This window comes from Streptomyces sp. NPDC036764 (genome assembly GCF_055609385.1).
Genome location: NZ_JBVJPT010000005.1, coordinates 340,017 through 395,266 on the forward strand (window position 1 = coordinate 340,017; position 55,250 = coordinate 395,266).

General features: G+C 71.5%; 56 protein-coding genes (2 of these 56 cut by a window edge). 20 read left to right on the forward strand and 36 right to left on the reverse strand.

Annotated elements, in window-relative coordinates; genetic code table 11:
- The 12 genes from moeZ to ACZ69Q_RS22275 all read right to left on the reverse strand — a co-directional run.
- On the reverse strand, positions 1-404 hold the 5' end (the start) of the coding sequence (moeZ, locus tag ACZ69Q_RS22220) for an adenylyltransferase/sulfurtransferase MoeZ (protein WP_380845088.1). It extends 775 nt beyond the left edge of the window; the window shows 404 of its 1,179 coding nt (coding positions 1-404); the start codon lies at positions 402-404; its stop codon lies off the left edge, out of view.
- A 63-nt stretch (positions 405-467) separates the two neighbouring features.
- Positions 468-1,247: a spherulation-specific family 4 protein gene (locus ACZ69Q_RS22225; protein WP_471044433.1), complete on the reverse strand. Its 780-nt coding sequence runs from the start codon at positions 1,245-1,247 to the stop codon at positions 468-470.
- On the reverse strand, positions 1,235-2,254 hold the full coding sequence (locus tag ACZ69Q_RS22230) for an NAD-dependent epimerase/dehydratase family protein (RefSeq protein WP_471044436.1): 1,020 nt from the start codon (positions 2,252-2,254) through the stop codon (positions 1,235-1,237). Before ACZ69Q_RS22230 ends, ACZ69Q_RS22225 begins: the two co-directional genes overlap by 13 nt.
- A 328-nt stretch (positions 2,255-2,582) precedes the next feature.
- A complete protein-coding gene (locus ACZ69Q_RS22235; RefSeq protein ID WP_471044438.1) occupies positions 2,583-3,839 on the reverse strand; it encodes a hypothetical protein in 1,257 nt (418 codons plus the stop codon).
- 107 nt (positions 3,840-3,946) lie between these two features.
- Positions 3,947-5,665, reverse strand: coding sequence for a DUF3492 domain-containing protein (locus ACZ69Q_RS22240; RefSeq protein ID WP_471044440.1), 1,719 nt, complete (start codon positions 5,663-5,665; stop codon positions 3,947-3,949).
- A gap of 285 nt (positions 5,666-5,950) precedes the next feature.
- The gene (locus ACZ69Q_RS22245) at positions 5,951-7,756 is read right to left on the reverse strand and encodes a dipeptide ABC transporter ATP-binding protein (RefSeq protein ID WP_471044442.1); all 1,806 of its coding nucleotides are present in this window, start codon (positions 7,754-7,756) and stop codon (positions 5,951-5,953) included.
- Positions 7,753-8,742 (reverse strand): ABC transporter permease, encoded by a 990-nt coding sequence (locus ACZ69Q_RS22250; RefSeq protein ID WP_471044444.1) that lies wholly within the window; start codon positions 8,740-8,742, stop codon positions 7,753-7,755. Before ACZ69Q_RS22250 ends, ACZ69Q_RS22245 begins: the two co-directional genes overlap by 4 nt.
- Positions 8,739-9,725 carry an ABC transporter permease gene (locus ACZ69Q_RS22255; RefSeq protein ID WP_471044447.1) on the reverse strand — a complete coding sequence of 329 codons (987 nt, stop codon included), beginning with the start codon at positions 9,723-9,725 and terminating at the stop codon, positions 8,739-8,741. The genes ACZ69Q_RS22250 and ACZ69Q_RS22255 overlap by 4 nt, the downstream gene beginning before the upstream one ends.
- A gap of 4 nt (positions 9,726-9,729) precedes the next feature.
- Positions 9,730-11,448: an ABC transporter substrate-binding protein gene (locus ACZ69Q_RS22260; RefSeq protein WP_471044450.1), complete on the reverse strand. Its 1,719-nt coding sequence runs from the start codon at positions 11,446-11,448 to the stop codon at positions 9,730-9,732.
- 197 nt (positions 11,449-11,645) lie between these two features.
- Positions 11,646-11,738: an Ms4533A family Cys-rich leader peptide gene (locus ACZ69Q_RS22265; RefSeq protein WP_383418036.1), complete on the reverse strand. Its 93-nt coding sequence runs from the start codon at positions 11,736-11,738 to the stop codon at positions 11,646-11,648.
- 56 nt (positions 11,739-11,794) lie between these two features.
- Positions 11,795-13,324, reverse strand: coding sequence for a DUF3152 domain-containing protein (locus ACZ69Q_RS22270; RefSeq protein ID WP_471044454.1), 1,530 nt, complete (start codon positions 13,322-13,324; stop codon positions 11,795-11,797).
- Between the two features lie 191 nt (positions 13,325-13,515).
- Positions 13,516-14,547, reverse strand: a complete 1,032-nt coding sequence (locus ACZ69Q_RS22275; RefSeq protein ID WP_471044457.1) for an alpha/beta fold hydrolase — start codon at positions 14,545-14,547, stop codon at positions 13,516-13,518.
- 286 nt (positions 14,548-14,833) lie between these two features.
- On the opposite strand from ACZ69Q_RS22275, the gene ACZ69Q_RS22280 reads away from it, so the two are divergent.
- The 4 genes from ACZ69Q_RS22280 (at position 14,834) to ACZ69Q_RS22295 (ending at position 16,857) form a co-directional block, all read left to right on the forward strand.
- Positions 14,834-15,058, forward strand: coding sequence for a hypothetical protein (locus ACZ69Q_RS22280; RefSeq protein ID WP_471044460.1), 225 nt, complete (start codon positions 14,834-14,836; stop codon positions 15,056-15,058).
- 305 nt (positions 15,059-15,363) lie between these two features.
- A complete protein-coding gene (locus tag ACZ69Q_RS22285) occupies positions 15,364-16,005 on the forward strand; it encodes a TetR/AcrR family transcriptional regulator (RefSeq protein ID WP_471044462.1) in 642 nt (213 codons plus the stop codon).
- Between the two features lie 150 nt (positions 16,006-16,155).
- Positions 16,156-16,383 carry a DUF3107 domain-containing protein gene (locus tag ACZ69Q_RS22290; protein WP_471044464.1) on the forward strand — a complete coding sequence of 76 codons (228 nt, stop codon included), beginning with the start codon at positions 16,156-16,158 and terminating at the stop codon, positions 16,381-16,383.
- Between the two features lie 204 nt (positions 16,384-16,587).
- Positions 16,588-16,857 (forward strand): hypothetical protein, encoded by a 270-nt coding sequence (locus ACZ69Q_RS22295; RefSeq protein WP_471044467.1) that lies wholly within the window; start codon positions 16,588-16,590, stop codon positions 16,855-16,857.
- A gap of 156 nt (positions 16,858-17,013) precedes the next feature.
- Here the strand turns inward: ACZ69Q_RS22295 and ACZ69Q_RS22300 are convergent, their stop codons facing one another.
- Positions 17,014-17,769, reverse strand: a complete 756-nt coding sequence (locus ACZ69Q_RS22300) for a ferritin-like fold-containing protein (protein ID WP_471044470.1) — start codon at positions 17,767-17,769, stop codon at positions 17,014-17,016.
- 474 nt (positions 17,770-18,243) lie between these two features.
- Here ACZ69Q_RS22300 and ACZ69Q_RS22305 point away from each other — a divergent pair, with 474 nt between their 5' ends.
- Positions 18,244-20,802 carry a DEAD/DEAH box helicase gene (locus tag ACZ69Q_RS22305; protein ID WP_471044473.1) on the forward strand — a complete coding sequence of 853 codons (2,559 nt, stop codon included), beginning with the start codon at positions 18,244-18,246 and terminating at the stop codon, positions 20,800-20,802.
- A 221-nt stretch (positions 20,803-21,023) separates the two neighbouring features.
- Positions 21,024-21,938, forward strand: coding sequence for an alpha/beta fold hydrolase (locus ACZ69Q_RS22310; RefSeq protein ID WP_471044475.1), 915 nt, complete (start codon positions 21,024-21,026; stop codon positions 21,936-21,938).
- Here the strand turns inward: ACZ69Q_RS22310 and ACZ69Q_RS22315 are convergent.
- Positions 21,935-22,828 (reverse strand): NYN domain-containing protein, encoded by an 894-nt coding sequence (locus tag ACZ69Q_RS22315; RefSeq protein WP_471044691.1) that lies wholly within the window; start codon positions 22,826-22,828, stop codon positions 21,935-21,937. The genes ACZ69Q_RS22310 and ACZ69Q_RS22315 overlap by 4 nt on opposite strands.
- 215 nt (positions 22,829-23,043) lie before the next feature.
- On the opposite strand from ACZ69Q_RS22315, the gene ACZ69Q_RS22320 reads away from it, so the two are divergent.
- Positions 23,044-23,196: a hypothetical protein gene (locus ACZ69Q_RS22320; RefSeq protein ID WP_093747204.1), complete on the forward strand. Its 153-nt coding sequence runs from the start codon at positions 23,044-23,046 to the stop codon at positions 23,194-23,196.
- Positions 23,197-23,296: 100 nt separating this feature from the next.
- On the opposite strand, the gene ACZ69Q_RS22325 is transcribed toward ACZ69Q_RS22320, so the two are convergent.
- The 3 genes from ACZ69Q_RS22325 to ACZ69Q_RS22335 form a co-directional block, all read right to left on the reverse strand.
- Positions 23,297-23,902: a MarC family protein gene (locus ACZ69Q_RS22325; protein ID WP_393516643.1), complete on the reverse strand. Its 606-nt coding sequence runs from the start codon at positions 23,900-23,902 to the stop codon at positions 23,297-23,299.
- A 114-nt stretch (positions 23,903-24,016) separates the two neighbouring features.
- Complete coding sequence (locus ACZ69Q_RS22330; RefSeq protein ID WP_471044479.1) at positions 24,017-24,874, reverse strand: PHP domain-containing protein; 858 nt, start codon at positions 24,872-24,874, stop codon at positions 24,017-24,019.
- Positions 24,875-25,089: 215 nt separating this feature from the next.
- A complete protein-coding gene (locus ACZ69Q_RS22335; protein WP_471044481.1) occupies positions 25,090-25,731 on the reverse strand; it encodes a DUF6758 family protein in 642 nt (213 codons plus the stop codon).
- Between the two features lie 172 nt (positions 25,732-25,903).
- Here ACZ69Q_RS22335 and ACZ69Q_RS22340 point away from each other — a divergent pair, with 172 nt between their 5' ends.
- On the forward strand, positions 25,904-27,130 hold the full coding sequence (locus ACZ69Q_RS22340; protein ID WP_471044484.1) for an MFS transporter: 1,227 nt from the start codon (positions 25,904-25,906) through the stop codon (positions 27,128-27,130).
- A 30-nt stretch (positions 27,131-27,160) separates the two neighbouring features.
- On the opposite strand, the gene ACZ69Q_RS22345 is transcribed toward ACZ69Q_RS22340, so the two are convergent.
- Positions 27,161-27,745 (reverse strand): suppressor of fused domain protein, encoded by a 585-nt coding sequence (locus ACZ69Q_RS22345; RefSeq protein ID WP_471044487.1) that lies wholly within the window; start codon positions 27,743-27,745, stop codon positions 27,161-27,163.
- A gap of 507 nt (positions 27,746-28,252) precedes the next feature.
- Here ACZ69Q_RS22345 and ACZ69Q_RS22350 point away from each other — a divergent pair.
- Together ACZ69Q_RS22350 and ACZ69Q_RS22355 are read left to right on the forward strand one after the other, a co-directional pair.
- Positions 28,253-29,368: a magnesium and cobalt transport protein CorA gene (locus tag ACZ69Q_RS22350; RefSeq protein ID WP_471044490.1), complete on the forward strand. Its 1,116-nt coding sequence runs from the start codon at positions 28,253-28,255 to the stop codon at positions 29,366-29,368.
- Positions 29,369-29,410: 42 nt separating this feature from the next.
- Positions 29,411-29,920 carry a hypothetical protein gene (locus ACZ69Q_RS22355; protein WP_471044492.1) on the forward strand — a complete coding sequence of 170 codons (510 nt, stop codon included), beginning with the start codon at positions 29,411-29,413 and terminating at the stop codon, positions 29,918-29,920.
- Positions 29,921-30,026: 106 nt separating this feature from the next.
- On the opposite strand, the gene ACZ69Q_RS22360 is transcribed toward ACZ69Q_RS22355, so the two are convergent.
- Positions 30,027-30,773 (reverse strand): hypothetical protein, encoded by a 747-nt coding sequence (locus ACZ69Q_RS22360; RefSeq protein WP_471044495.1) that lies wholly within the window; start codon positions 30,771-30,773, stop codon positions 30,027-30,029.
- 222 nt (positions 30,774-30,995) lie between these two features.
- On the opposite strand from ACZ69Q_RS22360, the gene ACZ69Q_RS22365 reads away from it, so the two are divergent.
- From ACZ69Q_RS22365 to ACZ69Q_RS22375, 3 genes are read left to right on the forward strand one after another with little or no spacing between them, the layout of a single operon-like run.
- Positions 30,996-32,291, forward strand: a complete 1,296-nt coding sequence (locus ACZ69Q_RS22365) for a magnesium transporter MgtE N-terminal domain-containing protein (protein WP_471044498.1) — start codon at positions 30,996-30,998, stop codon at positions 32,289-32,291.
- Positions 32,281-32,877: a DUF1003 domain-containing protein gene (locus tag ACZ69Q_RS22370; protein WP_471044501.1), complete on the forward strand. Its 597-nt coding sequence runs from the start codon at positions 32,281-32,283 to the stop codon at positions 32,875-32,877. The genes ACZ69Q_RS22365 and ACZ69Q_RS22370 overlap by 11 nt, the downstream gene beginning before the upstream one ends.
- Before the next feature lie 43 nt (positions 32,878-32,920).
- A complete protein-coding gene (locus ACZ69Q_RS22375; protein WP_471044504.1) occupies positions 32,921-34,054 on the forward strand; it encodes an Mrp/NBP35 family ATP-binding protein in 1,134 nt (377 codons plus the stop codon).
- A 156-nt stretch (positions 34,055-34,210) separates the two neighbouring features.
- Here ACZ69Q_RS22375 and ACZ69Q_RS22380 read toward each other — a convergent pair whose 3' ends face one another.
- The 5 genes from ACZ69Q_RS22380 to sigE form a co-directional block, all read right to left on the reverse strand.
- Entirely contained in the window at positions 34,211-34,879 is a 669-nt protein-coding gene (locus tag ACZ69Q_RS22380) for a hypothetical protein (RefSeq protein ID WP_471044507.1), read from the reverse strand.
- A 227-nt stretch (positions 34,880-35,106) separates the two neighbouring features.
- Positions 35,107-35,541, reverse strand: a complete 435-nt coding sequence (locus ACZ69Q_RS22385; RefSeq protein WP_471044509.1) for a sec-independent translocase — start codon at positions 35,539-35,541, stop codon at positions 35,107-35,109.
- 185 nt (positions 35,542-35,726) lie between these two features.
- On the reverse strand, positions 35,727-37,721 hold the full coding sequence (locus ACZ69Q_RS22390) for a S1C family serine protease (protein ID WP_471044694.1): 1,995 nt from the start codon (positions 37,719-37,721) through the stop codon (positions 35,727-35,729).
- A gap of 782 nt (positions 37,722-38,503) precedes the next feature.
- A complete protein-coding gene (locus ACZ69Q_RS22395) occupies positions 38,504-39,478 on the reverse strand; it encodes an anti-sigma factor family protein (protein WP_471044511.1) in 975 nt (324 codons plus the stop codon).
- Positions 39,475-40,173, reverse strand: a complete 699-nt coding sequence (sigE, locus tag ACZ69Q_RS22400) for an RNA polymerase sigma factor SigE (protein WP_093906778.1) — start codon at positions 40,171-40,173, stop codon at positions 39,475-39,477. The genes ACZ69Q_RS22395 and sigE overlap by 4 nt, the downstream gene beginning before the upstream one ends.
- A gap of 235 nt (positions 40,174-40,408) precedes the next feature.
- Here sigE and ACZ69Q_RS22405 point away from each other — a divergent pair, with 235 nt between their 5' ends.
- On the forward strand, positions 40,409-41,107 hold the full coding sequence (locus ACZ69Q_RS22405; RefSeq protein WP_380853888.1) for an O-methyltransferase: 699 nt from the start codon (positions 40,409-40,411) through the stop codon (positions 41,105-41,107).
- A gap of 96 nt (positions 41,108-41,203) precedes the next feature.
- Here the strand turns inward: ACZ69Q_RS22405 and ACZ69Q_RS22410 are convergent, their stop codons facing one another.
- Together ACZ69Q_RS22410 and ACZ69Q_RS22415 are read right to left on the reverse strand one after the other, a co-directional pair.
- On the reverse strand, positions 41,204-41,371 hold the full coding sequence (locus ACZ69Q_RS22410; RefSeq protein ID WP_003966491.1) for a DUF3117 domain-containing protein: 168 nt from the start codon (positions 41,369-41,371) through the stop codon (positions 41,204-41,206).
- Between the two features lie 145 nt (positions 41,372-41,516).
- Positions 41,517-41,681, reverse strand: coding sequence for a hypothetical protein (locus tag ACZ69Q_RS22415; protein ID WP_471044514.1), 165 nt, complete (start codon positions 41,679-41,681; stop codon positions 41,517-41,519).
- A 64-nt stretch (positions 41,682-41,745) separates the two neighbouring features.
- On the opposite strand from ACZ69Q_RS22415, the gene chcB reads away from it, so the two are divergent.
- On the forward strand, positions 41,746-42,549 hold the full coding sequence (gene chcB / locus ACZ69Q_RS22420) for a 2-cyclohexenylcarbonyl CoA isomerase (RefSeq protein WP_471044516.1): 804 nt from the start codon (positions 41,746-41,748) through the stop codon (positions 42,547-42,549).
- Between the two features lie 90 nt (positions 42,550-42,639).
- On the opposite strand, the gene ACZ69Q_RS22425 is transcribed toward chcB, so the two are convergent.
- Positions 42,640-43,227 (reverse strand): DNA-3-methyladenine glycosylase I, encoded by a 588-nt coding sequence (locus ACZ69Q_RS22425; protein WP_471044518.1) that lies wholly within the window; start codon positions 43,225-43,227, stop codon positions 42,640-42,642.
- The gene (locus ACZ69Q_RS22430) at positions 43,224-43,574 is read right to left on the reverse strand and encodes a DivIVA domain-containing protein (protein ID WP_471044698.1); all 351 of its coding nucleotides are present in this window, start codon (positions 43,572-43,574) and stop codon (positions 43,224-43,226) included. The genes ACZ69Q_RS22425 and ACZ69Q_RS22430 overlap by 4 nt, the downstream gene beginning before the upstream one ends.
- 146 nt (positions 43,575-43,720) lie before the next feature.
- On the opposite strand from ACZ69Q_RS22430, the gene folP reads away from it, so the two are divergent.
- Complete coding sequence (gene folP / locus ACZ69Q_RS22435; RefSeq protein ID WP_471044521.1) at positions 43,721-44,581, forward strand: dihydropteroate synthase; 861 nt, start codon at positions 43,721-43,723, stop codon at positions 44,579-44,581.
- Positions 44,582-44,661: 80 nt separating this feature from the next.
- Here the strand turns inward: folP and ACZ69Q_RS22440 are convergent, their stop codons facing one another.
- Both ACZ69Q_RS22440 and dapE read right to left on the reverse strand, forming a co-directional pair.
- Positions 44,662-45,420 carry an LOG family protein gene (locus tag ACZ69Q_RS22440; protein ID WP_471044524.1) on the reverse strand — a complete coding sequence of 253 codons (759 nt, stop codon included), beginning with the start codon at positions 45,418-45,420 and terminating at the stop codon, positions 44,662-44,664.
- A gap of 147 nt (positions 45,421-45,567) precedes the next feature.
- On the reverse strand, positions 45,568-46,647 hold the full coding sequence (dapE, locus tag ACZ69Q_RS22445) for a succinyl-diaminopimelate desuccinylase (protein ID WP_471044526.1): 1,080 nt from the start codon (positions 46,645-46,647) through the stop codon (positions 45,568-45,570).
- A gap of 96 nt (positions 46,648-46,743) precedes the next feature.
- Here dapE and ACZ69Q_RS22450 point away from each other — a divergent pair, with 96 nt between their 5' ends.
- Both ACZ69Q_RS22450 and ACZ69Q_RS22455 read left to right on the forward strand, forming a co-directional pair.
- Positions 46,744-47,718 (forward strand): VldE C-terminal domain-containing protein, encoded by a 975-nt coding sequence (locus ACZ69Q_RS22450; protein ID WP_471044528.1) that lies wholly within the window; start codon positions 46,744-46,746, stop codon positions 47,716-47,718.
- 374 nt (positions 47,719-48,092) lie between these two features.
- Positions 48,093-48,590 (forward strand): ATP-binding protein, encoded by a 498-nt coding sequence (locus ACZ69Q_RS22455; RefSeq protein ID WP_471044531.1) that lies wholly within the window; start codon positions 48,093-48,095, stop codon positions 48,588-48,590.
- 104 nt (positions 48,591-48,694) lie between these two features.
- Here the strand turns inward: ACZ69Q_RS22455 and ACZ69Q_RS22460 are convergent, their stop codons facing one another.
- Both ACZ69Q_RS22460 and fdxA read right to left on the reverse strand, forming a co-directional pair.
- Positions 48,695-49,789 (reverse strand): bifunctional succinyldiaminopimelate transaminase/glutamate-prephenate aminotransferase, encoded by a 1,095-nt coding sequence (locus tag ACZ69Q_RS22460; RefSeq protein WP_471044534.1) that lies wholly within the window; start codon positions 49,787-49,789, stop codon positions 48,695-48,697.
- Between the two features lie 136 nt (positions 49,790-49,925).
- A complete protein-coding gene (gene fdxA, locus ACZ69Q_RS22465) occupies positions 49,926-50,246 on the reverse strand; it encodes a ferredoxin (protein ID WP_030961637.1) in 321 nt (106 codons plus the stop codon).
- A gap of 140 nt (positions 50,247-50,386) precedes the next feature.
- Between fdxA and ACZ69Q_RS22470 the strand changes: the two genes are divergently transcribed.
- On the forward strand, positions 50,387-51,379 hold the full coding sequence (locus tag ACZ69Q_RS22470) for a GNAT family N-acetyltransferase (protein WP_471044537.1): 993 nt from the start codon (positions 50,387-50,389) through the stop codon (positions 51,377-51,379).
- A 39-nt stretch (positions 51,380-51,418) separates the two neighbouring features.
- Positions 51,419-52,270 (forward strand): transglutaminase family protein, encoded by an 852-nt coding sequence (locus ACZ69Q_RS22475; protein WP_471044539.1) that lies wholly within the window; start codon positions 51,419-51,421, stop codon positions 52,268-52,270.
- 146 nt (positions 52,271-52,416) lie between these two features.
- Here ACZ69Q_RS22475 and ACZ69Q_RS22480 read toward each other — a convergent pair whose 3' ends face one another.
- The 4 genes in view from ACZ69Q_RS22480 to ACZ69Q_RS22495 are tightly spaced (each overlapping or abutting the next) and all read right to left on the reverse strand, a layout consistent with a single transcriptional unit that may run on beyond the window.
- Complete coding sequence (locus ACZ69Q_RS22480; RefSeq protein ID WP_471044542.1) at positions 52,417-53,031, reverse strand: response regulator; 615 nt, start codon at positions 53,029-53,031, stop codon at positions 52,417-52,419.
- Positions 53,028-54,194 carry a sensor histidine kinase gene (locus ACZ69Q_RS22485; RefSeq protein WP_471044544.1) on the reverse strand — a complete coding sequence of 389 codons (1,167 nt, stop codon included), beginning with the start codon at positions 54,192-54,194 and terminating at the stop codon, positions 53,028-53,030. The genes ACZ69Q_RS22480 and ACZ69Q_RS22485 overlap by 4 nt, the downstream gene beginning before the upstream one ends.
- Positions 54,191-54,949: an ABC transporter permease gene (locus tag ACZ69Q_RS22490; protein WP_471044545.1), complete on the reverse strand. Its 759-nt coding sequence runs from the start codon at positions 54,947-54,949 to the stop codon at positions 54,191-54,193. The genes ACZ69Q_RS22485 and ACZ69Q_RS22490 overlap by 4 nt, the downstream gene beginning before the upstream one ends.
- Positions 54,943-55,250 carry the 3' portion of an ABC transporter ATP-binding protein gene (locus tag ACZ69Q_RS22495; protein WP_471044548.1) on the reverse strand. It continues 625 nt past the right edge of the window, so the window shows 308 of its 933 coding nt (coding positions 626-933); its start codon lies off the right edge, out of view; it ends in the stop codon at positions 54,943-54,945. The genes ACZ69Q_RS22490 and ACZ69Q_RS22495 overlap by 7 nt, the downstream gene beginning before the upstream one ends.

The following is a 55,250-nucleotide window of genomic DNA, read 5'->3' on the forward strand; positions in this document are numbered from 1 at the left end:
ACGATCAGGTCGTACTGGCTGAAGATGTCCATCACGTTGTCGGCCTCGAGCCGCTCTTCGTGAAGGACCACGTTCACGTACGGGTTGATGCCCTTGACGCTGTCGCGGGCGGACTCGGCCTTGGAGCGGCCGATGTCGGCCTGGCTGTGGATGATCTGGCGCTGGAGGTTCGACTCGTCGACCTCGTCGAACTCCACGATGCCGAGCGTGCCGACGCCCGCGGCGGCCAGGTACATCAGCGCCGGCGAGCCCAGGCCGCCGGCGCCCACACAGAGCACCTTGGCGTTCTTCAGCCGCTTCTGCCCGTCCATCCCGACATCGGGGATGATCAGGTGGCGGGAGTACCTGCGAACCTCGTCTACGGTGAGCTCGGGGGCCGGCTCGACCAGGGGTGGCAGCGACACGGGGACTCCGTTGGTCGGTCGATCACTACAGTTGTTCTCCCCGTAACAGTGCCACGGCCTTTTTCATTCCGAGACACCTGTTCCGATCCGCGAGACGATTTCGTCCCAGTAGCCGGGCATGGTCTCCCAGGGGTCGGTGCGGCCGCCGTGGTCCGTGTGGTCGGTGAACCAGATCGTCCCGGCGCCCTGCCAGCGCGCGATGCGCAGTGCCTCGTCGAGGTGACCGAGGGGCACTCCGTGGACGAAGTGGCAGAAACGGTCGGCTGGATAGTCGGCCGTCCACTCCGCCACCTGCGACCAGCGGTAGTCGCTCCACGGGCCGCAGAAGGTGACGAGCTGGTCGGCGCACTCGGCGTAACCGGGGTGTGGATGGGTGCCGTGGCCAAGGACGATGTGGGCCTTGTCACGCAGCCCGCGCAGGGTGGTGATGGTGCGCAGGACTTCGGGCAGCGCGGTGCCGTCTGTCGGGCAGCGGTCCAGGAGGAAGCCGTCGACCCGGTACCAGTCCAGGTAGCGGTGAGCCTTGGAGATCACCTCGCCGAAGACGCGGGCGCCGTGGGCGGTGCCGAGGTGGACCCGGTCGAGGCAGGCGGTGTCGAGGTTGCCGAGGACGCGGACCCCCGCGTTGCGGAGCCGGCCGGCGGCTTCGAGGCAGTGGGGGTCGGGGCGGGCGCCGGGACCGTCGGCGACGTTGAGGACCACCCAGTCCACGGGGGTGCCGGGGCGGGTCAGTTCGCCCCATTCGGTGGGGGCGAGAAGAGGATGGGCATAGCCCGGCACGCCGAGACCCGTGCGCAGCCCGGTGCTCGGCGTGGTCCGTTTCATGCCGGTCAGATACGGCATGCCGCCTCCATCCAGATGTCGCCCAGGGACTCCTCCAGATTGATGCGGGGGCGCCAGCCGAGGCGGTCGCGTGCGGTGCGTACGTCGGCCTGCTGCCAGCTTCCGCAGCCGTCCGGGTAGGCGATGGGGGCGGAGTGGGCCGCGTGCGTCGAGTGGACGGCGTGTGCCGTGTGCGCGGTCGCGTGGGCCGTATGGGTCGCGTGGTCCGAGTCGGTTCGCGGGTGGCCGATGGTCGGCCGCAACGGGCCGGGCGGGCCGTCGAGTTCGTGGAGGGCGCCGCCGTAGCCGGCCACGCGGGCCAGGATGGCGGCGGCGTCGCGCAGCCGGACGGCCCGGCCGGAACCGATGTTGATGACGCCCTGCGCGGCGGAGAGCGAGGCGGCGTGCACGGCACGGGCCACGTCGCGGACGTCGACGAAGTCGCGTTGGGCGCCGAGGCCGGTGAGTTTGAGCTCGCCGTCGCCGGACTGCATGGCGCGGCGCATGGCCTCGGCGAGACGGCCCAGCGGGGAACCGGCGGGGGTGCCGGGGCCCGCGGGTGAGAAGACGCGCAGGACCACGGCGTCCAGGCCGGAGCCCAGGACCAGTTCGGTGGCGGCGAGTTTGCTGACGCCGTAGGGGCCGCCGGGGCGGGGAACGGAGTCCTCGGCCGTGGAGGAGCCGGGCTGGCTCGGGCCGTACTCGGCGCCGCAGCCGATCTGGACGAGCCGGGCGCCGCAGCCGCTGCGGCGCAGGGCCTCACAGACGGTGGCGACGGCGACGGTGTTGTGGCGGGTGAGTTCGCGGGCACCGCCCCTCGTGGCACCGGCGCAGTTGATGACGACGCCGGGGTGGACCGCGTCGAGGAAGCGGGTGAGGGCGCCGGGGCTGCCGGACGCGAGGTCGAAACGGACGTCGGCGTCGTCGCCGCGGCCCAGCGCGGTGAGTTGGACCGCGGGGTCGGCGAGGAGGCGGTCGGCTACGAAGCGGCCGAGGTAGCCGTTGGCTCCGATCAGCAGGACTCTCATCGGGCGGCTCCCGGAGCCGAGCGGAGGTCGGATCGGGAGGTGATCATTTGAGGGTCTCCTTCGAGGACTTCGGGCAGGAGGGTCAGGACGGTTCTGTGGGGGTGTGCGCCTGCGGTGACCTGCGCGGCTCCGTGGAGGTACGCGGGTCCTTGCCTGCACGGGTGTCGAACGGGCGGTGCCGCGCCGGGGATGTCCGTGCTCGGTCCGATGGCGGCTCGGTGCCGCCGGACGTGCGGCGGCATGGGGGCCGGCCGCCGTGGGCGGACACTCCCCGGCGCGTCCGCTTCCCGCCGTACACGGGTGCGGCGGGTCGCGGGTCTGTGGTGGGTCAGCATGCGTCGTCCGCCCTCGCGTGTGCGGACGCCCTCGTCAAGGTGCGCAGCGCGTGCAGCAGAAGCGTCAGGGCACCTGCCCCGCAGGCCATCGTGGGGATGGCGGCCGGGCCCCATACGTCGAGGAGGGACTGGACGGGGGTCGCCAGCCAGGCGCAGCCGGGGAGGCGGGCGGCGAAGACGGTCGCCAGGGCGGTCGCCTCGGCCGATACCGCGGCGGTGAGGACCAGGGCGGGGGCGTGGGTGAAGCCGTGGGTGGCGAGGAGGCGGGACAGGAGCAGGAGGGCGCCCAGGGTGAGCGCCTGGGGGTGGGCGGCGGGCTCGTCGAGGGCGGTGGCGGTCAGCGCGAGCAGGGCCGTCAGGGCGCCGAGGTAGAGGGCGAGCGTGGCCAGGAGCAGGGGCTTCGCCGAGGTGGCGAAATCCTTCAGGGCCCGGCTGGCGGAGAGTTTGTGGCGAGCCCGCACGGCGAGGAGGTGGGCGCACCAGGCGGCCGGCGCGCAGGAGAGGGCCAGCGCCAGGACGGGGGCGGTGGCGAGCGGCCAGGGGCCCTCGGACGTGCCGGTGGGGAGGCTGTCGGGGCCGCCGGCGACGGCTGCCTGGAGGAGTCCGTCACCGAGGAGGGCGTAGCCGAGGAGCCAGCAGATCCGGGTGCTCGTCGGGCGTGCGGCGTGCTCGGTGGCCAGGGGGCCTCGGGCGAGGGCCGCGTGCAGGGCGAGGATGACGGCGAGGGCTCCCACGGCGGCCGCGATCAGGCGGTTCTGGCCGTTGGTGAGGTGCACGCCGATGACAGCCGCCGCGCACAGGGCTCCGGGGAGAAGGGTGAGGACCATCCAGTCGGCTCGTGCGCGGGGGGTGGTGAGGGGCTGAGCGCCTTGCGGTGATTCCGCGTCTCGGGACGTACGGGCGTACATCTCCTCCGCCAGGGAGAAGACGTCCCGGTGCAGGAAGCGGGCGGCCGTGCGGTCGGTGACACCGTGGGCTTCGAGGCCGGCCGCGATCTCCAGGGGGTCCACCGCGCGTTCGCACAGGTCACGGTGGCGATGCAGCAGGGCCTTGACCGGGTCGGCGCCGCCTCGACGGTTGGGGCGCGGGGAGGTGGCCGATTCCCCGGCGGGCGTGGCGGAGCCAGCATCGGTCGCGTCCCCCCGTACGGCCGTGTCCGCGTCCGCCGAGAGCCACTCCTCCGACCGCTCGTCCCATGCCCCGGGGCTGGTCGGCACAGCGGGCCGATCGAGCCCACCCAGGCCGCTCACCACGCGCCCACCATCGCCCCGGCCGCTCAACAAACCCCCACCGTCACCCAGGCCACTCATCACGTCCCCGGCGCCGTCCATCACGCGCCGTCCCTCTCCCCCGCCGCTCATCGCGCCCCCTCCGGTGCGGGGATGGCGGTGGCGCGTACGGGGGTGCCCGGCGGGCGGGGCGGGCCGCCGCGGGCCACCAGGCGGGGTGTTCGCTCGGTCCAGCGGCCGGGGACATGGGCCTCGGCGGGGACGGCGAAGGGCAGGGGTTCCCCGGTCTCGTCGAGGACGACGCGGCGGACCGGGGTGTGCGAGACGATCTCCAGGTAAATGCCGTGAAATGCTGCGACGTTCTGCTCGACGGTGAACAGTTCGAGCGCCCGCGCGCGTGCCGCCGCGCCCAGGCGTTCACGGCGCTCGGGGTCGCGCAACAGCGCCACGCATGCCTCCGCGAGCGCCCGCGGATTACGGGGCGGTACGACGAGCCCGGTGCCGCCGATGACCTCCACCACCGCGCCGACGTCGGTGGACACCGTCGCACGACCGCAGAACATGGCCTCGACCAGCCCGATGGGGAAGCCCTCGACGACGCTGGACAGGACGGTCACCGCGCCCGAGGCGTACGCGTCGGCCAGGGTCGGGATGTCCGGGGCGCCGATCTCCTCGAAGGAGACCGGGTTGTCGCCGACCCGGTGCGGGCCCTCGGCCTCGTCGGGGAAGAGCTGCGCGGCCAGCGCCTTGCAGTGGCCGAGGTAGGCGGCGCCCTCGGAGCCTGCGGGGGTGCCGACGATCCGCAGGCGGGTGTTCGGCTCCTCCTTGCGCACTTCGGCGAAGGCGTGCAGCAACGACACCAGGTCCTTGGTCGGTTCGACGCGGCCGACCCAGACCAGCGAGTCCGGGTCCGCGCACTGCGCGTGCTCCGCGCTCTCGCCGACCTCCGCGAAGCGGGCGGCGTCCATGCCGGGGTAGACCGTGCGCAGCTTGGCGCGGTCGGCGCCGCACCGTTCCTGCCAGCGGCGGGCGTGGCCGTTGCCGGGCGTGATGAGGACGGCCCGCGCGTAGGTCTCGGCGGCGAGCCCGCCGTGGAAGGCGGCGAGCAGGGAACGCACGGCCGGCGAGGAGTCGGGCGCGGCCAGATAGTGCGTGCGCAGCCGGACGCCGTACTCGGTCAGCAACAGGGGTACGCCGCAGAAGTGGTGCGCGAGCAGGCCGGGCAGGGCCGCGGAGCCGCCGGAGGTGGCGTGGCACAGGTCGGCCGCGCCCAGTCCGTCGTCCTCGTACCAGTCGAGCGAGAGGGGGCGCAGGGCGCGTTCCAGATGCGCGGCGACGGCCAGCAGATCGGGTACGCGCGCCTCGCGCGCCGTCCGCAGGGCACCCGGGGCCCGGCAGGCGCGTTCCAGGGCGCGTACGGCGGCCTCGGAGCGGAGCGCTCCCACCAGGCCGCCCTCGTCGCGGGCGAGTTCGGCGAGACCGTACAGGGCACTGCCGAAACGGTCCGCCTCAGCGGCCGACGTGTCCTCGCAGGCATCGTCGGCACCCGCACCGCCCCCCGCGCAGAGCACGGCCGCCAACTCGCCGTAGTGCTCGGCGAACCGCCGGCGCGCCCGACGGCCGTACACCACTCCGTCGTCCTCGGCGGTCCACATCGGCGCGGTGCGCACCCGGCTGACGTGCGCCGGCAGCGGGACCCAGCCCTCGTCCTCCTGGCGCTCGCTGCGGCTGAGCGCGTAGACGTCGAACTCGTGCTGGCCGAGCCCGCGTACGAGCCGGTCGCACCAGAGCCTGGCCTCACCGCTCACATACGGATAGCCACCCTCCGCAATCAGTCCGATGCGCACGAGTACACCCTCGATCTCCCGTAAGGGGAGCCGCCGTTCCCGTGACGGCTCGCAGCGGGACGAACGTATGCGGACAAGGCGGTGGCGCGACGGACGGTTGTCCATCGCGCCACCAAAAGGGGTGAACGGTCGTAACTTTCCCGTGCGGGTCGCGTTCCGTCGCGCTAGGAGATCAAACGCGCACGGATCGTCACACCTGAACTGCCGGAACGAATCGGCCGGGCAGGACGGACGGATCGGCCAGGCCGAACAGGACGGACAGGCCGAACAGGACAGGCGCGGCGGTCACACGACGGCCAACTCCCGTCGTGCGGCCCGCCGCTGTGCCGCGATCCGCGGATCGAGCGCCGGTACGGCGGCCAGGAGCTGCTTGGTGTACGGGTCCTGCGGATTGTCGTAGACCTCGTCCGCGGGGCCCTCTTCGACGATCCGCCCGCGCCGCATCACCGCGACCCGGTCGCTGACCTGGCGCACTACGGCGAGGTCGTGCGCGACGAAGACGAGCGCGAGGCCGAGTTCGCGCTGCAACTCGCCCAGCAGCGCGACGACCTGGGCCTGGGTGGTGACGTCGAGCGCGGAGACGGGCTCGTCGCAGACGATGACGCGCGGGTCGGCCGCCAGTGCTCGCGCGATGCCGACGCGCTGGCGCTGGCCGCCGCTGAACTCGTGCGGGTAGCGGTCGTAGTGCGCCCCTTCGAGCCCCACGCGCTCCAGCAGTTCCCGCACCCGTCCCCGGATGCGTCCCTCGTCGTTCTCACCCCGCGCGCGGAGCGGGTCGGCGATCGACTCGCCCACCGTGCGGCGGGGGTTGAGGGAGGAGACGGGGTCCTGGAAGACCATCTGCACGGCCGGATCCACGCCCACGCGCGCGTGCCCGTCGTAGCGGACCTCACCCGCCGTCGGCTCCAGAAGCCCGACCAGCATGCGCCCGAGGGTCGTCTTGCCGCTGCCGCTCTCCCCGACGATGCCGAGGGTCTCGCCGCGGCGGATGGCCAGCGACACGTCGTCGACCGCCGTGAACGCCCGCTTCCCGCGCCCGAATTCACGCCGCAGCCCGGTCGCCTCCAGGACGACCTCGGTCGCCTCCAGGACTACCCCGGGGGCGACATCGGCCTCCGGGTCGAGGACGACCTCCACGTCCGGGACGACCTCCGCCGCCGGAACAGCCCCCGCGTCCGAGACGATCTCCGCCCCCGGAACGGCCCTCGCGTCCGGAACAGCCCCCGCCTCCGGGACGGCTCCGACCCGGCCCAACCCCTGCGGCGCCCCACGAACCCCACGCGGCGCGTCCACCCGCGGGACCGCCCCCAGCAGTTCACGCGTGTACGACCGCGCGGGCGCCCCCAGGACGTCGGCGACCGGCCCGTGCTCCACCGCCCGTCCGTGCCGCATCACCAGCACCTCGTCGACGCTCTCGGCGGCGACGCCGACGTCGTGCGTGACGAGCAGGAGCCCCATTCCGGTCTCCTCGCGGAGCGTGTGCAGCAGGTCGAGGATCTGGGCCTGGACGGTCACGTCGAGGGCCGTCGTCGGCTCGTCGGCGATCAGCAGGTCGGGCTCGCAGGCCAGCGCCATGGCGATGAGCGCGCGCTGGCGCATGCCGCCGCTGAACTCGTGCGGCCGGGACCGGGATCGCCGTACGGCGTCCGGGATGCCGACCCGGTCCAGCACCTCCGCCGCACGCGCGCGTGCCGCTCGCCGCGAGGCACGCGTGTGCACGCGGTACACCTCGGCGATCTGATCGCCGATGGCGTAGTAGGGGTCCAGGGACGACAGCGGGTCCTGGAAGACCATCGCGGCCTTTCCGCCACGCAACTGCCGCAGTCCCTCGTCGGACGCCTCCTGTACGTCGACCCCGGCGACCTCGATCGAGCCGCCGACCCGTGCGCCCGTGCCGCGGTGCAGCCCGAGCAGGGCCGAGGCCACCGTGGACTTGCCGGAACCGGACTCGCCGACGAGGGCGAGGGCGGCGCCGCGCGCCAGGCTGAAGGTGAGGCCGTCGACGGCGCGCAGGTCGCCGAAGTCGACCGTCAGGCCGCTGACTTCGACCAGGTCCCGCGCGGGAGCCGGGGTCTTCGTCACGTCGCTCATGCCAGCACCACCCGTCGGTCGGCCACCGCGTACAGCACGTCCGCGACGACGTTGGCGACGACCACGAAGAATCCGATGACCAGGACCATGCCGACGACGACCGGAAGGTCGACCACGTTGACGGCGTGGACCAGTTCCTGTCCGATACCGGGCAGGCCGAAGAGCGTCTCGGTGAGCACCGCGCCGCCGACCGCGCCGCCGAAGTTGTTGGCGTTCAGGGCGATGACCGGCGCGAGGGCCCCGCGCAGCGCGTGCCGCCCGATGACCGACCGCTCGCCGACGCCGTACGCCCGGAAGGTCCGGATGTGGTCCTCGGCCAGCGTCTCCAGCATCGCCGCCCGGGTCAGCCGGGCGAAGGCGGCGGCCTCGATCAGGGCGAGCGAGAGCCAGGGCAGCAGCAGGTTCCACGCCCACTGTTCGGGATCGTCGGTGAAGGCGACGTACTGCGGGAACGGCAGCAGTTGCAGTTGCCCGCAGACGACGATCATCAGGACCAGCCCGATGACGAAGACCGGCGTGGCCACGCCCGCCAGCGTGACGCCGGTCAGCAGCCGCTCGGTGAGACGGCCGCGCCGCCATGCGGACAGGACGCCCGTTCCGACACCGAGGATCAGCCACAGCACCATCGCGCCGAACACGAGCGAGAGGCTGACCGGGAGCTTCGCCAGGATCAGCGCGGTGACCTGCTGGTCGCTCTGGTACGAAAGCCCGAGGCAGGGCGCCGAGCAGTGCTGCACGGACGTGCCGGTCGAGTAGTCCTGACCGGCGACCAGGCCCTGGAGGAAGTCCCAGTAACGCGTGTACAGGGGGTCGTTCAGGTGCAGTTGCTCGGCGACCTGCTGCACCTGGGCGGGTGAGCAGCGTGGGCCGCAGGTGATCTGGGCGACGTTGCCGGGGGTGACGTAGAAGACGACGTAGACGATCACCGAGATGGCGAACAGGGTGACGACGGCGCCCAGGACTCGGCGTAGGAGAAAGCCGCTCATGCCTTGGCCTCCCTCTTGCGGCCCGTGCCGATGCGCAGCCGGGACGCCGCGCGCGGGTCGAGCGCCGTGCGCACGCCGTCGCCGAGGACGGTCAGGGCGAGGACGGTCACGAAGAGCGCGCCGGCGGGCAGCAGCAGATACTGCGGGGCGGCCTGGTACCAGACGTCCGCGGCGGTGAGCATCTGTCCCCAGGACGGCGTCGGGGGCTTCACGCCGACGCCCAGGAACGACAGGGCGGCCTCGACGGTGATGTTGGCCGGGACGAGCAGCGCCGCGTAGGTGATGACCGGCGCGGCGATGCCGGGCAGCAGCTCACGGCGGGCGATCCGCCAGGTGCCCCAGCCGCTGAGCCGGGCGGCGGCGACGTAGTCGAGCCCCTTGAGGGTGAGCGTCTGGGCGCGCACGATCTTCGCGATGTTGCCCCACGCGATCAGTCCGATGACGAGGGCGACCAGCACGGGCCGCGGGAAGCTCGACGGCACGATCGCGAGCAGCGCCAACGCCATGATCATCAGCGGCATCGCGACGATGACGTCGGTGAACCGGCTCAGCACCTGATCGACCCAGCGGCTCCCGAGCGCGGCCGCGACGCCCACCACGACGCCGATGGCGATCTGGACGACGGTCGCGGCCAGGGCGACCCCGAGGGAGACCCGGGCGCCGTACACCAGCCGCGCGAACAGGTCCCGCCCGGTCTGCGGTTCGACGCCGAGCCAGTGGTCGGCGCTCACTCCGCCGAACGAGCCGATGGGCACGCCCCCGCGCGCGGAGTCGACGAGCGACGGGTGGTAGGTGGTCGGGTCCTGGCCCTCGATCGCGGTGAGCAGCGGTGCGGCGAGCGCGACCAGGACGAGCAGTGCGACGACGGCCGCCGCGACGAGGGCGGCGCGCTGCGTCCGCAGCCGCCGCCAGAACTGACGGGCCCCCGAGGCCCCCGGAGCGGACACCCCGGGAGCCTCGACGGCGAGAACTGCCTCACTCACGGCGCTACTTCACCGCGACCTGGGAGATGTCCAGGACACCGGTCCAGTCGCTGATCACGACGTTCTTGATGTCCTCGCCGTACAGCCGCTTGTAGACGGGGTGGAACAGCGGCACGGTCAGCGCCTGCTCGCCGATCTTCTGGTCCAGCGCGCCCCACCGCTTGGCGGCGGCGGTGAGATCGGTCAGCTTGTTGATCGCGTCGATCTCGCTGTTGACCGACTTGTCGTCGAGCAGGCCGGTGTTGAAGTTCGCGCCGTCCTTGACGATCTGCCGGCCGTCGAAGATCGGGGCGAGGAAGGGACCGCCGGAGGGCCAGTCGGCACCCCAGTGCGCGAGGAAGAAGCCGGGCTCGGTCTTCACGTTGTGGATCTTGTCGGAGTAGTCGTTCTCCTCCAGACCCTGGAGCTTGACCGTGATGCCGGCCTTCTTCAGCGCGTCCTGGATCGCGGTCGCGATCTCGGGGCTGGTCTCGAAGTCCTTGGCGTTGGAGTGGGTCAGGGTGACGGTCAGCCCGTCGGCGTGACCGGCCTCCTTCAGCAGCTCCTTGGCCTTGGCCGGGTCACCGGCCTTGCCCGCCGGGAAGTGGTCGTACGGCGTGTAGCCGAAGGACTTCTGGTTCGGCAGGAAGGTGGTGGCGGGCTCGGCGAGCGCGGAACCGCCGGCGGCGTTGACGACCGACGACCGGTCGATGGCGTACGAGATCGCCTGGCGCACCTTGGCGTTGTCGAACGGCTTGACCGTCGGGTTGAACGCGACGTAGTTGGTGTAGCCGAAGTGACCGGTGCCCACGCGAGCGGCCAGCTCCTTGTCACCGGTCACCTTGGCGAGCTCGGCCGGGCCGAGGTTGGTGTCCGTGGTGACCGCGGCGGCGTCCGCGCCCTGGGACGCGGACAGCCGCTGGTTGATCACGGACGAGTCGAGCCCGGACCGTACGTCGATCTTGTCGGGGTACGCCTTGCGCTCCTCGTCCGTCGAGGCGGACCAGTGCGTGTTGCGCTCCAGGACGAGGTGCTCGCCGTCGTTCTCGTTCGTGACGACCTTGTACGGCCCCGACGAGAGCGGGTGCTGCTCGTACTTGGTGCCGGTGTCCTTGGCCTTCGGGACCGGCGTGAACTGCGTCTGCGTGGCGAGGTACGGGAACTCGCCCTCGGGCTTGTTGAGATGGAAGACGATCGTCCGCTCGTCCGGCGTCTCGATCGCCGACAGGCCCTTCTTGTCCTTGTACGGCCCCTGGTAGTCGGCGGCGCCGACCAGCCAGTCCCGCAGGTAGGGGGCGCCGCCGGACAGCTCGGGCGCGAAGGAGCGCTCGATGCCGTACTTGATGTCGGCCGAGGTGATCGGGGTGCCGTCCTCGTACTTCAGGCCCTCCTTGAGGGTGTACGTCCACACGGTCGCGTCCTTGTTCGGGCGCCCGGTGTCGGTGGCGAGGTCGGGGACGACCTTCGCGCCGGCCTCGCCGGCCTCGCGGTTGCGGGTGGTGAGGGTGCGGAAGACGAGGGAGGGGACGTTGCCGCCGCCGGAGGTGTACAGGCGGGCGGGGTCGAAGTCCTGCTGGGGGTTGGAGTTCAGGACCGTGAGCGTGCCGCCCTTGTGGGGCGTGGAGTCGCCGCCGGCGCTCTTGGCATCGTTGTCCTCAGGCCCGCAGGCGGCGGCGCCCGCTGCCACGACCAGGCTGACGGTTGCCGCGGCCACGCGGCGCGCTATGACGGACGGTTGACGCATCGGAGACGACCTCTCGGTTTGATGGATCTCGCTCGACATATCGAATGGCGAGACAGAGTGACGCGGAGTGAGACGGAAGTGAGCAGACGTCTGCCTCGGCGCCGGGTCGTCGGACACCCGTGACCGCATCACGGGACATCGGAGTCACGTGATCGCGGGAGGGAAAGAGATCGCGACGCGAACGCCAGAGGCGAGCGTCAGCGACAGTGAATGTCGGCCACGCACAGAGCGGTCACGCCGATGAGCGCCAGCTCGATGGCGGCGCGCGTGGGGGCGTGACGGGTCGACATGTGCAGAAATATGGACGATCTCGCTGCACATGTCAATGTGACGTTTGAGTCACCCGTCAACTCCCGGGGTACGCCCAGGGGTTGGCCCTGCAATGTATCCCGTCGTGGTCCAGGAACTTGGTCTGCTGCTGCATGACCGGGGCGAGCTCGCCGTCCTTGTCGCAGGTGACGTGGTTGAAGCCGAGCCGGTGGCCGACCTCGTGGTTGATCAGCATCTGCCGGTACTCGTATATGCGGTCGCCGTACGTCTTCGACCCCTGCGCCCATCGATAGGCGTTGATCATGATGCGCTCGGTGGAGGCCGAGTCGCACGAGACGTTGTCCTCGGCGGTGTCGAGTTCGGACTTGGCGCACCAGTCGTGCGTGGTGCCGGGGCTGGCCAGCGTGATCACGAAGTCGGGCTTGCCGGTGTATATGCGCTCGAAGGTGCGGGCGCCGTTGTGGGCCCAGCTCCGGTCGTCGTTGAGCGTCTTCTGCACGGCCTCGGCGAACAACTCACCGTCAAGGCCGAGCCCCTTCTCGACATCCACGCGATAGGTGAACTTCTGCCCCGTTCCCGGCGCCTTGTCGACTCCCCGTATCGCGTCGAACGTCCCCGGGCCCTTGAGGGTCGCGCTGAGCGGGTACGTCACGGCCATCTTCTGGCCGTACGACAGCGTGGCCACGCCGTCGGAGCCGGAATGCGTCGGCCGTCCCTCCCCGCGCGAGGCGGAGTCGCGGGCGTCGCGCCCCTGGTCGGTGGCGGACTGCGACTGCACGTCACCGTCGTCCCGCCCCTTCGTGACCTGGCCGGCGACGACGACCGCCAGCACGGTGACGACGGCGGCAGCGGCGATCCCGGTGAAGGTCCGCCCCTTGCCGCCCTGCGCCGGAACGGGCTCGCCGGTCGGCGGGGCGTCGTCGTCGACGTCGGTGCCGGTCCTGGGGTCCCAGTCGGTGACGGAGGCGTACGCGTCGGAGGCGTGCGCGGTCTCGGCCGTGCGGGGCGCGAAGACATCGACGTCCTGTTCGAAGGCGTCGACGTAGTCCTGCCGGGGCCCCTCGGAACGCGGCGCCCGCCGGGGGCGCGGCAGGGGCACGCCGGTCGCGGGCGGCGCACCGGCCGCCCCCGGAGTGCCGTACGCGACCCCGGTCCGCCCCCTCAACTCACCCCAGCCACCGCCGGGTTCACGCTGCTCGGGATGGCTGCCGCGAGCCTGGGGGACGCCGTGGGCGGGGGTCCCATCAGGGAACCGCGGCACGCCCTGCGCAGGGGTCCCATCGGGGAACCGAGGGAAGCCGCGCGCGGGAGTGCCGTCGGGCAGCCGCGGCGTGCCGCGGACGGGAGTGCCGTCCGGCAGCCGCGGCGTGCCGCGGACGGGAGTGCCGTCCGGCAGCCGCGGGAAGCCATGGACAGGCGTCCCGTCGGGCAGCCTCGGGACACCATGCGCCGGCGTGCCGTCCGGCAGCCTCGGGACACCATGCGCGGGCGTGCCGTCCGGCAGCCTCGGGACACCATGCGCGGGCGTCCCATCCGGCAGCCTCGGGACACCATGCGCGGGCGTCCCGTTGGGGAAGCCCTGCCCCCCGTACGCCGGCGCCGGCATCCCCTGTCGTACGGGAGCCGGTCCGGGCCGCTGCCCCGGAACCCTCGCAGGCCCGGTACCGGGTGCGGACGGGCCCCGCTGGACCGCGCCCGTATCCGGCGGTGCCCCCCGGGAGCCTTTTTGTGCGGTCGTCTCCGCGGTGTCGCGCTTGGCGCCCGACCCGCGGCGGCTGTGGCGTCCCACGTCGCGCCTCAGCCCCCCGCGTTCTCGGACACGGCCTCGGCGTCACCGGCGACGGGGACCCTCTGGCGCGAGTTCACGGCCTGCGACTGCCCCGTCTCCACCAGGAGTTCACGGAACGCCCGGGCGACGACCTCCGGGTACTCCATCATCGCCACGTGCCCGGCGTCCGGAAGGCTCAGCAGCCGGGAGTCGCGGAAGCTGTGCGTGGCCTTGCGGCTCATGCGGTGGCCCACGAGCTGGTCCCGGCCGCCGTAGATGAGCAGCGTCGGCGCCAGCACCCGCTCGGCCTGGCGCCACAGCGCGTGCTGGCCGCCCAGCGTGTAGGCGTTGACCAGTCCGCGCGCGGAACGTGTCATCGCGTCCCAGAAGTACGGCAGCCGCAGGCGGCGCTCCATCTCCTCGACCGCGTTGCGGAATCCTTCCGGCGTGGCCCGCTCGGGGTCGCCGTAGCACAGGTGCATCACGCCGCGGACCCGCTGCTCCGCCGTCCATCCCCGGGTGAGGCGGGTGAAGAGCCCGGTCACTCCGGGCACCGAGAGCAGAGCGGTCGGGACGGCGGTGCGCTGGACGCGGATCTCCGGCAGCGCGGGCGACACGAGGGTGAGCGTGCGGACGAGGTCGGGCCGCACGGCTGCGACGCGCGTGGTGACGGCGCCGCCCAGCGAGTTGCCGAAGAGGTGTACGGGGCCGCGGCCGGAGGCGTCGAGATAGCGGATCACCGCGCGTGCGTGCGCGGTGATCGAGTAGTCGCCGTCGTCCGGTGGCGGCGAGTCGCCGAAGCCCGGCAGGTCGACGGCCTCGCAGTCGACCTCGCCCTCTAGCTGCTTCATCAGCGCCGACCAGTTCTGCGAGGAACCGCCGAGTCCATGGACGTAGAGCGCGGGCGCCAGCCCCTCGCGCGCGGGCGGTCTCGATCGCACCGTCAGCGTGATCCCCGGCAGTCCGACCGATCGCAGCCGCTCGCCCTCCGCGACCCGTACGGTCGCCACCTTGGGGAGCGCGCTGGCGGCCGGCGCGGACGGGAGCTCGGTCGAAGACATGCGGCAATGTTACGAGACGATCACGCAGTGGTTCATGTGTTCGCCGTCACAAGTCGACACGTACATGGCATCCGCAGCGCCGGGAACCGGAAACGCGCACAGCCCTGACATCAGCCGCCCGGAGCAGGTCCGGACCGACCGCGAACCCCCGAGAAGATCCTCCCGCGGATCGCATAGCGTCCGAAACCGGTGTCTCCTAGGCTCGTACGCAGGGCACCCGGATGTGGACCCCTGCTGCACGCAGGGACGCTGTCCCCCCGGGGACGTTCTAGGAAGGGAGCCCGCCATGGCCGTCGATCCGACCGACCCCGACACGTTCGTGGACGAGGAAACCGACGAGTCCGAGGAGTTCGACGTCGAGGCCCCCTCGGCCGACGCGGCCGAACAGCACACCGACGTCAGGCGCGACCGCGACGACACGCTGTCCGGCGCGGACCAGGACCGGGCGAACGAGGCCGATCTGATCGAGCAGGCACGCGTCGTCTCCATCGACGAGGACGACTACCGGTGACAGTGGACGACTACCGGTGACAGAGGATGACCGCCGGTGACAGTGGACGACCGCCGGTGACATCGGGCGGTGCGTCTCAGGGGCCGGCAGACCCGCTCGAACGCGCGGCGGGACACGGAAGAGTGGGCCGCTGAGCAGGAGAGAATCCGTTTGCTGCCCGCTCTGCCCGGGTTTCAAACCCTGTGCGCGACTTTCGCCACCGTCCGGTCCGTGAAATTCTGCGCTCGCACCGCGCACACCAGGGTTACCGAAAAGTACGATGGCGACGCGGCGCACACCGCATGTGGACGACATTGGGAGGCGGCGTGACAGCCATCGAGCAGACAGAGGCGGCACGCCCGCGGGGCACGCGCCTGCCGCGCCGTGCCCGACGGAACCAGTTGCTGGGCGCCGCCCAGGAGGTCTTCGTCGCGCAGGGCTACCACTCCGCCGCGATGGACGACATCGCCGAGCGCGCCGGCGTCAGCAAGCCGGTGCTCTACCAGCACTTCCCGGGCAAGCTCGACCTCTATCTCGCCCTGCTGGACCAGCACTGCGAGTCCCTGATCCAGGCCGTACGCCACGCGCTCGCGTCGACGACCGACAACAAGCAGCGCGTGCGGGCGACGATGGACGCGTACTTCGCGTACGTCGAGGACGACGGCGGCGCCTTCCGTCTGGTCTTCGAGTCGGACCTGACCAACGAGCCGGCCGTGCGCGAGCGCGTGGACAAGGTCACGAACGAGTGCGCCGAGGCGATCTGCGACGTCATCGCCGAGGACACCGGCCTCTCGCGCGCCGAGTCGATGCTGCTGGCCTCCGGCCTCGGCGGCCTCGCGCAGGTCGTGGCCCGCTCCTGGCTGCACAGCGACCGCAGCGTCCCGCGCGACCAGGCGGTACAGCTCCTGACGTCGCTGGCGTGGCGCGGCATCGCGGGCTTCCCGCTGCACGGCAGCGAGCACCACTGACGCCCGCTCACCCCGGGGCACGTTTGTTCCCGCCTCCTGTTCGCTGTTGGCGTTCTTGGTCGGAGCGTGTACGTCCCCTCACCGGGCTAATGTGTGCTGGGTACAGCGCGGAAGGTCGCGCACTTCACTGACCGTCGGAGGGACATAGCCGTGGAGGTCAAGATCGGCGTGCAGCACGCGCCCCGCGAGATCGTTCTGGAGAGCGGGCAGAGTGCCGAGGAGGTCGAGCGGGCGGTGGCCGAAGCGCTGGCCGGGAAGACGCAGCTACTGAGCCTCGTGGACGAGCACGGCCGCAAGATCCTGGTCCCGGCCGACCGCCTCGCCTACGTGGAGCTCGGCGAGCCGGCTCCGCGCAAGGTGGGCTTCGGCGCCCTGTAACAGGCGCCGACGCGGCAGACATCACGGGAGGGCCCGGCGACTCGTTCGCCGGGCCCTCCCGTTTTTCCGTCCCTTCCCACCCCCGCGTCCCCCTCCACCAATGGCGCACAGCCCCATCACAGAGGAGGATTGCATTCCGCAGGTCAGGGGTATGACGGGCTACGACCGTTTCGAGCAGGCCGGCCATGTGGGAGGGACCCCAACATGCTCTTGGAAGCGATCAGCTCCGCGCTCCTCGGCCTCGCTCTGGCATGGGCTGCCGCGCGCCGTATGCCGCACCGGCTGCCCACCCGCTCGCTGGTCCTCCCGACGGGTGTCGCCGGCGCCCTCTTCGGCGCCTTCATCACGCACACCGCGCTCGACTTCGGCAACCTCTTCGTGATCCTCATCGGCTCGGCGGTCGTCTCGGCCGCCTCCCTCTCGCTGCTGGTCCGCCCCGCGGGAAGACTGCGCCGCCACTCGGCAACCGCATAGAGCCGGAGGACCAGCCGCCGGCCCCCTGAGGCACAGCGGGGCCGACCGTCGAATCTCCATACCGGCCCGCAGCTCCCGGCCCGCCCGGCGTTGAGGACAAGGCCGGCTCAGGGCGGGGCTCTGGGGGCCGCAGGCCCCCAGGAGCGGGGCGTGGGCCTACGCCGCGAGCCCCAGCGCAGCCATCCGCTTCGTGTGGGCCTCCGTGATCCGCGAGAACATCTTCCCGACCTCGGCAAGATCGAAGCCGTCCGCGACCCCGCCCACCAGCATCGTGGACAGCGCGTCCCGGTCGGCGACCACGCGCTGGGACTGCGACAGCGCCTCGCCCATCAGCCGTCGCGCCCACAGCGCGAGCCGCCCGCCGACGCGCGGATCGGCGTCGATCGCGGCCCGCACCTTCTCGACGGCGAACGACGCGTGCCCGGTGTCGTCGAGCACGGCGAGCACCAGCCCGCGCGAGTCGGAGTCGAGGCGCGCTGCGACCTCGCGGTAGAAGTCACTGGCGATCGAGTCACCGACGTACGCCTTGACGAGCCCCTCCAGCCAGTCCGAGGGCGCCGTCTGCTTGTGGAACCCGTCCAGCGCGGCGACGAACGGCTCCATCGCCTGCGTCGGCTCGGCCCCGATCTCGGTCAGCCGGTCCCGCAGCTTCTCGTAGTGGTGGAACTCGGCCGACGCCATCTTCGCCAGCTCCGCCTTGTCCGCCAGCGTCGGCGCCAGCTTGGCGTCCTCCGCCAGCCGCTCGAACGCCGCCAGCTCCCCGTAGGCCAGCGCGCCGAGCAGGTCCACGACAGCGGCCCGGTACTGCGGATCGGCGGAGGCCCGCGCCCAGTCCTGGGCGGCGACCCCGGTGTGTTCGACGGCGGTGTCGGAGGCGTCAGAGGTGTTGTCAGGCGTCGTCATGAAGCGCACAATAGCCCGCTCGTCGCGTCACGGAAGTCCCTGGTCAATCACTGTGACGCCGACTACGTGACCAATTCGGCCATCGCATGTGCGCGTTTCCAGGGTATGGTGGTAATGCGCCCGCTGAGTACTTAGACGTACCTCGACGGGCCGCACGTTATGAGGATGCCCGGTCGGTGGCCCGATCGGCTCCGACCCGACAGCCCTCCCCGGCCGTACGGCACAGTGCGTACGGCGACCGGAGGGACACCCTCAGCGGTACGAGCGCTAGAGCGTCGGCAGTGGTCCCGTGCCCTACGGCCAGCCCGTAAGGCAGCCGACGTCCCCCGGCACGGTCCGTCAAAGACCCCCGCGCTCGCCTCGCACCGCGCACACAGAAGAGGCAGCACCCTGACTACGACTTTCCGAGAGCTCGGAATCCTTCCCGAGACCGCCGAGGCCCTTGAGGCCGTCGGCATCGTCAACCCCTTCCCCATCCAGGAGATGACCCTCCCCGTCGCCCTCTCCGGCACGGACGTCATCGGCCAGGCCAAGACCGGTACCGGCAAGACGCTGGGCTTCGGTCTGCCGCTCCTGGAGCGCGTCACCGTCCCCGCCGACGTCGAGGCCGGCCGCGCCGAGCCCGAAGCGCTCACCGACGCCCCGCAGGCGCTCGTCGTCGTCCCCACGCGCGAGCTGTGCACGCAGGTCACCAACGACCTGCTGACCGCCGGCAAGGTGCGCAACGTCCGCGTCCTCGCGATCTACGGCGGCCGCGCGTACGAGCCGCAGGTCGAGGCCCTGAAGAAGGGCGTCGACGTCATCGTCGGCACCCCGGGCCGGCTGCTGGACCTCGCGGGCCAGAAGAAGCTCAACCTCAAGCACATCAAGGCGCTCGTCCTCGACGAGGCCGACGAGATGCTCGACCTGGGCTTCCTGCCCGACGTCGAGAAGATCATCGACATGCTGCCGGCCCGCCGCCAGACCATGCTGTTCTCGGCGACCATGCCGGGCGCGGTCATCGGCCTCGCGCGCCGCTACATGTCGCAGCCCACCCACATCCGCGCCACCGCGCCGGACGACGAGGGCGTGACCGTCGCGAACATCGCGCAGCACGTCTACCGCGCGCACAACATGGACAAGCCGGAGATGGTCGCGCGCATACTGCAGGCCGACGGCCGGGGACTGGTCATGGTCTTCTGCCGCACCAAGCGCACTGCGGCGGACCTCGCCGACCAGCTCCAGCAGCGCGGCTTCGCCTCCGGCGCGGTCCACGGCGACCTCGGCCAGGGCGCCCGCGAGCAGGCGCTGCGCGCCTTCCGCAACGGCAAGGTCGACGTCCTCGTCTGCACCGACGTCGCCGCGCGCGGCATCGACGTCGAGGGTGTCACGCATGTCATCAACTACCAGTCGCCGGAAGAGGAGAAGACGTACCTGCACCGCATCGGCCGTACGGGCCGCGCGGGCAAAACGGGTACGGCGATCACGCTCGTCGACTGGGACGACATCCCGCGCTGGCAGCTCATCAACAAGGCGCTGGAGCTGAACTTCAACGACCCGCCGGAGACGTACTCCACGTCCCCGCACCTCTTCGAGGAACTGAAGATCCCCGCGGGCACCAAGGGCGTTCTGCCCCGCTCGGAGCGCACGCGCGCCGGGCTGGCGGCGGAGGAGGTCGAGGACCTCGGCGAGACCGGCGGACGCGGTGCGCGCGGTCGCGGTGGCCGGGGCGGCCGGGACGAGTCCCGTTCGTCCTCGCCGGACCGTGAGCGCTCGGCGCGTACGCCGCGTCGCCGCCGCCGTACGCGCAGCGGATCCCCGCTGGACGCGACGTCGGCGCCGGCCACCGGCTCCGGCACCGCGGAGGCGACCGCCGAGGCCGGCCCGGCCGAGTCGGTCACCGCGTCGCGCACTCCTCGCCGCCGTCGCCGCACCCGCAACGGAGCGCTGTCGGAGGCGGCCCCGACGACCACCACGGCGGAGGCCGCGGAGGCCGCCGTCACGACGGCGGAGGGCCCGTCCCTGGACACGGCGGACGAGTCCCCGGCGAAGGCGCGTCGCCGCCGCACCCGCAAGTCGGCGGAGCCGCAGGCGACTTCGGCGGAGGCTGTGGCTCCCGAGGCCGAGGCCGTGCAGGCGTCCGAGTCCGCCACGGCGCCGCAGACCGCGGAGCCCGAGGTGGCCCCCGCCGCTACGCCGCGCCGCCGCACCCGCAAGGCCACGGCCGCTGCGGAGACCGCCGTCGACACCGCCGAGGCCGTACAGGAGGCCCCGGAGGCGACGGAGACCAAGCCGCGCCGCCGCACCCGTAAGGCCACGGCAGCGGCCGAAGCCGCCGTCGAGGCCGTGCAGGAGACCCCGGAGGCGACGGAGACCACGCCGCGCCGCCGCACCCGCAAGGCCACGGCAGCGGCCGAGACCGCCGTCGACACCGCCGAGGCCACGGAGGCCAAGCCCAAGGCGCGCCGCACCCGCAAGACCGCGGCCACCGCCGAGGCCGCCGACATCCCGGCCCAGACGGCCCAGGAGCCGGAGGCCGCCGAGGCCAAGCCGCGCCGGACCCGCAAGGCCACGGCCGCTGCGGAGACCGCGGTCGACACGGCCGAGGCCGCCGAGGCCAAGCCCAAGGCACGCCGCACCCGTAAGACCGCGGCCACCGCCGAGGCCGCCGTGGACACGGCCGAGGGTACGGAGGCGAAGCCGCGCCGCACCCGCAAGGCCGCCGCGACGGTGGCGGAGCCGGAGGCCGCCGAGGCCAAGCCGCGCCGCACCCGTAAGGCGACCGCCGCGGCCGAGGTGGCCGTCGACACCGCCGAGGCCGAGCCCAAGGCACGCCGCACCCGCAAGACCGCGGCGTCCACCAAGGCTGCCGAGGTCGCCGACATCCCGGCCCAGGCCACGCATGAGCCGATTGCCACGGACGCGCCGGCCCCGCGCCGCCGCACCCGCAAGGCCGCCGCCACCGCGGAGTCCGCCGGGAGCACGGCCGAGGCCACGGAGGCCAAGCCCAAGGCACGCCGGACCCGCAAGGCCACGGCTGCCGCGGAGTCGACGGAGAGCTGATCTCCCGCACGACGGCCCGGTCCCACCTCGCGTGGGGCCGGGCCGTCGGCGTCTCGCCCGTCAGCCGGGGCGGGGCCCTGTCGGCAGGACTCGGGGAGTTCGAGGACACCCGCGACCCCGGCTCTCGCCCGCAGGGCTCGGGCAGTTCGAGAACACCCATCACCCCCAGCCCCCACCCGCAGGACTCGGGCTGTTCGAGGACACCCGCTACCCTCCCCCTCGTGACCACCCAACCCGACTTCACCCCGGCCCCGAACGCCCGCGCCTACCCCCTTCACACCTCCCGCGGCACCTTCGCCGTCGTCGACCACCCCGTCGCCGGCGGCATCGACGCTCGTGGCACCGCCCTCCTGCTTCCCGGATTCACCGGCAGCAAGGAGGACTTCACGCTCATGCAGGAGCCGCTGGCGGCACGCGGCTACCGCACCATCGCCGTGGACGGACGCGGACAGCACGAGTCGGACGGCCCGCAGGACGACGAATCCGCCTACGCGCGGGGCGAGTTGGCGAAGGACGTACTGGCCCAGGCGGAGGCCCTCGGCGCCCGCGACACCCCGCTCCACCTGTTCGGCCACTCCCTGGGCGGCCAGATCGCCCGCGCGGCCGTCCTGCTCGACCACTCGCCGTTCCGGTCACTCACCCTGATGTCATCCGGCCCCGCCCAGATCTCCGACTCCCAGCAGCAGCGCGTGAAGCTCCTGAGGGACGCGCTCGCGGTGATGACGATGGCCGAGACCTGGGAGGCGATCCGCGCCATGGGCCCGCCGGAGGAGGTCGGCGGCCCGGCCAGGGGCATCGGGGGCCCGGAGCTGCTGCGCCGGCGCTGGCTCGGCACGAAGCCCGCCCAACTCCTCGCCACAGGGCGTCAGTTGACCACGGAACCGGATCGCGTCGACGAACTCGCCGCCCTCCCGCTGCCGTTCCACGTGCTGTCGGGCGCCAGCGACGACACCTGGCCGGTTCCGGTGCTCGACGACATGGCCGTACGGCTGAAGGCCCGCCGCACGGTCATCCCCGGCGCCGAGCACTCCCCCAACGCCGACCAGCCACTGCCCACCGCCCGGGCGGTCGCCGACTTCTGGGACAGCGTGCTGGACGCCGAGGGCGCCGGGAGCGGCGAGGGCACTGACGCCTAGTACTGCGCCTGAAGGTGTTCCCAGAACCCGTCCCGCAGCGCCCGCCGCAGGTCCGCCTGCCCCCGCAGCGAGTACTGGAGCAGCCCCTCCGCCTCCACCAGCAGGTCCTGGTCCACCGACCCGGGCAGATAGGGGTGCCCGGGCAGCAGCTCCACGAGTGACTCCCGGCCGCGCGCCGCGAGCCACTTCGCCGCGATCTGCGCGCCGACGAACCGGACGTCCTCCCGCGACGGCCGGGCGCCCGCCCCCTCGTACGCGGCGGCCGTACGCCGGGAGACGTACGGCTTGAAGAAGTCGAGGTCGAAGGTGCGCTGGCTGTCGACCTCCCAGAGCAGCGGCTCGGCCTGGTTGCGGCCCTCCGGGGCCTCGATCCCCCACAGGTGCACCCGCGCGCCGTACCCCTGCGCCGCCTCGACCGCCGACACCAGGTCCTCGTCCCCGCCGAGCAGGGCCGCGTCACTGATGGCGCGATGCCTGGCCAGGGACTCCAGATCACTGCGGATCAGGGAATCGACGCCTTTTTGCTGGTTGTTGGCGTTGAGGTTCCCCAGCCGCACCTTCACATCGGGGAGTTCGGCGATCGACTGCTGCTCGGCGGTGTGAATGCGGCGCCGGGCGCCGTCGTACCAGTAGACCCGCAGCAGCCTGCTGTCCGCGAAGATCGTGCGGGCCCGGTCGATGAGCGCCTCGATCAGTCCCTCGGCGTCCAGGTCGAAGGCTCGGCGATCCTCGGTCCCGGCGACGAGCCGCCCCGCGGCCGCGTACAGATATCCCGCGTCGACGAAGATCGCATGGGTGGAGGGCGTCTTCGCTACCTCGGCGAGCATGCGTTGCAGCAGCTCGTTGGTGCGGTCGATGCGGGCGGAGAGTGCGCCGAGGTCGTCGTTCATCGCCTCCATTGTCCTGGCGGTCACGCTGCGAACACAACCGGTCCCGGTCAGTCCTCCCTTGATCACCGGCCAACTACCTACCGATCGGTAGTTAGCCGTTCGAAAAATTTCTTTAGCGTAGGGAATGTTTGTAACGTGAAGCACGTTGTCTAGGTACGTAACCGAGTGGTTCCAGTAGTTCTCCGCAGGAGGATGACCAGACGAAGGGAGAAGCCATGCGCTTCGAAATCATGCGACTCGACGAGTTCGACGGCACGCCCGTCGACAGCACCGTCGTGGACGCCGCCTCCGTCAACCGGATCGTTCAGCAGGCCGCCGCGACGGGGCAGCGGCTGTGGATCCGACCCGCAGAGACCACGGCCTCGTAACGGCCGCGGCTCATCATTGAAGCTTCGAAGCCCCCGTACGCCACCGACGGCGTACGGGGGCTTCGCGCATACCGGGGCCCAGGCGCCGCGGGCCGGCGGCTCAGGCGCCCTGGATCACCTGGGTCACCCCGTTGATGATCTGCTGCACGGCGATCGCCGAGAGCATCATGCCCGCGAGCCGGGTCACCAGGACCACGCCGCCGTCCTTGATGACCCGGATGATCAGCAACGAGTACCGCATCACGATCCACAGCACGACATGGATGGCGACGATCGCCGACCACACCGACACCTGCGTGGCGGCGCTGTCGGCCTTCTGCACGGCGAGGATGACCGACACGATCGCACCCGGCCCGGCCAGCAGCGGCATGCCCAGTGGGACGAGGGCGACGTTGACGTCCTTGGTCTGCTTCGGCTCGTCCGTCTTGCCGGTGAGCAGGTCGAGCGCGATCAGCAGGAGCAGCAGCCCGCCCGCGATCATCAGCGCGGGGACGGAGACATGCAGGTAGTTGAGGATCTGGTGGCCGAGGAGCCCGAACACCGCGATCACCCCGCCCGCGACACAGACGGCCTGGAAGGCCATCCGCTTCTGCACCTTGGCCGGTCGGCCGGCGGTGAGCGCGAGGAAGATCGGGGTGATCCCGGGGGGATCCATGATGACGAACAGGGTCAGGAACAGGGAGCCGAAGACGGCGACGTCGAACATGGGTGCCTTGCGAAGTTACGGAACGAACGGACGTGGGCGTGCGGAGCCGACGCGAGCGTGCGGGACGGACGCGAACGCGGAGAGAACAGAGGTGAGCGTGCGGGGGTGCGGACCTCAGACCCCGCCGGCCCCGGGCACCGGAAACGCCCCGGTCGCCCGCCGCGTGATCTCGCCGTACACCTCGGGATCCGTCGTGTACTCACCGAGCACGCAGGTCTTGCGGCTGCCGTGGTAGTCACTGGACCCGGTCGGCAGCAGCCCGAGCTCCTTGGCGAGCCCGCGCAGCCGGGCGCGGGTGTCGGGGTCGTGGTCCATGTGGTCGACCTCGATGCCGTCGAGCCCTGCCGCGGCCAGCGCCGCGATGGCGGACTCCGGCACCGTGCGGCCCCGCTTGCTCGCGGCGGGATGCGCGAACACGGTCACGCCGCCGGCGGCCTTGACCAGCCGGATCGCCTCGAACGGGTCGGTCTCGTGCTTCTCCACGAAAGCCCGGCCACCGTCGGCCAGCCAGTCCTCGGTGAAGGCGTCGTCCACGCTCGGGACGACCCCGAGCTCGACCAGCGCGGAGGCGACGTGCGGCCGCCCGACCGAGCCGTCGCCGGCGATCCGCAGCACCTGCTCCCAGGTGACGGGCACACCCAGCTCGTTGAGCTTGGCGACCATGCCCTGAGCCCGGGGCACCCGGTCGTCGCGCACCAGCTCCCGCTCGGCGAGCAGCGCGGGCTCCTCGGGGTCGAACAGGTAGGCCAGCATGTGCATGCTGATGCCGTCGATACGGCACGACAGCTCGGCGCCGGTGACGAGGGTGAGCCCGTCCGGCAGCGCGGCGATGGCCTCGGCGTACCCGCGGGTGGTGTCGTGATCGGTGAGCGCCACGACGTCCAGCCCGGCCGCGGCGGCATTGCGCACCAACTCGCCCGGCGTGTCCGTACCGTCGGAAGCCGTGGAGTGGCAGTGCAAGTCGATACGCACGACGCGAACTCCAGACGGGGACGATACGGAAGGGGCCGCTCAAGGATAACCGCATTTTCAACGACCCCTGTCACACCCGCACAGCCGAGCGCCCCTTACATCGGCCTGCCTCGGGGGTGCGGGGCTGTATCGATGTGCGGCTCCGCCGCGTGGGCGCGACCAGCCACACACGACCCGCAGTCACCGAACGAGCGGCACCCCCACCCCCGTGGGCGCTACGGCTCGAGCAGACGCGGTGACAACGCCCCGCAGGGCACCAGCTCCAACTCGGCCCCCGCGTCCCGCAGATCCGTCAGCACCAGCTCGTCGTACATCAACAGCCCCGACTGCTCGGGCCACATGACCGCCCACAGCCACATCCCGAGCGCCTCCCCCGCGAACACGGCACGGTCGTCGGGCGTGCCCGACACATGCCAGAGCGGCGTGGGGCGCCCGGCGGCGAGAACCTTGGCCTGGGGCGGCTTCTCGACGTTGATGTACGACCCCGGATCCGGGCCGTCGATGCCCGCGTAGCGCGCACCGAAGCCGACACCGAGCTCCTCCGCGACCAGGATCAGCTCGCCCATGCCGCCGAGCGGTCCGGGTCCGGAGCAGGCCACCGCGCTCGCTCTGCCGCCACTGCGGTCGTCACCCGCGCTCGCGACTCCGGTGAACAGCCAGCCGATCGGCAGCGGCCACGGCATCCACACCGGCACCTGCGTGCGGTGCACGACCACACCGAGGGCCTCGACGCTGGGCGGGATCACGGGCTGCACCGGGTGCACGGTGCCGTGCACATCGCACTGCCAGGTATCGGCGAAGAGTCCGGGAGCCCTGACCCGGCCACCACACTTCGGGCAACTGGGTTCGCCCCTCATAGGCCCCCACGGTCCTACCCCTTGTGCGTCACGTCAAGGACGATCACCCGTCCGGGCGGAACCGGCGCCGGAAACCCGGATCCCACCCGATATAGATGTAGCTTGCATTAATTAGCTTAGCTAACATATTCTATGTACCGGCCAACTACCTCAGCCCGGATTGGAGAACGGTATGGACCCCTTCGACGCGGGAGCGGGCGGCCTTTGGCGGCAACCGCGGGCCGTGTGGGCGACCGCCGGCGCGTCCGTCGTCGCCTTCATGGGCATCGGACTCGTCGACCCGATCCTGCCGTCCATCGCAGGCGGCCTGAACGCCACGCCCGGCCAGGTCTCCCTGCTCTTCACCTCGTACTTCCTCATCACCGCCGTCGCGATGCTGCTCACCGGCTTCGTCTCCAGCCGGATCGGCGGCCGCAAGACCCTGCTGGCCGGCCTCGCGTTCGTGGTGGTCTTCGCGGGGCTCGCGGGCACGTCCGGATCGGTCGGCGAGTTGGTCGGGTTCCGGGCGGGCTGGGGGCTCGGCAACGCGCTCTTCGTCTCCACCGCCCTCGCGGTCATCGTCGGCGCTGCGGCCGGCGGCAGCGCGGCGGCGATCCTGCTCTACGAGTCCGCCCTCGGCCTCGGCATGGCGTGCGGACCGCTGCTGGGCGCCCTGCTCGGCGACGCGAGCTGGCGTTACCCGTTCTTCGGCACGGCCTTCCTGATGGCCGTCGGCTTCCTGTGCATCGCGGCCTTCCTGAAGGAGCAGCCGAAGCCGGCCAGCAAGACCTCGCTGCTGGACCCCGTCAAGGCCCTCGGCCACGGCGGCCTGGCGTCCGCTGCGGTCTCGGCGTTCTTCTACAACTACACGTTCTTCACCGTGCTGGCCTTCACGCCGTTCGTGCTGAACATGAGCCCGTACCGGTCAGGGGCGGTGTTCTTCGCCTGGGGTGTGCTGCTGGCGGTGTTCTCGGTCATCGTCGCGCCGCGCATGCAGAAGCGGTTCGGTTCGCTGAAGGTGCTCGGCGGGTCGCTGGTGCTGCTCGCGGCGGACGTACTGGTCCTCGGCTACGGCGACCACACCACCGCCGTCGTCTGCACGATCCTGTCCGGCGCGTTCATCGGCGTGAACAACACCGTCTACACGGAACTGGCCCTCGGCGTCTCGGACGCGCCGCGCCCGGTGGCGAGCGCGGGCTACAACTTCGTCCGCTGGTTCGCGGCGGCGGCAGCGCCCTACTTCGCGCCGCGGATCGAGGAGTGGACCGGCAGCCTCCGCGTCCCGTTCGTGGTGGCGGCGCTCACCGCCCTCGCGGGCGCGCTCGTGGTCGTCGTACGCCGCAACGCGCTCACTCACGAGGCGGAGGAGCTGGAGACGAGGCACGCGACGCAGGACGGTGTCACCGTGTTCGCCAACTGACGGTTTTCAGCCACCGGTTGGTGAGGTTCCTCACTCAAGCGGGACGGACCTGCGGGCGGGATCCCGCAGGTCCGTCCCGCTCGTGAGCCAGCGCTCCTGGAGGGCCTGGGCGCCGTGCACCCGCTTCCAGGCGGCCTCGTTCGGCGTCATGGGGAGCAGCGGCAGAAAGCGCACGGGATCGAGGGGCTCGTCGAGCTCCAGGTCCTCCACCAGGCCGCCCGGCTCGGCGACCAGCACCGAGGTGAACGGGGCGCCGGGCCACAGCGGTTCACCGACGTCCAGCGAGGCGCCCGGGGCCACGATCAGGCCCTCCACCTGCGGGGACGCGGCGAGCACGGCGAGCGGGCGGAGCACCTTGTCGGTTTCGGCGAGCCCGGCGCGCACCGAGAGGACCAGCTCCGCGCGGGCGCCCTTGACCGGGTCGGCCACCATCGCGGTGGGGTCGTTCATGGGCTGCGCGGACATACCGAGCGTGGCGTAGCGGACGATGTCGCCCTCCTGGAAACGGAGCACCTCGATGCGGTCCGTACCGAGGAAGGTGACCGCCGCGCGGGCGCCCGGTTCGCCCAGCGCGGAGCGCAACCGGGCCTCGACCAGAGGAAGAACATCAGCCATGCCGCGAGCATAGAACTCGTCAGCACCGGGCAAAGCAGCGCCTTGACACTTCAGTCGGCTGATACTCTTGCCCGGTGTTCGGGGCAGCACGCAGAAGCGTCGCGATCGAGTCCCGACGCCGATGAAAACTCCCCTACGGGGAACCCCTAACGGGGTATGGAACGTCCCTCACGAGGGACCGGCCGGAGGAGGTGGGGCTGTCATGGATCGAAGTCGACCGTGCAGTACCACTCGCTCTTCCCGCCGCTGATGTAGCTGATTCGGCTGTTCCGCTCCGGCTGACCGCCGTCCCTTCACGCTTGCGTCCTCCCACGGAAGAGCACTTCGTTTCGCTTTGCCTGATCGGTCTGATCTGAATCAGCAACGAAGCCCACCACCGCAACGGTGCGGTGCTCCCCGCTTTGTGGACGTGCCAAACATCCTGAGGTCAGGACGTCCCCATTCCGGGCAGTTCCAGCCGTGCTGCGGCCCTCCCAGCTTCGTTGCCCGTTGCGAAGGAGCCTGCTCATGTCGATGATCCGAGACCTGCGCGCCGTGGTCCGTCCGGCCCGTACGCCGCTGCGCAAGGACAGTGGCGCCTACGACACCACCCGCGACCCCGGGACCCCCTCGGCCGTAGTCGACTGCGCCGTCTACCGTGACGGCCGCCGTCTGGAGACCGACAAGCCGCTGAGCCCGCACGAGGCGATGCGCCAGGTGCGCCGCGACGGGGGCTTCGTGTGGATCGGCCTGCACGAGCCGACCGAGTCCGAGTTCGCCGGTATCGCAAGCGAGTTCGGGCTGCACCCGCTGGCCGTCGAGGACGCGGTGCAGGCGCACCAGCGGCCCAAGCTGGAGCGCTACGACGACTCCCTGTTCACCGTCTTCAAGACCATCCACTACGTCGAGCACGACGAGCTCACCGCCACCAGCGAGGTCGTCGAGACCGGCGAGGTCATGTGCTTCACCGGCCGGGACTTCTTCATCACCGTCCGGCACGGCGGGCAGGGCTCGCTGCGGGCTCTGCGGCACCGCCTCCAGGACGACCCCGAGCTGCTCGCCAAGGGCCCGTCGGCCGTGCTGCACGCCATCGCCGACCACGTAGTCGACGGCTACATCGCGGTCGCCGACGCGGTGCAGGACGACATCGACGAGGTCGAGACCGAGGTGTTCTCGCCGGGGCGCAAGGGCACGCCCCGCGGCACGGACGCCGGCCGGATCTACCAACTCAAGCGCGAGGTCCTGGAGTTCAAGCGGGCGGTGTCGCCGCTGCTGCGGCCCATGCAGCTCCTGAGCGAGCGTCCGATGCGGCTGATCGACCCCGACATCCAGAAGTACTTCCGGGACGTCGCCGACCATGTCGCGCGCGTGCACGAGCAGGTCATCGGCTTCGACGAGCTCCTCAACTCGATCCTCCAGGCCAACCTCGCCCAGGCGTCCGTGGCGCAGAACGAGGACATGCGGAAGATCACGTCGTGGGCCGCGATCATCGCCGTACCGACGATGGTGTGCGGTGTGTACGGCATGAACTTCGACTACATGCCGGAGACGCACTGGAAGTACGGCTATCCGGTGATCATGAGCGTCACGGTGGCGATCTGTCTCGGCATCCACCGCACGCTGAAGCGCAACGGCTGGCTCTGAGCGGCCCCGGCCGGTCCGGCGGCGCTGGATAGTCTTGGGGGCATGACAAGCGAGCTGCTCGACCAGGCCCTCGTCGAGGAGGCCACGAAGAAGTCCGGCCTCATCTGGGTCAGGGGACCCGGCGCCCCGGCCCGGGCGCTGTGGCACGCGTGGCACGAGGGTGCGGCGTGTGTCGTCGGCGACGGTCCCGGTGAGCAGCCGCTGCCGGGGCTGGCCGACGGGGCCGAGGCCGAGGTGACGGTCCGCAGCAAGGACAAGGGCGGCCGGCTGGTCTCCTGGACGGCGAAGGTCGTCGAGCTCGGGGCGGGCTCCGAGCAGTGGGAGGCGACGGTCGGCGAGCTCAAGGGCAAGCGCCTGAACGCCCCCGACGGCGAGGCGATGCCGGAGCGCTGGGCGCGCGAGTGCCGGGTGCTGCGGCTGGAGCCGACGGGGACCATCGCGGCGCTGCCGGAGGGTTCCTTGGCCGAGGCGCCGCTGCCGTCCGCGGCGACGACGCGTCGGCCGATCCCGGCGGGGCTGCCGCGGCTGCTGCTGAAGAGGAAGCGGCGTTGAGCGGTCCGCGATAGGCCGTCGTTCGGGCTGCCGCGCCGTTGTGGCTGATCGCGCGCACGCGGCGGAGCCGCATATCGATACAGCCCCGCGCCCTTATGGGGCGCGGCTACGACGTCGGCAGTTGCTTGCCGTAGTCCACCGTGTCGCCCTTCTTCGGCTTCTCCAGGGCGAAGTCCTTGCCCCAGTCGGAGAAGGTCAGGGTGCCCCCGCCGCCCGCCCGGGTCAGCAGCAGGGGATACGGGTCGCCCTCCAGGGAGACGTCGAGGGTGCCGCCGGAGCCCTTGTCGCCGTTGATGCGGATCGTGCGCAGGCCCGCCTGCTCGCGGTGGCCGTCGGTCGCCAGCTTGCCGTGCAGCGTCAACAGGCCGTCGAGGAGTACGTCCTTGTCCGTGAAGCCGCTGAACTTCTTGTACGCCGGGTCGCCCTGCGGCACCTTCACGTACTTGCCGTTCAGCTTGTCCACGGCACCGGCGTCCGCCTTGCCGTCGTTGCCCGCGTCGCTCCAGAAACCGGAGTCGGCCTTCAGGTAGAGCTGCTCGCCGATCCGCAGGAGCTGGAAGGTGGACCCCTGTGCGGTGACCGACCCGGTCGCCCCGTCGGCCTTGAGCTGCATGTCGAGCTTGTAGGTGCGCCCGCTGGTGACCAGGTTCCCGGACAGGTGCACCGCTTCGGCGGAGTCCGCCGCCGTACGGGCCTTGCGCTGGATCTCGGCGACCGGCAGCTTGCCGACCCCGTTGGTCCCCTCGTCCGGGTCCTCGCTGCACCCCGTCAGTCCCGTTCCCGACACGGCCAGGGCGCAGATGGCGGTCACCAGCGCGGCCCGGCGAGTACGACCCTGGGGAATCGCAGTCACAGGTGGGGCTGCCTTTCTGTCGTGGGACCTGAGCGGCGTACGGCAGCGTACCCGCACGTCATCCCCCAGGCGGAGCCGGTCCGTCCGGACCTCTCACCAGGGCGTATCGGATCCGGACGGGCTAGCCTGAAGCCCACCCGAGCGGGCAATTCGGAAAATGTGGCACGGCGGCGCAGCCGCGACAGCAACACCGCACACCCGGCACACAAAGGAGCCTCAGCCATGGCAGCCGGCGCTCCCCGGATCTTCGTCTCGCATCTCGCCGGCATCGCCGTGTTCGACCCGAACGGCGACCAGGTGGGCCGCGTGCGCGATCTGGTCGTCATGCTCCGGGTCGGCCGGCGCCCCCCGCGGCTGCTCGGGCTGGTCGTCGAGCTCTCCACCCGGCGCCGTATCTTCCTGCCCATGACCCGCGTGACCGGCGTCGAGTCCGGCCAGGTCATCACCACCGGCGTGGTCAATGTCCGCCGCTTCGAGCAGCGCCCCACCGAGCGCCTCGTCTTCGGCGAGCTCCTGGACCGGCGCGTCACCCTCGTCGAGACCGGCGAGGAGGTCACCGTCCTCGATCTGTCGGTCGGGCAGCTCCCGGCCCGCCGGGACTGGGAGATCGACAAGGTCTTCGTGCGCAAGGGCGGCAGGAGCGGCCCCCTGCGGCGGGCCAAGGGCGAGTCGCTGACCGTCGAGTGGTCCGCCGTCACCGGCTTCTCCCTTGAGGAGCAGGGACAGGGCGCCGAGAGCCTCCTCGCCACCTTCGAGCAGTTGCGCCCCGCCGATCTCGCCAACGTCCTGCACCACCTCTCCCCCAAGCGCCGTGCCGAGGTCGCGGCCGCCCTCGACGACGACCGTCTGGCCGACGTCCTGGAGGAGCTCCCCGAGGACGACCAGATCGAGATCCTCGGCAAGCTGAAGGAGGAGCGCGCCGCCGACGTCCTGGAGGCCATGGACCCGGACGACGCGGCCGACCTGCTCGGTGAGCTCCCGACGGACGAGCAGGAGCGGCTGCTGAGCCTGATGCAGCCCGCCGACGCGGCCGACATGCGCCGCCTGATGGCCTACGAGGAGCACACGGCCGGCGGTCTGATGACGACCGAGCCGATCATCCTGCGCCCCGACGCCACCGTCGCCGACGCCCTCGCCCGGGTCCGCAACCCCGATCTTTCCCCCGCCCTCGCCGCCCAGGTCTACGTCTGCCGTCCGCCCGACGAGACACCCACCGGCAAGTACCTCGGCACGGTCCACTTCCAGCGCCTGCTGCGCGACCCGCCGTACACCCTGGTCAGCTCGATGGTCGACGAGGCGCTCGAAGCCCTGGAGCCGGACGCCGCGCTGCCGGTCGTCGCCGGGTTCTTCGCGACGTACGACATGGTCGCGGCGCCCGTCGTGGACGACTCCGGGTCGCTGCTCGGCGTGGTGACCGTGGACGACGTACTGGACCACATGCTGCCCGAGGACTGGCGGGAGACGGAGTTCCATCTGGAGGAGAACACCGGCGAGGGGGCTGCGGCGCATGGTTCATGAGCGCGAGGGCACGCGCGAGCGCACGGCTTCGGGCGCCACCGCGGCCTCCCGGGCGCCCCGTGCACGCCTCGACCAACCCCGTCCGCCACGCCGCCGGATCCTGCCCGAGTGGGACCCGGAGGCCTTCGGACGGCTCTCGGAGCGCATCGCGCGCTTCCTGGGCACCGGGCGGTTCATCGTCTGGATGACGATCGTCATCATCGTGTGGGTGCTGTGGAACATCTTCGCGCCCGGCGAGCTGAAGTTCGACGAGTACCCGTTCATCTTCCTGACCCTGATGCTCTCGCTCCAGGCCTCCTACGCCGCCCCGCTGATCCTGCTCGCACAGAACCGGCAGGACGACCGCGACCGGGTCAACCTCGAACAGGACCGCAAGCAGAACGAGCGGTCCATCGCCGACACCGAGTACCTGACCCGGGAGATCGCCGCCCTGCGCATCGGCCTGGGCGAGGTCGCCACCCGCGACTGGCTGCGCTCGGAGCTCCATGACCTGATGAAGGAGCTGGACGGGCGGCACAACGGTCACCGCGAGCACGGGGTATTCCCGGCAGATCGGTCGCGCGGACGTGACGTAGACGACCGCTGACGGCCTTTCCGGGGCATGGCTACCGGGCCGTACCATCGTCCTTATGGCTACGGAAGACGCGGTGCGCGAGGCACTGGCGACGGTGAACGACCCCGAGATCAACCGCCCCATCACGGAACTCGGGATGGTCAAGTCGGTGGAGATCGGTGCGGACGGTGCGGTCGCGGTCACCGTGTACCTGACGGTCTCCGGCTGCCCGATGCGCGAGACGATCACCCAGCGCGTGACGGACGCCGTCTCCGGGGTCGACGGCGTCACCCGCGTCGACGTCACGCTCGACGTGATGAGCGACGAACAGCGCAAGGAGCTGGCGAACGCCCTGCGCGGCGGCACCGCCGAGCGGGAGGTCCCCTTCGCCAAGCCCGGCTCGCTGACCCGCGTGTACGCGGTCGCCTCCGGCAAGGGCGGCGTCGGCAAGTCCTCCGTCACCGTCAACCTGGCGGCGGCGATGGCGGCCGACGGCCTGAAGGTGGGTGTCGTCGACGCCGACATCTACGGCCACAGCGTGCCGCGCATGCTGGGCGCCGACGGCCGTCCGACCCAGGTCGAGAGCATGATCATGCCGCCGTCCGCGAACGGCGTGAAGGTCATCTCCATCGGCATGTTCACCCCGGGCAACGCACCCGTCGTCTGGCGCGGCCCGATGCTCCACCGCGCTCTCCAGCAGTTCCTGGCCGACGTGTACTGGGGCGACCTGGACGTCCTGCTCCTGGACCTGCCGCCCGGCACCGGTGACATCGCGATCTCCGTCGCCCAGCTCGTCCCGAACGCCGAGATCCTGGTCGTGACGACCCCGCAGCAGGCCGCCGCCGAGGTCGCCGAGCGGGCCGGCTCCATCGCCGTCCAGACCCACCAGAAGATCGTCGGCGTGGTCGAGAACATGTCCGGCCTGCCCTGCCCGCACTGCGGCGAGATGGTCGACGTCTTCGGCACGGGCGGCGGCCAGGCGGTCGCCGAGGGCCTCACCCGCACGACCGGCACCAACGTCCCGGTCCTCGGCAGCATCCCGATCGACGTCCGCCTCCGCGAGGGCGGCGACGAGGGCAAGCCGGTCGTCCTGACGGACCCGGACAGCCCGGCGGGGTCCGCACTGCGGGCGATCGCGGGGAAGCTCGGGGGACGGCAGCGGGGCCTGTCGGGCATGTCCCTGGGCATCACGCCGCGCAACAAGTTCTAAGAAACGCCCTCCAGGAAGCGCCCCGCCAGGGGCGCGGGGAACTGCGCGAGTAACCCCCCACGACCCGCGGCCGCCGATGCACTGAATGAAGCCCCCACGGCGAAGGGGCGCCGAATCCCAACGGCGCCCCTCATCACATCGGCTCAGCCCCGCCGGCTAGGCGTACGCGCCGATGTCCTTGATCATGGCGAAGCCGAGCCCGTACGCGCTCATCCCGCGCCCGTACGCCCCCACATGCACCCCCGCCTGAGTGGACCCGGCCAGCACCCAGCCGAACTCCGACTCGCGGTAGTGAAAGGGTGTCGGCACGCCGTCCACGGGCAGGGAGAGCGTCGACCAGTCCGGCCCGTCCAGGTCGTCGGCGAGGGCCCATGCCGTCTCCGTCTGCTGCTCCAGCCAGTCGTCCCGCAGCGTGTGGTCCATCTGCCCCGGCCACGTGAACGTCAGCAACCCGACGCCCGCGAGCCACGCCGCCGAGGACACCGACGTGGCCTCCAGCAGCCCCGTACCGTCCGCGCTGCGCCGGGACGGGTTCGCGGCGACGGTCACCACGACCGCGAACTTCTCCCGGTCCTCCGTCGCCTCGTTGCGCACGGAGGGTTCGTCCCCGTGCCCGATCGATCCGTGTTCCACGGCCCCGTCGGCCGCCGTACCGACCTGCATCAGCCAACGCGGCCCCGTGAAGGCCTCATCGAGGCCGTACCACGGGAAGGGCGCCAGCAGGTAGCCGTCGACCGTGCGCCGGGCAGAGGGGACCTGCTGTCCGCTCTCCGCGGCCGGTTCCTGCGCGACTGCGCGACTAGTCGTCTGACTCGTCGTCTCCATGTGCCCGGACGCCTCCTCGCTCTCGCCGGACCAGTCCGGCCCGCCCCCCTTCGGGCGTACTCGTCCGGTCCGCACAACAACTCGGCAGCATAGCCACACCGCTGAGAGCAGCAGGGAAACCGCCCGGCGCGTGGGGCGCATGGAGGGCGGGATCAGGCCGTGTGCGACCCGGGCGGAGTATGAGAAGCGTCACGTACGGGTGGCGACCGCTCCCGTGTTCGTACGGCTCAGGTGGCGTCCGCGTCGTAGGGCGCGCGCTCTTCGCGGGGGCTCTCGGGCTTCTTCGTCATGTCGATGGCGCCACCGGAGGAGCCGGACGACGAGGACGAGGACTCCGGTTCACGGCTGTGCACGGCGTCCGTGACCTCGGCCATTTCCTTCTTCAGGTCGAAGCCGTTGCGGATTTCCTTGAGCCCCAGTTCGTCATTGTCGAGCTGCTTGCGGATGAACGTCTTGGGGTTGAGGTCCTCGAACTCGAAGTCCTTGAACTCCGGGCCGAGTTCCTGCCGGATGTCCTCCTTGGCGCTCTCCGAGAACTCGCGGATCTTACGGATCGTCCGCGTGACGTCCTGGATCAGCTTGGGGAGCTTGTCCGGACCGAAGACGAGCACGGCGAGCACGATGAGCGTCACCAGCTCTAGCGGTCCTATGTCATTGAACACCTGAAGCTCCTTGCGATGTCCTCGGTCGGCTCCACGGTACCCGGCCATCCGCTACGACCGGTACTGTCCCGAGGCCTCCGAATGCGGGTGGGCGTGCGGTTTTCCGGGTTGTTTGCCTTGTCAGGGCCCGTGTGGGGTGGTGACAGGGGTCACGGTGAGAGGTTTCTGTGAGTCTCGGCCCACGCTCAGCCTCCGCTCGACGAGCCCAGTGTCAGGGAGATCGTGATCTCCTTTCCGCTCCGTTCCAGGGTCAGCTTCAACCGGTCGCCCGGGCGGTGGGCACGGGTTTTGACGATGAGTTCTTCACCGGAGTGGACGCGCTGCCCGTCGACCTCGGTGACGACGTCGCCCGGCCTGATGCCGGCCTTGTCGCCGGGACCGCCGTCGGTGACCGCGGAGCCGCCGTCGTTGCCCTTGGTGCCCACGCGGGCCCCGTCGCCCGCGTAGTCCATGTCGAGGGTGACGCCGATGACCGGGTGCGTCGCGTGGCCGGTGTTGATCAGCTCCTCGGCGACGCGCTTGGCCTGGTTGACCGGGATGGCGAAGCCGAGGCCGATGGAGCCGGCCTGGGCGCCCTCGAGGTCGGATCCGGTGTCGGCGGAACGGATCGCGGAGTTGATGCCGACGACCCGGCCCCGGGCGTCGAGGAGGGGGCCGCCGGAGTTGCCGGGGTTGATGGGCGCGTCGGTCTGCAACGCGTCCACGTACGACACGTCGCTCGCGTCGCCGCTCTCGCCGCCGGCGGTGATGGGGCGCTCCTTGGCGCTGATGATGCCCGAGGTGACGGTGCCCTCCAGGTCGAACGGGGCGCCGATGGCGACAACCGGGTCGCCGACCTGGACGTTGTCGGAGTTGCCGAGCGGCAGGGGCTCCAGGCCGCTGACGCCGGAGACCTTGACGACCGCGAGGTCGTAGCCGCTGTCACGGCCGACGACGGTGGCCTTCGCGGTGTCGCCGCTGTGGAAGGTCACGGATATCTCGCCGTCGTCGCCCGCCGGTTCGACGACGTGGTTGTTGGTGAGGATGTGGCCTCGGTCGTCGAGCACGAAGCCGGTGCCGGTGCCCTGCTCCTCACGCCCGCTCACATGAAGGGTCACGACGCTGGGCAGTGCGCGGGCCGCGATCCCGGCGACACTGTCCGGGGCCCGCCCCACGGGCTCGGCCCCGGCCTGCGGCAGCTCGATGCCTCCCATGCCGCCGTTGCGCTCCAGATACGCCCCCACGACACCCCCGACGCCACCGGACACCAGCGCCAGCACCAACGCCCCGACGAACAACACCTTCCGGGCCCGCTTACGCCGCTGCTCCTTACTGGCGACCGCGGCCCCGTTCTGCTGAAGCGGGGAGGCGGGGACCGCCGCGAGGGCCCAGGGGTCGTAGTTCTGCCAGGGGTTGGCGGGGGGTGGGGTGTCGGCGGGGCCGGATGCTCGGGTGGGAGCGGGGATGGCGGTGGGGGCGGGCTGGTCGAGGGTGGCCGGGATTGGGGGGTGGGGTGACGGGTGGGTGGGGATGACGGGGGGCGAGGGCGGGACCGGGGTGGCCGGAGCCGGGGGTGCGGCCTGAGCTGGAGGTGCCGCCTGAGCCGGGATGGCAGGGGGCGCGGCCGGGGGCGTGTCCTGGGCGGGGACCGAGGCGGCCGGAGCGGGAGGTACCACCTGAGCCGGGATGGCAGGGGGCGCGGCCGGGGGCGTGTCCTGGGCGGGGACCGAGGCGGCCGGAGCGGGAGGTACCACCTGAGCCGGGATGGCGGGGGTCGCGGCCGGGGGCGCGTCGTGGGCGGGGACGCCGGGTGCCGGTGCGGCCACACGGACCGCCGGGGTCGGCACCGGCGCGGGCGGCGTCGGGCCGGTCCGCGGGCAAGGCTCGGGCGGCGTCGGTACGGCCGTCCCGTCGGCGGGTGTCGTCGCCGGGTGCTGGACCGGCGGCGCGGGTGCCCAGGGGCCGGGTTCGCCGTAGGGCGGGGTGCTGTAGGGGTCGGGGTCGTGGAGTGGCTTGGGGTGTTCCGCGCCGGGGACTGCGGGAGCGGTTACCCGGTCGGCGGGCTCCTCGACCGCTGCCGGCGCGGGGGACGCGGGCACACCGGCCGGCCGCGCCAGCTCGAAGTCGCCCTCGTGGGAGGCCGTGTCGCCCCCGCCGCTCGCAGCGGGCCGAAGCTCGAAGTCACCGTCGACGGAGACCATGTCACCGCCACCTGCGGCAGCGGACCGAACCTCGAAGTCATTGTCGGCCGAAGCCCTGCCGTCCCCGCCCGTGCTCGCCGCCGGCCGCGCCAGCTCGAAGTCACCCTCGACGGAGACGGAGGCGGTGTCGCCCCCGCCACCCACACCGGACCGAAGCTCGAAGTCACCGTCCGCGGAAACCACGTCACCGCCACCTGACGCAGCAGACCGAAGCTCGAAGTCACCCTCGGCGGAGCCCATGTCGCTCCCGCCACCCACAGCGGACCGAACCTCGAAGTCACCGTCGGCGGCGCCACCTGCGGCAGCGGGCCGAAGCTCGAAGTCGCCGTCCTGCTCACCGGTGCCCTCAGGTGCCGTCACCGGCATCGTCTCGTCCGGCGCGGGTGCCGTCCCCTCCGCTCGGCCCGAGGCCCCCTGCGGTCGAGGTCGGTTCCACCACTTCGCCTTCGCGGGCTTCCCCTCGTTCATGTTCTGCTTCCTACTCGCTGCCGACCGATGCTCGAGTAGGACGCGGGCCTTGCGAAGAACCCCGTCCGAACGCGATCCCTGGTTCCTCCGCAGGCCGCCACCGGGAGATGTCCCGGCGCCCGAAATGCCTACTCGACACTGCGCTGTCGCGCTCGGCTTCCCTCGGGAAACCGGCGACTTCGTGCTACCTCCCCCACCCCGCACGCGGCGACAACGGCGACCGCGGTTCCTCGACTCCGCGCCCGGCCCGCAGGGCACGGCGCGCGGCCCACCCCGGATTCAATCAGGTTCGTGGGCCGCTGCGCAGAGGCCGGTCAGCGGTTGGTGGCCGAAGAGGCGGAGGGGGACGATGTCGCATCGGCGACGGGTGCGGCGGCGAGCAGGCCCGGGGTCGCGGTGATCCCGGTGTCCGGGGACCAAGCGGTCAGGGTGAGGGGCGGGGTCGCGCTGAGCGGGCGTATCAGCGGGGACATGGCGGCCGCGCCGGCCACCACGGGTGCCGTCAGGGTGTGCATCTCCTGGTCGGCGCCCTGGGCCGGCATCCCGGGCAGCAGCGGGGCCGGCACCTCGGTCGAGGCCGCCGGGGTGTCAAGCGTGCGCTGACCCTGCCCCTGGGCGAGCAGGGGGCCGGTTCCACGGCGGCGCTGGTTCTCGGGCGCGGTAGCCGCACCGCTGCCCTGCGTCCGGGTCGGGGTCACATTGCTGCCGCCCGAGCCGCTGCGGGCCTCCGCGTCGGTCGGTGCGCTGGTCGTGACGCCGCCCAGCGCGATGGCGGCCAGCGACACCGCGCCCGCCGCGACGAACGCGAACCGCATCCGCGAGGACGCGGAGCGATCGGTGTCATGACGGCCCACGGGGTGGGTGCGGAAGCCGCGCTCCGACGCGGGGAGCGCCGGGGCGTGCGAGGCCGCGGGGGCGTATCCGAACTCGAAGCGCTCGCCGCGTTTCACGCCGAAGGCCCCGGCGGTGCCAGACCGCCCGGACAGTCCGCCGAATCCTCCCCCGCCCAGCGGCGAGCCGCCGCCGTCCAGGTCACCTCCCCCGGGGAGGCCCTGAAGGCGGGCCAGGAAACTTTCGGAGGGAGGCGGCGGGGCCGCCTCGGCGAAGACGTTCTTCAGCCGGCGCTGCGCGTCGACCTCGGACTTGCACTTGGCGCAGGTCGCCAGGTGGGCCAGGACGCGCTCGCGCGTCTCATGACCGAGCTCTCCGTCGACGAGGGCGGAGAGTCGGTCGCCTAGGTGCTGCTCGGCCAGGAGTCGTTCGGCCGGATTGGGTCGGGAGGCACTCACGCGGTCGCGCCCCCTCCTCCCAGCGCTGCCACACGCGGCACGAAGGAGCGGCGCTCGGCGCGCGCCTCCGGCGAGCGGTGGGCGAGGGCCTTGCGGAGCTGCGAGCGGCCTCGGTGGATACGGGACCGGACCGTGCCGAGCTTGACGCCGAGGGTCGCGGCGATCTCCTCGTACGACAGTCCTTCGATGTCGCACAGGACGACCGCGGCGCGGAACTCGGGCGCGAGGGTGTCGAGGGCCTGCTGGACGTCCGCGTCGAAGTGGGCGTCGTTGAAGACCTGCTGGGGTGTGGGCTCCTTGCTGGGCAGCCGCTCGGCGGCGTCGTCGCCCAGCGCGTCGAAGCGGATGCGCTGCTTGCGGCGGACCATGTCCAGGAAGAGGTTGGTGGTGATGCGGTGCAGCCAGCCCTCGAAGGTGCCCGGCGTGTACGTCGACAGGGACCGGAAGACGCGGACGAAGACTTCCTGGGTGAGGTCCTCGGCGTCGTGCTGGTTGCCGGTGAGGCGGTACGCCAGTCGGTAGACGCGGCCGCTGTGCGTGCTGACGATCTCCTCCCAGGTGGGCGGAGTCCACGCCTGCCCGTCCGCGTCGGTGGAGAAGGTCGCGGTCTGGGCGAAGTCGCCGGCGTGACTGTGGTCAGCGGTGTCGTTCACGGATTTCGGCCTGCCCGCCGATCCGAGGAAGCGCCGCAGCACTCCTCCGCGATCCACAGGCGCAGCCGCACCTCCCCTGTCGGCTCTGGTGGTGTCCAGTGGAGCCCCTACCATAGCCACCTCGCCCGTTAGCTCCGGATAAGCGGTTTTACGAGAATTTGATCTGGGCTGACACGGCTGGTGCGCCTGCGTCAGCACTTGCTCGCGGCCTTGCTCGTCGTCGTGATCCAACTGTGTCCCCCCGCTCGTCTTCCCACCCCTCTAAACGCCTGGTCCCATCTGCGGGTTCCCGGCCGCAACGGATACAGTCACGCCCAGGCAACCACGGGGACAGGAGAGGGTCATTACCGGCAACCGGCAGACGAGCTGGGCGTTCGCCGACGCCTACGTCGCCGAGGACGACGTCCTGCGCTGGGCCCGGGACCGGGCCCGTGAGGCGGGGCTGCGCTCGGTGTCGCCCGGCACGGGCGCCGCGCTGCGGATGCTCGCCGCCACCGTGGACGCCAAGGCGGTCGCGGAGATCGGCACCGGTACCGGCGTCTCCGGGATCCACCTCCTGCACGGCATGCGCCCGGACGGCGTTCTGACCACGGTCGACCCCGAGCCGGAGCACCAGCAGTTCGCCCGCCAGGCCTTCCGCGCCTCCGGCTTCGCCAGCAACCGCGCCCGTTTCATCCCGGGCCGCGCCCTGGACGTCCTGCCCCGTCTCGCGGACGCCGGTTACGACCTCGTCTTCTGTGACGGCGACCGGCTGGAGTTCCTCGACTATCTCGCTGAATCGTTGCGCCTGCTGCGTCCGGGTGGTCTGGTCGTCTTCGAGGGCGTCTTCACCAACGGCCGCACGGTCGACTCGGGCCCTCAGCCCACCGAGGTCATACGCATCCGGGAGCTGCTGCGCGCGGTGCGTGAGAGCCAGGACCTGGTGCCCTCGCTGCTGCCGGTGGGCGACGGGCTGCTGTGCGCGGTCAAGCGCTGAGCGCCTGACTCCGCAGATCGGCCGGCTCCGCAGACGCAGCAACCCCGGCACCATGTGCGATGCCGGGGCCGCCGAAAAGGTAGGGTCGCTGCCGCGTCAGCCGACGACCTTCTTGAGGGCGTCGCCGAGCGCGTCGGCCTCGTCAGGGGTCAGCTCGACGACGAGCCGACCGCCGCCTTCGAGCGGAACGCGCATGACGATGCCCCGCCCCTCCTTGGTCACCTCGAGCGGGCCATCGCCCGTCCGCGGCTTCATGGCCGCCATGCTCGTTCCCCTTCCTGAAACCAGCTCATCGTCAAAGCCGACGGCCCCATGGAGGGCACGCGCGTCTGGCATAGACACGCGACACCGGCATCGAACACATTGCTTCCAAGCCATTATCCCGCATCTCAGGACCCGATGACCAACATCAGTCGGCATCGCTTGGGCAACGCACGCGAGCAAAACCACTCAATTCGGCGATGTGACTGCGATACTGCGCCACCGCGCGCACTTCGGCCGAACGGAACCGGACGCAAATTCTTTGACGCAGGTCACACGTCCGGTCAGACCCGTTGCCGGTGATCTCCGCCATGCTGTCCTCAGACATTCGCGTACCGACCGGTACGACCGAACCGCGACAGCGGAGGGGATACGCCATGGCCGACACCGTGCTCTACGAGGTGAGCGACGGACTCGCGACGATCACGCTGAACCGCCCCGAGGCGATGAACGCGCTGAACGTCGCGGCCAAGGTCGCCCTGCGGGAGGCGGTCCAGGCCGCGGCGGGCGACGACGCCGTACGGGCCGTACTGCTGACCGCGGCCGGGGAGCGGGCGTTCTGCGTGGGCCAGGACCTCAAGGAACACATCGGGCTGCTGATCTCCGACCGGGAGACCGGGTCGGGGCAGACCATGAGCACCGTGCGGGAGCACTACAACCCGATCGTGCGGGCTCTGGCCGGGATGCCGAAGCCGGTGGTGGCCGGGGTGAACGGGGTGGCCGCAGGCGCGGGCTTCGGCTTCGCGCTGGCCGCGGACTACCGGGTCGTGGCCGACACCGCCGCGTTCAACACCTCCTTCGCCGGGGTCGCGCTGACCGCGGACTCCGGCATCTCCTGGACGCTGCCGCGGGTGGTCGGCCCGAGCCGCGCCGCCGACCTGCTGCTCTTCCCGCGCAACATCAAGGCGCAGGAGGCGTACGAGCTCGGGATCGCGAACCGGCTGGTGCCGGTGGGTGAGCTGCGCGCGGAGGCCGAGAAGGTGGCGCGGGCGCTGGCCGAGGGGCCGACGGTGGCTTACGGAGCGATCAAGGAGGCGGTGGCCTTCGGGCTGTCGCACTCCCTGGAGGAGACCTTGGAGAAGGAGGACGAGTTGCAGACGCGGGCGGGTTCCTCGGAGGACCACGCGATCGCGGTGCAGGCCTTCGTCAACAAGGAGAAGCCGAAGTACCTGGGCCGATGAGCTCGGGGCGGTAGCGCCGTCGGGGGTGCGGGTTCGTAGTGGTTGATCGCGCCCACGCGGCGGAGCCGCATATCGATGCAGCCCCGCCCCTTACGGGGCGCTCCTGGCGACGCATGCCTGCAAGTGATCGTCGACCAGGCCGCACGCCTGCATCATCGCGTACGCCGTCGTGGGCCCCACGAACCGCAGGCCCCGCTTCTTCAACGCCTTCGACAGGGCCGTCGACTCGGGCGTGACCGCCGGGACGTCCGCCGAGGTCTGCGGGGCCGGGCGGGCGGCCGGGTCGGGGGCGTGGGACCAGATGAGGTCGTCCAGATCGCCGGGGGTCCACTCGGCCAGCGCGCGTGCGTTGGCCATGGTCGCCTCGATCTTCGCCCGGTTGCGGATGATGCCCACATCCGCGAGGAGGCGGTCCTTGTCGGCGTCCGTGAAGGTCGCGACCTTGGCGATCTCGAAGCCCGCGAAGGCGGCGCGGAAGCCCTCGCGGCGGCGCAGGATCGTGATCCAGGACAGGCCCGACTGGAAGGCCTCCAGGCTGAGGCGTTCGAAGAGGGCGTCGTCCCCGTGGACCGGGCGGCCCCACTCCTCGTCGTGGTAGGTCACGTAGTCCGGGGTGGACACGGCCCAGGGGCAGCGCAGGGCGCCGTCGGGCCCCGCGACAGCCGTACCGTCGCTCACTGCTGGTCCTCCTGGGCGGGCTTGTCCATGGAGACATGGCCGGTCGATGTCTGGGCGCCGGCCAGGGCGGACTCCAGGTCGGCGATGCGGGCGTCGCGCTCGGCGAGCTCGGCGCCGAGGCGGCTGAGGGCGTCGTCGACGTCGGCCATGCGGTAGCCGCGGGCGGAGAGCGGGAAGCGGAGGCTGTCGATGTCGGCGCGACTGACCGGGCGGTCCGGGGGCAGCGGGTCCTGGAGGATTTCGGGCGCGGCCTCAGGCAGCGGGCCGCCGCCCTCGCCGCCGCCCACCACGGCGAGCGTCACCGCGGCGACCACGACGGCCAGCGCGACGACCAGGAACAGGAACATAAGCATCGCTGTGGCCCCCACGGTCCGGTGAATGCGTGCGGTCGAGTGTGTCAGTGTCCGATCGTGCCATGCGACTCTGACAGTTAAGGTCGCAGGCGGCCGAAAGGCCAGGACGTACCAGGTCACTCGAGGAGAGGTCACAGGGGATGCTCAGGCTGGGCAGGCGTGAGTTCGACGCGCACGAGCCGGTGATCATGGCGATCGTGAACCGGACCCCGGACTCCTTCTACGACCAGGGGGCGACGTTCCGCGACGAGCCGGCCCTCGCGCGCGTGGAGCAGGCGGTGGCCGAGGGGGCCGCCATCATCGACATCGGCGGGGTCAAGGCCGGGCCGGGCGAAGAGGTGACCGCCGAGGAGGAGGCACGGCGCACGGTCGGCTTCGTGGCCGAGGTGCGGCGGCGCTTCCCGGACGTCGTGATCAGCGTGGACACCTGGCGGGCCGAGGTGGGCGCCGCGGTCTGCGAGGCCGGTGCCGATGTGCTGAACGACGCGTGGGGCGGCGTGGACCCCGGCCTCGCGGAGGTCGCCGCGCGCTACGGCGTGGGGCTGGTCTGCACGCACGCAGGCGGCGCGGAGCCCCGGACGCGGCCGCACCGGGTGACGTACGACGACATCATGGCCGACATCCTGCGGGTGACCGTGGGACTGGCCGAGCGGGCGCTGGAGCTGGGGGTGCCGCGGGAGTCGATCATGATCGACCCCGGGCACGACTTCGGGAAGAACACCCGGCACAGCCTGGAGGCGACCCGGCGGCTCGGGGAGATGGTGGAGACGGGCTGGCCGGTGCTGGTCTCCCTGTCCAACAAGGACTTCGTCGGAGAGACCCTGGACACGCCTCTGAAGGAGCGGGTGGTCGGGACGCTTGCGACGACCGCGGTGTCGGCGTGGCTGGGCGCGCAGGTGTACCGCGTCCACGAGGTTGCGGAGACCCGCCAGGTCCTGGACATGGTGGCGTCGATCGCGGGCCACCGGCCGCCCGCGGTGGCCCGGCGGGGGCTGGCGTAACGCCTTCTTCGCCCCCGCCGCCCCTACCCGTCCCCGGCCTGAACGGCCTCGTCCTCAAACGCCGGACGGGCTGAACACAGCTAGCGCCCGGCCTCCTTCGACACCAGCGCAACCGCCTCGTCCACGTCGTCCGTGACGTGGAACAGGAGCAGGTCCTTCTCCGATGCCTTGCCCTGGGCGATCAGCGTGTTCTTCAGCCAGTCGACCAGGCCGCCCCAGTAGGCGCTGCCGAACAGGACGATCGGGAAGCGGGTGACCTTCTGGGTCTGGACGAGGGTGAGGGCCTCGAAGAGTTCGTCGAGGGTGCCGAGGCCGCCGGGGAGGACCACGAAGCCCTGGGCGTACTTGACGAACATCATCTTGCGGACGAAGAAGTAGCGGAAGTTCAGGCCGATGTCGACGTACTGGTTGAGCCCTTGCTCGAAGGGGAGCTCGATGCCGAGGCCGACCGAGATGCCCTTCGCCTCCAGCGCACCCTTGTTCGCCGCCTCCATGGCACCGGGCCCGCCGCCCGTGATCACGGCCCAGCCGGCTTCGACCAGGCCGCGGCCGAGGCGGACGCCGGCGTCGTACTCGGGCGAGTCCACGGGGGTGCGCGCGGAGCCGAAGACGCTGATGGCGGGCGGGAGTTCGGCGAGGGTGCCGAAGCCTTCGATGAACTCCGACTGGATGCGCAGGACGCGCCAGGGGTCGGTGTGGACCCAGTCCGACGGGCCCCCCGCGTCCAGCAGCCGCTGGTCCGTGGTGCTCGCGGTCACCTGGTCGCGCCGCCTCAGGACCGGTCCCAGGCGCTGCTCCTCCGGTGGCTGCTTCTTGCCCTCGGGGTTGCCGGTAGCCATGTAGCGCTCCCTCCGCTTGCCAGGTCTTTCCACCTCAGCGTAGATCCACGTGGGTTACGGACGGGGGACGTGAGCATGTCCGCCATGAAGCGCCGTCCGGGCGATCCCAGGCTCACTCCCCGCGCCACGCCCCGTTTCTCGCGACCGCTACGCGGTGAGCCACGCCCTCAGCCGCTCCTCACCCGCCAGGACCTTTGCGATTTCCACCCGTTCGTCCCGCTTGTGCGCCAAGTGCGGATTGCCCGGGCCGTAGTTGACCGCGGGGATGCCGAGGGACGAGAAGCGGGAGACGTCCGTCCAGCCGTACTTGGGCCGCGCGGTGCCGCCGACCGCCTTCATGAAGGCCGCTGCCGCCGGGTGGGACAGCCCCGGCAGCGCGCCGCCGCTGTGGTCGTCCACCACGAACTCCTCGACGCCGCAGTCGGCGAAGACCTCGCGGACGTGCGCGATCGCCTCTTCCTCGGTGCGGTCGGGGGCGTAGCGGAAGTTGACGGTCACGACGCACTCGTCGGGGATGACGTTGCCCGCCACGCCGCCCGAGATGCCCACCGCGTTCAGGCCCTCCCGGTACTCCAGGCCGTCGATCACGGGGTAACGCGGCTCGTACGACGCCAGCCTCGCCAGGATCGGCGACGCCGCGTGGATCGCGTTCGAGCCCATCCAGGAGCGCGCGGAGTGGGCGCGCTCGCCCGTGGTCTTCAGCAGGACCCTGAGCGTGCCCTGGCAGCCGCCCTCGACCTCGCCGTCCGACGGCTCCAGCAGCACCGCGAAGTCGCCCTCCAGCCACTCGGGGCGGTTCTCGGCGATGTGCTTGAGGCCGTTGAGGTCGGCGGTCACCTCTTCGTTGTCGTAGAAGACGAAGGTCAGGTCGCGGTTCGGGGCGACGACCGTCTCGGCGATACGGAGCTGGACCGCGACGCCGGACTTCATGTCGCACGTGCCGCAGCCCCACAGGACGCCGTCCTCGTCCAGGCGCGAGGGGACGTTGTCCGCGATCGGCACCGTGTCGATGTGACCGGCGAGGATCACGCGCTCCGAGCGGCCCAGGTTCGTGCGCGCCACGACGTTGTTGCCGTACCGCTCGACCGTCAGGTGCGGCAGCGCGCGCAGCGCGGTCTCGATGGCGTCCGCCAGGGGCTTCTCCGTGCCGCTGACGGAGGGGAAGTCGACGAGCTGCGCGGTGAGCTTCGCGGCGTCCAGCGTGAGGTCAAGGGAGGTGTCGGCCATGGTGCCGACCCTAACGCGCCGCGCCGTCGCCTCACTTTTCCCACCGATTTTCAACTGCGCCCATACCCCTCAGTAACCTCAGCTACCTTGTACGACGTGCCAGAGCCGTCACCTTCTCCCAAACGTCGTGGCCGTCTCCTGCGTCGCGGGGCGGCCTTCATGGTCCTGCTCGCCGTCGCGGGCTACCTCGCGGTGCAGTACGTCACCGGGGGCACAGGGACACCGGGCTGCGACGTCGTGTCGGGCAAGGGCGACGCGGCCAGATACGAGTTCACGCCGGAGCAGGCGGTGAACGCCGCGACGATCGCCGCCGTCGGCACCGGACGCGGGCTGCCCGAGCGGGCCGTCACGATCGCGCTGGCCACCGCGCTGCAGGAGTCGGGGCTGCGCAACATCAGCCACGGCGACCGCGACTCACTGGGCCTGTTCCAGCAGCGGCCCTCGCAGGGCTGGGGCACGAAGGAGGAGATCCGCGACCCGATCTATTCGGCGGGCATCTTCTACGAGCACCTGGTCAAGGTCCGCGACTACACGCGGCTGCCGCTCACCGTCGCCGCCCAGCGCGTCCAGCGCAGCGGCTTCCCGGAGGCGTACGCCAAGCACGAGCCGGACGCGACGCTGCTCGCCGCCGCCCTCACGGGCCGTTCGGCGGCCACGCTGACCTGCGAGGGACGTCCGGGAGCCGCCCGGGCCGCAGGTGCGGACTCGGTACGGGACGCGCTGCTGCGGGACTTCGGGCGGGACGCGCTCCAGCCGGCCGCCGCCGAGGTGAGCGGCGAGAAGGCGGCGCCCTCGCCGACCCCGTCCGTGATCAAGAAGGACGACCGGACCGTTCTGCTGCCGGTGGCCGACGCGGGCTCCGGCGCCGGGCGCGGTGCCCGCGAGCGCGGCTGGCAGTTGGCCCACTGGGCCGTGGCCAACGCCTCGGATCTGCACATCAAGCGGGTGTCGTACGCCGGGCGGGAGTGGACCGCCGGGAACACCGACAGCCAGTGGCGCGCGATCACCGGGGCGGGTGCCGCAAAGGCCGGGAGCGGCGCGAGCTCGGTCCGGATCGTCACGTCCGCGTAGTACGCGCGGCAGTTCGACGGATCACTCCCACGGGTTGGTCGAGGTGTCGGGCGGCGACGGGGTGGGCAGGTTTTCGCGCGGCTCCTTCGGAATCCTTCAAAAGCCTTGAGAACAAAGGGCTGTAAGGATTCCGCGGGCTTTCGGACGGAACGCGCTTTGCCCGTTTTTATCCGCAGGCGATAATGCGACGCATTGCCAACTCTTTACATTGGCGCGCCGCAACCTTCGCGGGCTTCGAGCGGTAGTCACTGCGTCCGAGCCGGAGATCAACAGCCAGTCGGTCCACCGTCAGTCGCCGCAGTGAGTCGGCTCAACTGCCGGGCGTGGTCGGACACTTCATCATTCTCATCCGACAGACCCGTCGAAGGAGCATCATGTCCCTCCCCCTGACCCGCCGGATCGCCCGTGCCGCGCTGCTCGTCGCTGCGGGAGCGGCTGCCGGGGTCGGTGCGGCCGGCTCCGCCAGCGCGGCCCCCGAACTGCCCGACGCCTCCAAGGTCGGCGGCCTGACCGCCCTGGACAACACGACTGTCGTCGACGGCGCGACCCAGAACGCCGCCGGGCTCGCGGGCGGCGCCGTGGACACGGCCGTCGACAAGGCGCTGCCGACCGCCGCCAAGGCCGGCGACAAGGTGACCAAGAGCGGCGGCAAGGCCGCGAAGAAGGCGGTGCCGACCGCGGCCAAGGCCGGTGGCAAGGTGACGAAGACCGGCGGCAAGGTCGCGAAGGAGCGTGCCGCCGCGGCGCAGCAGACCGCGGGTGGCGTGGCCGGGTCGGTCGGCGCCGTCCTCGGTGACGCGGCGGGCTCGGCCACGCAGGGCGGCCTGCCGGCCACCGGCTCGCTGCCGGTGCAGGGCCTTCCGGTCGGCTGACGATTTCGCCCACCGCCCGGCTTGAGCAGGCCGACGGGGTTCAGGAGGATTCCTGGACCCCGTCGGCTTTTGCGTTGCGCAAGGGCACTCCTACGCCGCCACCGTCACGCCAGGCGCTTGACCGCCGCGCTCACGCGCTCGTCCGTCGCCGTGAACGCCACCCGCACGTACCGGGCGCCGGCCTCGCCGTAGAAGTCGCCGGGCGCCACCAGGATGCCGAGGTCGGCCAGGTGGGCGACGGTGGCCCAGCAGGACTCGTCGCGGGTGGCCCAGAGGTAGAGGCTGGCCTCGCTGTGCTCGATGCGGAAGCCGTGGGCCTCAAGGGCCTCGCGCAGGGCCGTGCGGCGGGCGGCGTAGCGCCCGCGCTGGACGCGGACGTGCTCGTCGTCGCCGAGGGCCGCGACGACCGCCGCCTGGGTCGGGGCCGAGGTCATCATGCCGCCGTGCTTGCGGATCTCCAGGAGCGGGCCGAGGACCGCCGGGTCGCCGGCCAGGAACGCCGCCCGGTAGCCCGCCAGGTTCGAGCGCTTCGACAGGGAGTGCACGGCGACGATGCCGTCGTAGGAGCCGCCGTTGACGTCCGGGTGCAGGACCGAGACCGGGTCGGCCTCCCAGCCCAGCTCCAGGTAGCACTCGTCGGAGAAGATCAGGACGCCGTGCTCACGGGCCCAGGCGACGATCCTGGTCAGTTCCTGCTTCGACAGGACCTTGCCGGTGGGGTTGGACGGCGAGTTCAGCCAGAGCAGCTTCAGGCCGCGCGGGTCCAGCTCGGTCGGGTCGTCGTACACCTCGTACTCGGCGCGGGCGAGGCGGGCGCCCACCTCGTACGTCGGGTACGCCAGCCGCGGGTAGGCCACCCGGTCGCCGGGGCCGAGGCCCAACTGGGTGGGGAGCCAGGCGACCAGTTCCTTGGAGCCGACGATCGGCAGGACGTGCCGGTGGGTGACCCCACGGGCGCCCAGGCGGCGCTCCACCCAGCCCGTGATCGCGTCACGCAGCGCGGGAGTGCCCCACACCGTCGGATAGCCCGGGGAGTCCGCCGCGTCGATCAGCGCCTTCTGGATCAGCTCGGGGACCGGGTCGACCGGCGTGCCGACGGAGAGGTCGACGATCCCGTCCGGATGCGCGGCGGCCGTCTTCTTGTACGGCTCCAGCTTGTCCCAGGGAAAGGTCGGAAGGCGATCGGAGACTGCGGACACGGGATCTGGCTCACTTTCTGGTACTGCCGGTGTCACCGGTACTGCCGGATACGGCAACGCCTCGGTCCCGTACGGTGATCAAGGCGATCAGGCCGTACGGGACCGAGGCGGCACGCTGTGCGGGTCGCCCTGAGGACTACTCGGCCTGCGGCGGCAGCGCGGCGATGAAGGGGTGATCCCGCTCGATCAGGCCCAGCTTGCTGGCGCCGCCGGGGGAGCCGAGCTCGTCGAAGAACTCGACGTTCGCCTTGTAGTAGTCCTTCCACTCCTCCGGAGTGTCGTCCTCGTAGAAGATCGCCTCGACCGGGCACACCGGCTCACAGGCTCCGCAGTCGACGCATTCGTCCGGGTGGATGTACAAGGACCGGGAGCCCTCGTAGATGCAGTCGACCGGGCACTCCTCGATGCACGCCTTGTCCTTGACGTCGACACAAGGCTGCGCGATGACGTAGGTCACGCTGTCGTTCCTCCTCGATAGGGCGCTGGCGGGCCTCCTCAGGCTCCGCCGCCTGGCGCGCGGGAGCGCGGCGTCGTCGATGCCCGCCTCTAGTATCTCCGTTCTTGGGCATGATCCGAACAGGAGGGGTGAACTGACCTGTGGAAATATCTGCGACGGGGCGACTTGAGGTCCGTATCACCGCTGCTGACGTGGGCAAACGGGTCTCTGTACGCCGCCTGAACGATCCTGCGACCGAGGGTGAGAAGTTCACCGACACGGTGGGTGTTCTCGCATCATGGGACGCCGGTGTGCTGCTGATCACACGGAAGAGTGGCGAGACCGTCCACATTCCGGAAGCGTCGCTGGTCGCGGGCAAGGTGGTGCCGGCCGCCCCGGCCCGCCGCCGTGGGCCTGCCGCCTCCTACGAGGAACTCGTGCACGTCTGCGCTCGCGCGTGGCGGCCGGTGGAGAGCGAACGGCTCGGCGAGTGGGAGCTGCGGGCCGCCTCCGGGTTCACCCGCCGCGCCAACTCGGCGCTGCCGCTCGGCGACCCCGGCCTGCCGCTGCCGGCCGCGCTCGATGCCGTACGGCGCTGGTACGGCGACCGTGGGCTCCCCGCGTACATCCAGACCGCGACCGGGGCCGAGGGCACGCAGGAGCTGTTGTGCGCGGAGCTGGAGCGCCTGGGGTGGATCCGGGAGGTCTCCGCCGAGCTGTGGATCGGGGCGCTGGCGCCGATCGCGGACCGGGACGAGGGCGCCGGAGTGGTGCTGTCCCGTGCGGCGGACGACGCTTGGCTTACGCGGTATCAGCGCAAGGGGGTGAGCGAGGTGGCGCTGAAGGTGCTGGGCAGTGGGCCGTCGGTGTGGTTCGCGACGGTTCCCGGCGAAGGCGGCGGTGCCCCTGCCGCCATCGGGCGGTGTGTCGTCGACGGGCGGTGGGCCGGTTTCGCCGCCGTGGAGGTGGATCCGGCGCAGCGGCGGCGGGGGCTGGCCACCCGGGTGATGGCCGCGCTGGCCCGGCGGGCCCTGGACGAGGGTGCGTCGGCGGCGTGGCTCCAGGTCGAGGTGGACAACGCGGGCGCGCGGGAGATGTACGCCGGGATGGGGTTCGGCGCGCATCACGCGTACCACCACTATCGATCAGCGTGAGCAGCGGTACCGATCGCCGTGAAAGGGCACGAGCCAGCTATGCCTCCCCTGTACCCCCCGACCCCCGAACGTTCCGCCGAGCTGCGGCGGCGGTTCGCCGAAGAGGCGCGGTCCGAGCGGCCTGATCTGTCCATGCTGTGTCTGCTGGTGGGAGCGGAGGCCGACGGCGCGCTGGACGAGGCGGCGATGGACTGCGCGCAGGTGGAGCTGGACAACCTCGCCGGGATGCTGCCGTACCGGCCCGGTGGGCCGCGGGCGTGGGCCGTCGCGCTGCGGGAGCTGCTCGGGGAGCGGTACGGGTTTCGCGGCTGCGCCGCGGACTATCAGCGGCTGGAGTCGTCGTTGCTGCACGAGGTGCTCCGGCGGCGGCGCGGGTTGCCGATTCTGCTGTCGGTGGTGTGGCTGGAGGTCGCCCGGCGGGCGGGGGCGCCGGTGTACGGGGTCGCTCTGCCCGGCCATTTCGTGGTGGGGTTCGGCCCGGCCGACGATCAGGTGCTCGCCGATCCCTTCGACGGCGGGCGGGTGCTGACGGGCGGCGACGCGGATCTGCTGGTGGCGGGGGCCACGGGGGCGCCGTTGCAGCCGTCGATGCTGACGCCGGCCGATCCGCTGGAGGTGGTGATGCGGATCCTGAACAACGTCCGGGCGTGGGCGGCGGCCCGGCCCGAGCGCACGGATGTCGCGCTGTGGGCGCTGGAGTTGTCGCTGTCGCTGCCGTCGCATCCTGCCCGGTTGCGGTTCGAGCGGGCGCAGTTGCTCGTCCAGCGGGGGGACTTCGTCGAGGGGGCCGTGGAGTTGGAGGAGTACGCGGAGTTGATCAGTTCGGTGGACGAGGGGGCGGCGGAGCGGGTGCGGGGGCAGGCTCGGGCTGCTCGGGCGATGTTGAACTGAGTCTCGCCGGTTCGCCATGGGGGTTTGTCCGGCGGGGCGAGTGCGGGTTCGTTGTGGCTGATCGCGCAGTTCCCCGCGCCCCTTGGGGCGTTGCCGGCGAGGGCGTTGTCCCCGCACCCCTGAGGGGCGCGGCGGCCGGCCGCGTTCTACAGCCAGCCCTTCTCTCTCGCGATTCGTACCGCCTCCGCCCTGTTGCGGACCGCCAGTTTCTGGATCGCCGTCGACAGGTAGTTGCGGACCGTGCCCTGGGACAGGTGCAGGGTCGCTGCGAGTTCGGCGTTGGTGGAGCCGTCCTCCGCCGCGCGCAGGACCTCTCGCTCGCGGTCCGTCAGGGGGTTGGCGCCCTCCGCGAGGGCCGCTGCCGCCAGGGTGGGGTCGATGACCCGTTCCCCCGCCAGCACCTTGCGTACCGCTTCGGCGAGTTGGGCCGCGGGGGCGTCCTTGACCAGGAAGGCGTCGGCGCCGGACTCCATCGCGCTGCGCAGATAGCCGGGGCGGCCGAAGGTCGTGAGGACCACCAGCTTCACGGACGGCAGCTCCTGGTGCAGGAGCGCCGCCGCCTCTATGCCCGTCGCGCCGGGCATCTCGATGTCCAGCAGCGCCACGTCCACGGCGTGCTCGCGGGCGGCCGCCAGGACCTCGTCGCCGCGGGCCACCTGGGCGACGACCTCGATGTCGTCCTCAAGGCCGAGCAGGGCGGCCAGGGCCTCGCGGACCATCGACTGGTCCTCGGCGAGGAGGACCTTGATCGTGGGGCTCATGTCGCGGATCCTACGTGGGCCGAAGCCGCCACCGGGACGCGGGCGGTGAGGCGGAAGCCGTGCCGGGTCCCGGCCGCCTCCAGGGTGCCGCCGGCCTTGGCGAGGCGTTCCGTGAGGCCCGTCAGACCGTGGCCGGGGCCGCCGCCCTGGTCGCCGGAGCCGTCGTCCTCGACGGAGAGTTCCAGGACGAGGCCGTCGAGGGTCTGGCGACGCAGGAACTCGACCGTGCAGCGCCGGGCGCCGCTGTGCCGTACGACGTTGGTGACCGCCTCGCGCAGCGCCCAGGCCAGGGCCGTCTCGCTGTCCTCGGGGACACCGGTGAGATCCGGCTCGGCGGGGAGCTCGGCCGCCACCTCGGCGGCCGTCAGGGCGACCTGGGCGCCCGCCAGTTCGGCGGCCAGGCGGGGACGGCGGTAGCCCGAGACGGCCTCGCGCACGTCGACCAGGGCCTGGCGGCTGACCTGCTCGATGTCGGCGACCTGCTGGGCCGCCTTGTCCGGGTGGGCGGGGAGCATACGGCCCGCGAGTTCGCTCTTGATGGTGATCAGGGACAGGGAGTGGCCGAGCAGGTCGTGCAGGTCGCGTGCCAGGCGCAGCCGCTCCTCGTTGGCGGCGAGTTGGGCGACCGTGGCGCGGGCCTCGCGCAGCGCGATCGTGGTGCGGACGAGTTCCCGTACGCCGGTCATGGCGAAGCCGCCCAGCAGGGCCGGGATCAGCAGCCCCGCCAGGAACTCCTTGCCGCCCGGTGTCGCGAACGCGATCACGGTCATCAGCGCGGACGCACCCGGGATCGTCCAGCGGGCCATGCGCAGCGGCAGGGCCGCGCCGGACGCGATCGAGACGTACACGAACAGCACCAGCCACTCCCGGCCCAGGGTGAGGGCCAGGACCGTGGACTGGGCCGCGAGGACGCCGAGCGAGGCGAGGACGACGCTGTTGCGTTCGCCGCGGCCCGTGCGGAAGAGCAGCAGCATGTACCAGGTGACGAACGCCGCGAGGCCGATCCAGCCGAGGATCCGCACGCCCGTGCTGTGACCGCCGTGCAGCAGGTCGTTGGCCGGTGCGCTCAGGTACACCAGCCAGATGCCGGTCCACAGGAGCTTGACGAAGCGTTGCTTGCGATTCTCCGGGCGCTGCCCGAGCCCGACGCCTGTGCCGCTCACGCCTTCAACGTGTCCTTCCGGTACAGCCAGGCCGCACCGCCCGTGAACAGGGCGAAGGAGACGACGAGGACGACGAGGTCCTTCGCGTGCGGCGCCTGGCTCTGTTCGATCGCCTGCCCGAGGGCAGCGTACGCGTGTGTGGGCACCCACTTGGCGATGTCCTGGAGCCAGCCCGGGAAGGACGTGGTCGGCATCCACAGGCCGCCGAGGATGGAGAGACCGAAGTAGGTGATCATCGTGATCGGGCGGACCGCGTCCCCGCTCGCGAGGTAGCCGAGGGCCACGCCGAGCGCGGCGAAGACGAGGCTGCCGGCCCAGATCGCGCCGGTGAGCGCGAGCCACTGCCAGGCGTCCAGGCGTACGTCCTTCACGGCCGCCGCGACGACGAAGACGACCACGATCGAGGGCAGGCTGACCACGGCGGAGCCGGCCGTCTTCGCGAGGACGTAGCCGTGCCCGGGCAGTGCCGTCAGCCGCAGTTGCCGTACCCAGCCGCCCTCCCGCTCCTTGGCGATGCGCTCGCTGTTGCCCATCAGGACGGCGGTGAGGGCGCCGAAGGAGGCCATGGACACCATCATGTAGGTCGGCAGGGTCAGGCCCGTCCCGTCGATCTTCGAGGTGCTGTCGGCACTGCCCGCGATGAGCAGGAACAGCAGCGACGGGTAGAGCACGGAGAAGAACAGGAACTTGCGGTTGCGCAGGGCGCGGGTGAGTTCGAGCTTGATCAGGCCCCGCGAAGCAAAGGAATTCAGCATGACGTACGGGCCTCCTCGGCCTCCGTGATGGCGACGAACGCCTGCTCCAGACCGAGCCCGGCGACTTCGAGGTTGCGGGGGTACAGGCCGAGGCCGTAGAGGGCGTGGACGGTGGCGTCGGCGTCGGAGGACTGGATGCGGACGGTGTGGCCCGACACGTCGAGGTGGGTGAGGAAGGGCAGCGCCCGCAGAGCGCTCTCTTCGATGTCCGTGTCGTGCAGGTCGAAGGAGACGCGCCGCGCCCCGGCCTTCGCCTTGATCTCGGCCGCCGTGCCGTCGGCCAGCAGCCGGCCCCGGTGCA

Excerpts from the sequence above, each read along its gene's own strand:
- ACZ69Q_RS22225 (WP_471044433.1), bottom strand. The coding sequence starts at position 1,247 with ATGCCGTATCTGACCGGCATGAAACGGACCACGCCGAGCACCGGGCTG.
- ACZ69Q_RS22230 (WP_471044436.1), bottom strand. The coding sequence starts at position 2,254 with ATGAGAGTCCTGCTGATCGGAGCCAACGGCTACCTCGGCCGCTTCGTA.
- ACZ69Q_RS22245 (WP_471044442.1), bottom strand. The coding sequence starts at position 7,756 with ATGAGCGACGTGACGAAGACCCCGGCTCCCGCGCGGGACCTGGTCGAA.
- ACZ69Q_RS22250 (WP_471044444.1), bottom strand. The coding sequence starts at position 8,742 with ATGAGCGGCTTTCTCCTACGCCGAGTCCTGGGCGCCGTCGTCACCCTG.
- ACZ69Q_RS22260 (WP_471044450.1), bottom strand. The coding sequence starts at position 11,448 with ATGCGTCAACCGTCCGTCATAGCGCGCCGCGTGGCCGCGGCAACCGTC.
- ACZ69Q_RS22265 (WP_383418036.1), bottom strand. The coding sequence starts at position 11,738 with ATGTCGACCCGTCACGCCCCCACGCGCGCCGCCATCGAGCTGGCGCTC.
- ACZ69Q_RS22270 (WP_471044454.1), bottom strand. The coding sequence starts at position 13,324 with ATGCCGGCGCCGGCGTACGGGGGGCAGGGCTTCCCCAACGGGACGCCC.
- ACZ69Q_RS22275 (WP_471044457.1), bottom strand. The coding sequence starts at position 14,547 with ATGTCTTCGACCGAGCTCCCGTCCGCGCCGGCCGCCAGCGCGCTCCCC.
- ACZ69Q_RS22280 (WP_471044460.1), top strand. The coding sequence starts at position 14,834 with ATGGCCGTCGATCCGACCGACCCCGACACGTTCGTGGACGAGGAAACC.
- ACZ69Q_RS22295 (WP_471044467.1), top strand. The coding sequence starts at position 16,588 with ATGCTCTTGGAAGCGATCAGCTCCGCGCTCCTCGGCCTCGCTCTGGCA.
- ACZ69Q_RS22305 (WP_471044473.1), top strand. The coding sequence starts at position 18,244 with ATGACCCTCCCCGTCGCCCTCTCCGGCACGGACGTCATCGGCCAGGCC.
- ACZ69Q_RS22315 (WP_471044691.1), bottom strand. The coding sequence starts at position 22,828 with ATGAACGACGACCTCGGCGCACTCTCCGCCCGCATCGACCGCACCAAC.
- ACZ69Q_RS22320 (WP_093747204.1), top strand. The coding sequence starts at position 23,044 with ATGCGCTTCGAAATCATGCGACTCGACGAGTTCGACGGCACGCCCGTC.
- ACZ69Q_RS22325 (WP_393516643.1), bottom strand. The coding sequence starts at position 23,902 with ATGTTCGACGTCGCCGTCTTCGGCTCCCTGTTCCTGACCCTGTTCGTC.
- ACZ69Q_RS22335 (WP_471044481.1), bottom strand. The coding sequence starts at position 25,731 with ATGAGGGGCGAACCCAGTTGCCCGAAGTGTGGTGGCCGGGTCAGGGCT.
- ACZ69Q_RS22340 (WP_471044484.1), top strand. The coding sequence starts at position 25,904 with ATGGACCCCTTCGACGCGGGAGCGGGCGGCCTTTGGCGGCAACCGCGG.
- ACZ69Q_RS22345 (WP_471044487.1), bottom strand. The coding sequence starts at position 27,745 with ATGGCTGATGTTCTTCCTCTGGTCGAGGCCCGGTTGCGCTCCGCGCTG.
- ACZ69Q_RS22350 (WP_471044490.1), top strand. The coding sequence starts at position 28,253 with ATGTCGATGATCCGAGACCTGCGCGCCGTGGTCCGTCCGGCCCGTACG.
- ACZ69Q_RS22355 (WP_471044492.1), top strand. The coding sequence starts at position 29,411 with ATGACAAGCGAGCTGCTCGACCAGGCCCTCGTCGAGGAGGCCACGAAG.
- ACZ69Q_RS22365 (WP_471044498.1), top strand. The coding sequence starts at position 30,996 with ATGGCAGCCGGCGCTCCCCGGATCTTCGTCTCGCATCTCGCCGGCATC.
- ACZ69Q_RS22370 (WP_471044501.1), top strand. The coding sequence starts at position 32,281 with ATGGTTCATGAGCGCGAGGGCACGCGCGAGCGCACGGCTTCGGGCGCC.
- ACZ69Q_RS22375 (WP_471044504.1), top strand. The coding sequence starts at position 32,921 with ATGGCTACGGAAGACGCGGTGCGCGAGGCACTGGCGACGGTGAACGAC.
- ACZ69Q_RS22380 (WP_471044507.1), bottom strand. The coding sequence starts at position 34,879 with ATGGAGACGACGAGTCAGACGACTAGTCGCGCAGTCGCGCAGGAACCG.
- ACZ69Q_RS22390 (WP_471044694.1), bottom strand. The coding sequence starts at position 37,721 with ATGGTCTCCGTCGACGGTGACTTCGAGCTTCGGCCCGCTGCGAGCGGC.
- ACZ69Q_RS22410 (WP_003966491.1), bottom strand. The coding sequence starts at position 41,371 with ATGGCGGCCATGAAGCCGCGGACGGGCGATGGCCCGCTCGAGGTGACC.
- ACZ69Q_RS22415 (WP_471044514.1), bottom strand. The coding sequence starts at position 41,681 with ATGGCGGAGATCACCGGCAACGGGTCTGACCGGACGTGTGACCTGCGT.
- chcB (WP_471044516.1), top strand. The coding sequence starts at position 41,746 with ATGGCCGACACCGTGCTCTACGAGGTGAGCGACGGACTCGCGACGATC.
- ACZ69Q_RS22430 (WP_471044698.1), bottom strand. The coding sequence starts at position 43,574 with ATGTTCCTGTTCCTGGTCGTCGCGCTGGCCGTCGTGGTCGCCGCGGTG.
- folP (WP_471044521.1), top strand. The coding sequence starts at position 43,721 with ATGCTCAGGCTGGGCAGGCGTGAGTTCGACGCGCACGAGCCGGTGATC.
- ACZ69Q_RS22440 (WP_471044524.1), bottom strand. The coding sequence starts at position 45,420 with ATGGCTACCGGCAACCCCGAGGGCAAGAAGCAGCCACCGGAGGAGCAG.
- dapE (WP_471044526.1), bottom strand. The coding sequence starts at position 46,647 with ATGGCCGACACCTCCCTTGACCTCACGCTGGACGCCGCGAAGCTCACC.
- ACZ69Q_RS22455 (WP_471044531.1), top strand. The coding sequence starts at position 48,093 with ATGTCCCTCCCCCTGACCCGCCGGATCGCCCGTGCCGCGCTGCTCGTC.
- ACZ69Q_RS22475 (WP_471044539.1), top strand. The coding sequence starts at position 51,419 with ATGCCTCCCCTGTACCCCCCGACCCCCGAACGTTCCGCCGAGCTGCGG.
- ACZ69Q_RS22480 (WP_471044542.1), bottom strand. The coding sequence starts at position 53,031 with ATGAGCCCCACGATCAAGGTCCTCCTCGCCGAGGACCAGTCGATGGTC.
- ACZ69Q_RS22490 (WP_471044545.1), bottom strand. The coding sequence starts at position 54,949 with ATGCTGAATTCCTTTGCTTCGCGGGGCCTGATCAAGCTCGAACTCACC.